Raw genomic sequence first — 57,671 nt, forward strand, 5'->3', positions numbered from 1 at the left:
ATCCGATGACCTGTGATCATCGGATTTTGATCCTATTATGCCAAATGTCAATTGCTTAACTGATCGGCATTGAAGCTGAGTAGCTTGCTTTTTTTATATTTAATTAGGGGTGCTTGAAACTTCTAAAGAATCCGCCTTAAAGTTTTGCTTATCTTTATTGAGTTAAATGTGAGATCGAATACAAACCACGAGTCTCATTCGTTTTTCTTCTGATCTCTTCAAGTGCTTTCTTTTCACTTGCCGCAAATAGTGAGTTAATTAAACGATTAAAGTGGTTGTGCATTGCTTTACGAGCCGCAGATGAATCCTTATTCGCAATTGCCTCGTAAATACTTGTGTGCTCTTGAAGGCGTTGCTCATCACTTTGCGAACAAACATCTTCATAGGCAGCGATTATTTGCGGCTCAGAACGTCTTAATTTCCATAAGTTCTGAATAGACATCACAATGGCATTATTTCGAGTCGATTTAGCAATAATTTCATGAAAACGCTGATCAGCTTCAATTGCCATATCGGGCACTTTCATATCTTCTAAACTTTGCTTTAGCGCAGCAAGTTCTGGTTCTTGAATTGTCGCAGCTGCTAATGCTGCTGCTTCAGCTTCAACCAAAGCACGAGCTTGGGTTAGCTCAAATGCACTGATTGGTTGATCTACAGTCTCTACTTTGCAGTTATCGGTAACAAATACACCAGAGCCAGTTTTAACTTCTACACGGCCACGAACTTCTAACGCGATAATTGCTTCACGTATTGTTGGTCGGCTTACTTGATGAGTGTCGGCTAATTCGCGTTCGGCAGGTAAGCGACTCCCTACAGGGTAGATCCCACGATCTATCTGAGACTCTAATTTATCAACAACGGTCCAAAAACGTCTCCGTCTTTTCATTATATCTCTCCCGATCTTCAAATTAGTCATATCTATAAAAACGATTTTGAGTCTTAGATAACTAATGCGAAGAACGCTTATTAATTGGTAAGTTTTCTGGTAAAACAATAATTATAATTGGTAAATTACATACCTAAGCTAATCTTGTCAATTTGCTTTTATAAATAACTGAAAGTGCTGATAGGTAGTGGACTTTTCAATACACAAACTGATTCTAAATTTTAGTAATTGGCAATAATAAAACCGGAGCAATCAATGCAAAACTATGAAGGGTATCTTTTTGATATGGATGGCACATTGGTTAATTCTGAGCCGCTTAAAGCAAAAGCTTTAGCAATGACATGCTTAGAATTTAACGTAAAAATCAAAGCTGAAATTTATAAAGAAGTAATGGGGCAAAGTTGGCTAGCTGTACTTGAATATATTTTTAGCCACGCAAAAATTAGCAAAGTACCAGAAAGCTTCAACCCGTGCTTTGAAAAAAACTACAAAACGTTATTGAGAGCAGAGCTAAAATTAAATAATGGAGCTAAAAAGCTCTTAAACGATGTTAAGAAAAATGAAAAAAAATGTGCCTTAGTAACCTCAGCGTCGCAGTGGATGGTCGATACTGTTTTATCATTAATAAATTTAGAGGGAGTTTTTGATGTGATAATTACTAATGAACAAGTGACAAATTTAAAGCCTCACCCTGAAGCGTATCAACTCGCATTAAAAAAATTAGCTATAACCAGTAAACAAGCCATTATTTTTGAAGATTCTAGGTCTGGAGTAATTGCAGCACAAGCAAGTGGCTGTGAAGTAATAGGCTTTCTGCACAACTATAATCAAAAGCATAATCTTGCGGAGTTAGTCCCGTGTATTGATAGCTTTAACAGCTATAGTTTGACTAACATGTAGGTAAGTGTCGCCTACGAAGACGACACTGTTCTAAATAAGGTTTAAAACTTATAAGTCAGGGTGAGGCTACCGTTTGTTGGTGCGCCATAATAACCTACAGTTTGTAAGCTATTGATGTACTGCTCATCAGTAATATTATTAACGTTTGCCTGTACTGCAACTTGGTCATTAATATTCCAACGCGCGAAGGCGTTTAGCAGCGCGTAACTACCTTGCTTAACATTGTAATCAGTGCTTTCAATTTTAGATTGCCAACGGCCATTTAAACCAACCACCACTGCATCTGTTAGTGCATAATCCACTGTTACACCGACAACATCACGAGGTGCCCATTTATTGGTGTCGGCACCATTTTCATCTGTAACATCAATATGCGTATAAGATGCGACGATATTCATAGCGTCGGTGATTTTACCTATCACTTCAAATTCATAGCCTTCTGACTCAATAGACACGCCTTCATAGTAATAAATACCATCTTCAGTCAGGCCCGCATATTGCGCAAAGTTATCTTGCTCAGCAGTAAAATAGGCAAATGTTGTCACTAGAGCATCATCAAACCAAGAAGCCTTAACACCGGTTTCAAAGTTAGTGCCTTTGGTAGGTGCTAAGTATTGGCCGTTGTAATCAGCTTGCTCTTGCGGCTGATAAATATCTGAGTAACTAGCATATAAGTTTAAATCATCGTTTAACTTATAGGTAAAGCCGATATATGGGCTTGTTTCGCTCTCGTCATTATCGATAGATGCACCGGCATTCATGCCTGAGCGTTCAAATTCAATAGCGTTAAAACCAACCACGGTAAATAATTTATCAGTAATATTTAACTGAGCAGAGCCAAAGTAACGGGTTAGCTTTTGTTCAATATCCGAATAAAGAACCGGTGTTAACCAATCCGGTTCTGGAATCGCATCTAAATCGTACGGAAACGCAGGCGTTGGTCCATAAGCCGGTGTATTGTCAAAATTAAACGGGTGTTGATACATCACATCATCACTTTTTGCATGGCTTACACCAAAGCTTGCTTGGTGCTCTTTACCAAACAATTCAAAGGCACCAAATGCTTTGATTTCAAATAAATCAGCATCTACTTCACTGTCGTAACGACCCGGCCAACCACTTAGGCCAAGATTGGTGTCTTTATCAATGCTGCCACTGGCATAAAATAGTTTGTCTTGCTCTTCAAAACCACGGAAGTTGTAGCTCGCTTGAAGTTGCCACGCGTATGCAAAGACATAGTTGTATTCAACAAATGCAGAGGTGTTAATGGTGTCCCACATTGTCCATTCTTGGGTGGTTGTGTCGCTTTCGTCCCATTTAGCTTGTGTGCCATCTGTGTAGTTATAAACAAGGTCGCCCCAAGTATTGCCATCGGTGTCTGCATCTTGATATGAATATCCCACAGTAACCGTTGAGTTATCTGTAAGCTGACCATCTACTACCGCAGAGAAAAACGCTCGGTTGTTCTCAAGTCCATCGAGATATGACTCTTTATCTTCAGCGGCAGCCACAAAGCGTGCAGCCCAACTACCTGATTCGGTTAATAATAGTGAATAGTCAGCTTGTAAACGTTTAAAATCCCAAGAGCCAACAGAGACACCGATTTCGCCGCCGTTTTCGTTTTTAGGGCGTTTGCGCACATAGTTAAGCGTACCCGAAGCATTACCTACACCAGTAAGTAAGCCATTAGCACCACGAATAACTTCAATTTTTTCATAGCCGTTCGCTTCCATTGCGCCAGTGACAATACCCCAGTCATTCGGTAAGCCAACACCATCGATTTGTGTATTCTTAATTTCAAAACCACGTGATGTATAGTTAGTACGGTTAGTTTCCCATTCTTCAACATTGATACCAGGTGCTAAGCGTAGAGCATCATTGACGTTAAAAGCAGAGTAATTTTTTAATTGCTCAGCAGAGATCACACTAATTGATTGCGGCGTTTCATCAATTTCGAGTGCTAAACCTGTCGCGCCTTAACTAATACGGTTCTGACGTATGCCAACAATTTCGATTTTTTCGACATTGGCTTCTGTTTCAGTTATTTGCTCTGCATAGCTGATTTGAGGGTAAAGTGTATAAGCGATGGCTGCGGCTACAGGCAACTGGGTGAACTTCATTATGATCTCCAAGGGGTTATGATTTTTATTATTTTAATTGGTATTCAATACGGCATTTTGCTTACGATACGAATTAAAATAATAGTTTTATTTGTAATACAATAACTTTGCAAAATGCATCACAAGTGATAACTATTATCATTATTTATTTGCGGTATTTTTGCGTTTTTTGGGAAGGTGGGTGAGGGCTGCTATTACGCAGCCTTCACTAAAACTTACTGTGCCTTTCCAAGGCATAGTGCAGTTAATAGGCCTGTCAGGAGGAAGCTTGCAATGGCGATGAAAACACCTGCAACTACACCATAAATGAGTGTTAGTAATATTGTTGCAATAATTAGTAAACACGGTGATAAGAGGTTATAGGTTCTTATTGTGCTTCTAAGCAGTAAATTACTACCTAAAAGTAATATTATTGCGGCAATAAGGAGAAGTAAGTTCATACTGTTAACTCCTGTTCTAACTTTTTCGTTTTAGAGATATCTTGAATATTCACTTTACAAAAAGCGCCATATAACACGGTAACGCCGATTACAAAAAAGCTCATATCAACGACACTCACTAACAGGTTAGCTGCGCTAAAAGCGTGACTGGATGAAAGTATTAGATTAAGAGGTAAGATGGCCGAACATGCTACACCAATGACAATAAGCGTGATTTGTAAAAAACGCTGATAGTTCAACGGTAATAGAGCCAATAAAGACCATACTAACCAGCTATAAAAGAATAATGGAGCAAATACCTTGTTATGCAAGGTACTATCGACCAGGTTATTTAATAGTATTTGAGCAGGGAATAAAATAGCACACGCTAATACAAGGCCACCGCAAGTACCAATGATAACTCTGTTCCAGCGCTGATACGCTTGTTTACTGAGTGTGGGGTTATTGCCCCGGCTGCGTTTGGCAAGCCACATCATCATACCTGAGAGCGGTAACAACGCAGTGCTCAGCCCTAGCAATACCCAAACTAATTTAACAAACACGCCTGCAAAATTACCAAAATGAAGCGGAAACAATAACTCTAGTACTTTAATTGATGCCCCTGGTATATCGCCAAAACTGCTCATTGATTTTACAAATTCACCAGAGCCATGGTATTTCAACAATTGTGAAGCCACTTGCTCACCACCAATTAGTCGCATGTAGACTTCTGCATTTGCATCATTATGCGCCATTATAGTGAGATCAATTATCCTTGCTTTTGGGTAGCGTACTTGTGCATCTAGCAAAATAGCATTTATATCTGTGGCTTGAAATTGTTCGCTGATAATGGGTTCTGGAATGGCGGTGAACTTTTCAATCAATTTCTCTTGATCGCCGCCAAAGCTAACAAATGCCGCTGCGGGTAGCAAAATAACGGTAGCAAGCCCTAAAAAAGCACCTGTAAAACCAATGACTGCATGGAATAAGCTGCCCCAAATCCCCATAATTTTATGGCCATCGTTAATAATGACATCAAGCGGTTTTTTGCGCCTAAATGTGAATAGCTCCTTAAAAAGTTGTCGATGTATAAATAAACCAGTCACTGTAGAAACAAGCAACGTTAACCCTAAGAATCCGGTTAAAATTAAGCCTATAGGCCTACCTAAATGTAGGTCTGCATGAAAATGCCCGATAAATGATGGGGCATCTGTTTTTCTGTGTTCGTAAAAGTAACTCGTTGCCCCATAGTATTCATTCACTAATTGATAATTACGCGGATCAAACTGATAAGCATAAGCAGCCTCTTCGCTGTAGTTTTCATCTCCATGGTGTGATTCAAACAATACGGTTAGTAAATGTGTATTGTGCCCCGTTGGTAAATACACATGAATATTTTCGCCAAACTCTTTCGGTACAGTTTTATGGTATGTATTTATTATATCTGTGATTTTTTCGCTTGGAAGTGTACTGAGTTGATGTAGCTCTGGATTTGCCCAAATCTTTAGTTCTGGGCGGCTTAACACTGCTAACGCACCAGTGAAGCAAACAATAAACAGCAAGATGGCAGTCACTATACCGACCCAGCTATGCATTAAGAAAAGTTTTTTCAAGCTGATTGATTTCATGACTGCCCCCCAGTCAATGCTAAGTAGCTCAGACCACCATGACTTATCAAGATAAATAACATCAATGCAAAAGGGTGCCACGCTTTTTCAGCCATATAGGCATAGATAAACAAGGTTGTCCAAATTAAAGGAAACAACATTATTGGAATAAGTATTTGTTCTTCAATCGCAAATGGAAGGTATGTTGTCATTCCTGGGATCATTACAATCGCAGTCAGCAAGGCAAGTAAACAAGCCATAAAATGGCGCCGCTTAGTTGCAGAGAAGGTGTGGTTTTTAGTCATTTTTATGCCCCTCAAAAAGGCGGCCTTAGCCGCCGCATTTTATTAAAAGTTTACTTCGAAACGAATACTCGCGGTTCTTGGTGAGCTTAATGTTTGATTGTTAAAACCAGCTGGTTCAAGTGCAACGTATTGTTCATCAAGTAGATTCTCGATTAGTGCATAAACGCCATAATTATCCCATTGATAACCAACTCGCGTATTTACTAACCAGTAGGCTTCATTTCGTGGATCAATAAAAATGCTGTCACTTGTTTCTTTGGGAATCGACAAGCGTTGTGAGCTTCCTGTATAGCTTGCATTGATATTTGCAACGAAACCTTGTTCGTTAAAGTAATCTAAGCCAACAAGTGCAGTCCACTCTGGTGCCCCAGCGAAAGGACGGCCTTGGTAATCTTCGTCTGAGCCATTGACGTCAGTAACAAACTCATCAATTTTGGTTTTTGAATAACCTAACCCACCATAAAAGTTAAGGTTATTTGTAAGTTCATAACTAATTTCTGTTTCAAAGCCTTGAACGTGTGATTTACCGACATTGCGAGTTTCTCTATCGTATTGATTACCTGATAGATAAACCGCAATTTGTTGGTCGGTCCAATCAAGGTAGAAAATATTGGCGTTGACTACTAACTTTTCATCTAACCAGACTGAGCGAAATGCAAGTTCATAATTCCATGTATACTCAGGATCAAAAGTAAATGGTGTCGCTTTTGCTACATTGGTGCCGACACCGCCTGAGCGATAGCCTTTTTGTACTGTGAAGCTTGTAGAAATATCTTGATTGAAGCGGTATGTTGCCCCTAGCTTTGGTAGCCATGAGTCAAAATCAGCATCCTCTACAGGCTCATCCCCTGATGCGCCATCTGCCATTGCGAAAAGCTGCTGGTTAATACCGGCTACCAATTGGGCAAGCATAGGGTTGGTTGCGAAGTCTTCTGGGTTTGGCAGTACAGCTTGAGTTTGCTCTGTGATATAGATGTCTGCAATTGTACCGTTGGCTTGCTCTTCTTTGTCGTAACGAAGTCCGGCAAATATATCCCAGTTGTCGTTAACTTCATAAGTAAAATCAGCAAACAATGCTTTAGTTTTTACTTTTTGAATGTAATCAGAGTTTTGGCCAATAAAAACAGGATCTGCTTCGGCATAAAATTGCAGTACTTGATCAGCTAATGCTGCAGGTAAACCTAGACCACCGAATTCAGCCGGTGCAGTTAATAATGAACGCACACCTAAATCTGCAAATGTAATGCCTCGCTCACCACCACTACTATCAAAAACATCAAGATCTGAATAATAGAAGCCAATCAAACCAGAAAGTTTAACGCCATCATAAGTAAATCGTAGCTCTTGTGTTTTTGTTTCGTCTTTTCTTACATCTGTTAGAGTCGATTTTGGTGGATTCATACTCGCATCACCATCCCACTCATAACCATAGGCAGCGTCAGAGTAAGTAGTGATAGATGCAAATGACCATTGATCATTAAGATCGTAATCAAGGTTTAAAATGTATAAGTCAGTATCTGTCCATTCATAAGTCGGCGAATCTAAGTATACGTACCTGTCTTTGTAGATATCATTAATAGGGTAGTCTTGATGACCACTTTCAACCATAACCCAGTCGATACCTTTGTCATTTTCGCTGTGCATAAAACTAAACTGTGCTTCAAATTCAGGTAATGCAGAGGGGGTATAACGCAGCTTCGCACGATAAAATTCGTTGTTATCAAAGTCAGATTCTTTGCCTGTTGCAACATTAGTATTGTAGCCATCAAAGTCACGTTTTTCACCGCTAACACGAAATGCTAACTCGTCTTCAATTAAGCTGCCACCAAAAGCAACAGCGGCCTCTTGTGTACCATACTCGCCAACCCCTAAGCGACCTTTAAAATCAAATTCATGCATAGCATCACGAGTTTTCATTACCACTGCGCCTGCTAAAGAATTACGCCCTTGCAAAGTTGATTGCGGACCTCGTAATATCTCGACTTGGCTAATATCCCATGTTGAGAAGCCGCCTTGTTGCATCATTCGATAAGGCACAGGGGCACCATCAATATAGACACTTGCTAGCCCACCAGAGCCGCCGCCAGTGACATTAAATGCATCGATTCCACGAATATTAAACCCAGCACCATCGGTGCCTGATGTATTAGGTGTTCGCGCTAATACATCGTAAAAATCATTTAAGTTTTCACGCTCTACTGTTTGACTCGTTATCACGGCAACACTTGCTGGTGTTTCTTGTAAGGTTCGGTCTATTTTTTGCCCTTTTACAACAATTTTTTCAATGTCAGCGTCATCAGCTAAAGCTGTTTGCGCACATAATGATAGGGTTAAAAAGCTTGCTATGGCTGCAGCTATCTTTGTTTTTCTTACGATAAGCATTCTAGTTCCGTTATTTGTATGGTAATGATAATGGTTTGCATTATACAAATAAGTTTCATTATTAACAATTTTAAATGGCTTGTAAGTTAAATTTAAACTTGTGGATTAAATAAAATGAAAAAGGCGCATTATGCGCCTTTAAATAAAGATAGGTGGAGAGTTTATTTGTCGTTTTGTTGGGTTGACATCGAACTGCCAACCGAAGCGGTAATCACTAATAAAATGGCCAGCCATTGCCATACACTTAAAAATTCAGAGAGGATTATAAAACCAGCCAATGCTGCGATCGCAGGCTCTAAACTCATCATGATGCTAAAGCCTTGGGCGGGCATATTGCGAAGTGCCACCATTTCTAACGTATAGGGTAGTGCGCTAGACATAATAGCCACTAAAATACCAAGTGGTAATACTTCCCAACTCAATAATGCAGCGCCTTGCGAAACGGCGCCGTAAGGCACAAGCACAATCGCGGCGACGCTCATCCCCATGGCTACAGTCATCCCGCCAGAGCCTTGGTTTCCAGTTTTTTTGCCAAACAATATATAAAACGCCCAACATGCACCTGCTGCAAGGGCTAAGATCACGCCCACAGGATCGAGGCTGTCTTCGCCTTTCATGTCAGGTAGCAATAAAATAATGCCAACAATGGCGCAGGCTACCCAAAACAGATCGCGCTTTTTACGAGATGAAAGTAGGGCAACAGCAAGGGGGCCAGTAAACTCCAGAGCAACACCAATGCCTAAAGGGATGCGCTCAATCGCGTAATAGAACAGGATATTCATGCCACCTAAACTCAGTCCATAAACGATGATCGGCATGCGTTGCCCTATCGGTGGAAAAGCTCGCCAAGGCTTAAAAACCAGGCACAAAATAGCAGCTGAAAAACCTAATCGAAGTGCTGTGGTACCTTCAGGGCCTATTAAAGGGAATAATTGCTTTGCAACAGAGGCACCAGATTGAATGGTAACCATTGCAAGAAGCACGCAAATAACAGCAATAAAAAACGGTGGAATGGTGCGCTGCATCACTGTCCTTATGAAAGTTAATAGTTCAAGTTTGCGGCGATTCTACTGATGTTTTGAGGGAGAAGAAATGTTTTTCGTTAAACGGACACAGATTTTCGATAAAGCAAAATTATGGGTATCAAATTGCTTTGATACCAATAAAAAGAGTGCTTAACTTTGTCCTGCTTGTTCAAAGGTCGGCATGATGGTTTGCGTGGCCTGTTTTATGGCGATTTAACCAACACTGAAGAGCGCGTTGCAGGTGATTACACCATTACGCGTTTATCGATGAGCTACGATACCGAACAGTGGCTGATCAGTGCTTTCATCAACAACGCCTTAGATGAAGAGGCGTATACTTCAAAAGAGCCTACTAGTGGCCGTTACCCACAAGGCTACGTTGCAGTTGTAAACCCACAAACAATCGGTGCATCTGTTACTTACCGGTTTTAAATAAACTAATCGCTAGTCGCTGAGCAGAACCAGCGACTAGCTCAATTTAAAGCGGTTAATCTGCCCGTTTAAGTTATTTGCTAAGTTAGCCAGTTTGCTTGAAGAATCTGAAATACTTTGTGTTTGTTGCTGCGACTGACGACTTGTATCTTGGACTTCGTTTAAACGCTGGGCTATTTCTTCGGTCACTTGAGATTGCTGCTCAGATGCAGAAGCTATGGTCATATTGGCATCAGAAATCGCTTTTGCTTGAAGGCTAATTTCATCAAGCATATGGCCTACTTTTTCTGAATTGAGCACCGCCTCTTTAATTTGCGCATCGCTTGAACGGATCCTTTGCGTTACTGCATTGGTTGCAGATTGTAATGAGTCAATTTTATCTTGGATCTCAAGGGTTGAGCTCTGTGTGCGGCTAGCCAATGTTCTTACTTCATCAGCAACCACTGCAAATCCTCTGCCTTGTTCACCCGCTCTTGCGGCTTCGATTGCAGCATTCAGTGCTAGTAAATTAGTTTGTTCGGCAATGTTACTTATTACACTTAAAATAGCAGTGACTTCATTTACTGAGGCTTCCAGCTGATTAAGATCTGTTAGCGATTTGGTTAAGGTGTCGGCCACTGACTCAACAGAGCTTACCCCTTGTTGGACAACCTGTAGGCCTTCTTTGGTTTTTTGATTAGCAGCGGTGGCACTGCTTGCCGCTTCTGCACAGTTTTGAGAAACCTCTTTTACGGCCGTTGAGTTTTCATAGACTGAGCTTGAAATTACCTCAATAGCTTGGCTTTGAATATCATTGAGTGTTTTAGCTTGCTGTGATATTTCATCTAAACTTTTCGCCGCCACTTGTGCTTGCTCTGATTGATTATGTATTTCTTTTAGAAGCTGGGAGAGCTTATCAACCATAATGTTGAAGCTGACCGCAAGTTGGCCTATTTCATCATCAGCTTTATGGTCAATATAGCGAGAGAGATCTCCTTCAGAGATACGCTTGGCCTCATTAATTAAAGCATGAGTTGCTTTAATTACTTTTTTCTCTAATTGCCAATAACACACAATCAAGGTAGCAATGATGGTTAGAACTAAAGCGGTGCTAACTAGGCTTAAAGTTACCACACGGTCATGATTATTTTTTACCTCTGCTGCACTTTTTTCCTCAATTGAATTTAAAAAGGCCTGTACAGGCTGCTGAATTTTCTCAACTTCGGCCATGTAAGCATCGTTGGTTACAAGCGTAATAGCTTGCACCCATCTTTTATGCTCGCTGACGGTTAAGTTGTTAGTATCTCGACCAAGTAAATCACTGACTAAGCTAAATGCTTTTTCTTCTGTTTCGACTAGTTTGAGTGATAAGTCGTTGGATTTTTGTAATAAAGCCAAATCATCGGTAGCGACATTAAAGGCTTTTAAGCGCTGCACATAGTTTTTTTTCTGACCATTGAGCCAAGCTGCTTTTCCTTGAATTTGGTCAACAAGATGATGGTATTCAACTTCATAGCGAGGATCTAAGGTTACGACATGTTGACGAGCAAGCTCAGTAAGGCGAATCGAATTTGAAGATGAAAACTGAGCAAGATGGCTTAGCTCATAACGCTGTTGAGCCGACTCCATACTCTCATCTTGGCCTGATTGTAAAAATAAAATAATGAGGAGTAGGCATGCTGCAAGGGCAATGGTTGCTGCGAAAACGGTTCTGAGTAAAAAGCGTATAGTCAAAGTGTTACCCTTCATATTGAAAGTAAGTACTATTAACCATAGTACAAAATTTTTGTTTCAATAAAAATTACGGGTAAGTTATTTAGAGGTGGTCATTTAAGCTTATATTGAAAATGAAAAGGGCAGAGTCAACCACCCTTGAGTAATGCATTTATTGGTCTGCTGGATACACAACGCCAAGCTGATTTCGTGCTTCATCAAGTACAGCCATAACTTGTTTTGACAGTGTATGAGTATTAACAGATGACTCAATTTGTCCTGCATTCGCAGCTTGAATAAAGTGGCTGACCTCATGGCGCATAAAGTGATCATCAAATGGCTCAGACAGTTCTTCAACCGTGCCATCGTTACCAATAAATTGCATGCGCTTTAATAATGACACCGCTTCAATACGTATTCGGCCTTTCTCACCTTGAATTTCAGTAAAATTATCGCCTTGCGAGATTTTCGAATAGCTGATCACCGCTTGCTTATCAGCGTAATTCAAAAGCACATCGCCAGCGCCATCAACACCAGTTTCAAGTAACACACCACTGGCTTTTACACTCTGAGGCGCGCCCCATAATGCGAGTAAAATATACAGCGGATAAATACCTAAATCGACTAATGCACCGTTAGCAAATTCTGGCAAGAAGGTATTTGGGCGTTCGCCGTTTTTATATTTATCGTAACGCGATGAGTACTGACTATATTGGCCAATATATTTGCGTGGCGTGCCAATCTTTGCCATGGCATTTTTTAAGCGTGCAAAGTTTGGTAAATGCGTGGTCATCATTGCTTCCATATATAAGCGTTGATGGGTTTTGGCCGCCTGAACGATGGCTTCAAGCTCTTTGCTATTAGCAGCCGAAGGCTTTTCACCTAAAACATGTTTACCGGCTTTTAAACACATTACAGCATAGTCTTTGTGTAAGCTATTTGGTGCAGCAATGTAGACGGCATCGACTAATGAGTCTTGGCATACTTGTTCGATGTTGGTAAATACTTTTGCGTTTTTAATGTCATGTTTTGCAAGGAAAGACTCACCGGTTTGCTGCTCTCGAGAGCATACGCCGTATAAGGAGAATTGTTCAATTTGTTTGGCTGCACTCAGTAGTGTATCGCTTATAAAATTGGTACCTACAATCACAAAGTTCATGGTTACTCCTCGCTGTTTTGTACAAGCCATGCTTGCCAATTCTGTTCAAATTTTTCCATTTGTTTATGTTTTTTGCTTAACAAATGTTTGTCTTCATCTTCTTGGGCCATATAAGGGCCAACGCGGCATAATGCACAGTATTTTTCACCTAAATAAGCAGGAAAACTAAGCTTAGGGGTAATTTCATTGTTAGTTTTTTCGCTAAATACATAGGTAATGCCGCTAGTATCTTTAACGTGTTTATCGCGATCAACATTGCGAATTCTATAGCCCGAAAACACGCTAATATCGAATGGCATTTGGCCAAGGTATTGGCAATTAAGCCCTTGATTTAAGCTGCCCTCAATATTCCATTCGCGGTAAGGTTTTACATCTTTAGAGGTGATGTAACATAACATCGGGCCGTTTTTATCTAATGCAAACTGGCTAGCGTAGTCTAGGTAGCGATGCAACAAAGCACGGTTTAATACATTCATACCACCTTGTTGGGTGTGTGCTTTAAATGCGGCCTCACCTTTAAATGCAGGTATCAGTGGAAATTGAAAAATAACCACATCGAAACAAGCGCCATCTAAGCGCTGCCATGAGTCTGGCCTTGTTACATCAAACTCAGTGAGTGTTTCAATATTAAGTTGTTGCAAGGCGCTAAGTGCATTGTCGGCATATTTTTGTTCTATGGTGTTTGCATCATCATAAGTTGAAGCAACAAGCTTGGCTGGTTTTATATAACAAGCAACAGAGTGTGAAAATGATAAATCACCATCGCCTACCGTTAATATGCGCCAACTAGGGTCTAAATACATGGGGTTATTTGCCTTGTTCTGGCGCTATTTCAACTGAAATTTTAGGGCAAAGGGCTAAGCGAGTTTTAAGGCCTTCTATGGCTATTTGCTTAAAAATTAGATTGAAACTAATTAAAACAGCAATAACGATATGAATAGGGCCATGGGTAAAGCCTGCATCTGTATCAAAAAGCATTAAGCCGAATAATAAAAACATGGTTGCTAAAAATATTTCAATCAACTGATTTGAATATAGCTTTAAATTGCCTTGGTTTTTATGATCTTTTTTGATGTGAATCGCACAAAAAAAGGGGATCACTTTTACTTTAAAGTGAGCGTTTTTTTCTACGTAATTTTCACCTAGGTGATCTAGTTTAGCGCGCAGTTGATCTATCATAGCAAGTCCTTAAAAAACTGAGCCGCGGATGTTACCGCAAACGCAAGAAAAGGGCTACTCAGGATAGATACTCATGCCAATTACAAATATGTGGCATACAAACACAACCGAGGTTAAAACGAATCGCATTTTTTGATAATCAACGTGATAGGTTTGCCACTGCGGTGTGCTTTTCTCAAACAACAGCACGAGCCAAAAGCTCGCAGCAAGCCAAGCCAGTATCCAGCTTGACGGTAAAAAGCTTAAAAAACCAATCGGTAAGATAGGAATAATTGCTTTAATGGCATCAGCATGCGTTTGCTGGCCTGCATGCCATAAATTACCAGTCATAAACGCCAAAATAGCGATGCTATAAAAAGTGAAAAAGTCTAAGTTAACAGCATTACTACCTGCTATAAGTGGCCAGCCTACACAGCCTAAAAAAGGCAGTAAACCTAAGTAACCGAGTTGAATGTGATTAATAAACTTTTCCATAATGACCTTTAAACCGCTTAAATCTTTTAACTATTTTATACCAGTTATGCGGCTAAAACGATCGCTTTATTGCTGACGCAACTCTCTACGTAGAATTTTGCCAACTGTCGATTTAGGTAGTTGTTCCATAAAAATGATTGATTTAGGCACCTTATAAGCACTTAAGTTTTCGCGGCAATAGTCTGTTACTTGTTGCTCATCAATCTGCTCTTTTAAGGTGATGTAAGCACACACACGCTCACCGGTTTTTTCATCTTTAGCACCAATCACGGCGGCTTCACAGATAGCAGGATGCTGACACAGTACGTTTTCAACTTCGTTAGGGTACACGTTAAAACCAGAGACAATAATCATGTCTTTTAAACGGTCTACAATTTTGTAATTACCACTTGGTAGCTTCAGACCCACATCACCGGTTTTGAAAAAACCACGTTTCATGCATTTATCGGTTTCATCTTGGCGTTGCCAGTAGCCCATCATTACTTGCGGGCCTTTAACAACTATCTCGCCAGACTCACCGTCTGCAACGGGCTCATCGTTTTCATCCCAAATTTCCACGGTGGTGTTTGATAGTGGGCGACCAATGCTGCCTATTTCTTCATTTTGAAAATCGTTTAACGTCGCAACAGGTGAGGTTTCTGATAAACCATAGCCTTCTGTGATTGTGCAACCTGTGGTGTTCATCCATGCATCAGCCGCTGCATGTGTTAGGGCTGCACCGCCTGATAGAGTCATTTTCAAGTTTGAAAAATTTAGCGTCTTGAACCTTGGGTGCATACACAGACCAATAAACAAGGTGTTAATCCCTGAAAAGTAATTAATATCAAAAGGTTCGATTTGTTTAACTAAGGCATCTAAATCACGAGGGTTTGGAATAAGTACATTAAATTGCCCCATGGCAAATAAGCTAACCATGTTCACCGTAAAGGCGTATATATGATAAAGCGGAAGCGGGCAAATACCGGTTTCTTGACCAGGCGTTAAAATGTTGTCAAAGCGCTCAATCATTTGCTCGGCATTAGCTAAGATGTTGCCATGACTAAGCATCGCTGCTTTGGCAACTCCTGTGGTACCGCCGGTGTATTGTAAAACAGCAATATCGTCACGACTTGCTTGATGATCGTCAAGAGGGGCAAGTCTTTCACCTTGGCGAATGAGTTCGTTTAACGAAAATTGATTCTCTAGTAATGCTGGCTCAGCTAAAGCGGCTGCAACAATAACGGTTTTAATGGATGTATCATTAATAATTGTTGCTAATTTTTCGCTAAGGGCATCAAGAATAACAATGGCTTTTACATCTGCATCATTAAACTGGTGTAGCATTTCACGGGCAGTATAAAGCGGGTTGGTATTGACTACGATTAATCCTGCACGAAATGCTGCATAAGTTACGATAGGGTAATCAACAATATTAGGTAGTTGAATAGCAATTCTGTCTCCTGCAACAAGACCACTTTGCTGTTGAAACCACTGGGCTAAATAGCGAGATTGTTGTTCTACTTGAGAAAAAGTGAATGTTCTTCCAACACTTGTGTAGGCAGGAAAGTCAGCATAAGTCTTACAACTATGCTCAATTAATTGCGTGAGGTTATCATGTGTATTCATGGTTATTCCTTAGCTTGTTTGACTAATGAATATATACAATTTATTAACATTAAACTTAGCTTTAAACGACTTATTTTTGACTTTTTACGCCATTAATGGGAATGAAGCTTCCGGTAATCTCTAGGTGGAATACCATACCAACGTTTAAAAGATCTAGTAAATTCGCTGTAATTAGAAAAGCTCAAGATATCTGATATGTTTGATAAAGTGAGGCTAGATTCAATTAAATATTGATGTGCCAAATGACAGCGTACATCATCGACTAATTCACGAAACGTTGTGCCATGCTTTGTTAAGTGGCGCTGTAAGCTACGGGTACTCATCGATAACTTTTCGGCTACAAGGTTTACCCCAAACTCCTCGTGTAGTAAGTACTGCTTGATCATCACTTCAACATGATCTGAGATATTTTCACGTTTGGTGTTTTGAATCAGCCCAAGCTGTTGGCTGAGTATAGAAAACAACTGCTTATCTGAGTTCTTAATAGCGAGTTTAAGGTATTTTTTTTCAAACACGACTGCTGTGTGTGCACAATTAAACACAGGAACTTGACCTAATGCTTGGCGATAAACACTCGGATTTTCATTACAACTATGGGGAAGTTCCAAACGGTGCAGTTTTATTTGATCATCGGTTAGTTTCTTTAATAAATTAACCCCAACACTCAGGGCTAGATCAGCGCCATGATAGACACTCACTTTTAAGCTACTACGAACTAAAAATGATAGTTTTACATAGTTTTGGTCTACTTCAAGGAGTAAATCAGCGCTACTTTGATGAATGTGATAATACTTAGTTAAATTTTTAAGTGCCAATTCAAGGGTGTCGCAATTACCCACCAAATAACCAACAGAGCCCAAAATGTTCAAGCTTTGCTAACGCCCTAATTCTAACCCAAAATAGGGCAGGTTTAGTTCTTTCGCCGTGGTCTCTAACAGTTGAATGAGTTGCTGATACTGCACAAAGCTATTGGCATCTTGTAGTTGTTTTCTGTCTAAACCAACGTGTGATAAAAGTATATCAGGGTTCACCAATTTGCTTTCGATCAGCTCAATATAGCCATGTAGAGCAGATACTCTAATTAGATCAGGTGCTTGTGTTAATCGGGGCATAGTATGCTCTTTTTTGTACTCTGGCGTAAAAAGTAAAAAAAATTGCGTGCAAAGTAAAGTAATACAGGTCATTAAAGTTTAACAATGTATTAACGTCAACAATACGCTGATTTACTAACACGCATTAAAGAGGGCACACATGGCATTACCAGATATTATTAATCATCAAGACTTTTTACTCACTATTCATACCAATGATGAAAAGCTAATTAAAAACGCTTTACCAGGCGTGCACATTTATCCACTCATGCTGGATTCTGAGAATGGGGTATGGGTTTTACGCGTTTTATTTGAACCGGGTACAGTTTTGCCAAAGCACTTTCACACTGGTGTTGTGCATTTATATACCATGGCGGGCAGCTGGCACTACACTGAGTACCCTGACGATTTACAAGTAGCGGGTAGCTATTTATTTGAGCCAGGCGGTTCGATTCATCAATTTCAAGTCCCAGCAGACAACACTGAAGTGACCGATACCTTTATGATAGTAATGGGAGCTAATATTAACTTTGACCCAGATGGCAACTATATGAACATTATGGATGCAGGTTGGATTGAACAAGTGATGTTAGCAGCTGCAAAAGAGCAAGGAATTGAGCCTAACTACATAAAACCAAAGAGTTTATACGGTTTTAGTAAGTAATTTTATTCCCTGAAGTGAAGGCCCTTGATTGCGTAAGTGATTGAGGGCTTTTTAGTTTTTGCTATTTCCAACTTTTCAATCCAAAAAACAAATCAATTTAATCTAAACAATCAATTTTATTTTAATCGCTCAGGCCTCTATTGTATTAATCAAGCAGACGCAAGGCTGCGTTAATTAAACTTTTTAAATACATCAATGAGGAATATTATGAGCACTTCATTAATTAACACAAAACTACAACCATTCAATGCAACAGCTTACCACAACGGTGACTTTGTAGAACTAACAGAAAAAGACGTGCTAGGTAAGTGGTCAATCTTCTTCTTCTACCCAGCTGACTTTACTTTCGTATGTCCTACAGAACTTGGTGATGTTGCTGATTACTACGAGCAGCTTCAAGAAATGGGTGTTGAAGTTTACTCAGTATCAACTGACACGCACTTCACTCACAAAGCATGGCACGATACGTCTGACACAATTGGTAAAATTAAATTCCCAATGATTGGTGACCCTACAGGTCGTATTACACGTAACTTCGGTGTGATGATTGAAGACGAAGGTCTTGCTCTTCGCGGTACATTCGTAATGAACCCAGAAGGCGAAATCAAAGTAATCGAAACTCACGACTTAGGTATCGGCCGTAGCGCGAAAGAGTTAGTACGTAAAGTACAAGCTGCACAGTACATTGCTAACCACGACGGTGAAGTATGTCCTGCATCATGGCAGCCAGGTGAAGAGACACTTGCTCCTTCACTAGACCTAGTTGGCAAAATCTAATTTGCCACTGCATTAAACGATAGCAAAGCTTTGCTTTGCTATCGTTTAATGCAACCCTAATTGCCCATCACAACTCATATTAAGCACATTAGCGGGTGGTGGGCAGTTATATTTAAAATTTTTCTAGATTATTTATTCTGAACTCAAGGGCTAAGCCATGTTAGATACGAATATCAAAAACCAATTAACAAGTCACTTTGCTTCTATTACCAGCCCTGTTGAGCTGCTTATCGCCTTGGATGACAGCAATAAATCAACAGAACTTAAAAACTTAGCGAACGATTTAGCATCGTTAAGCGACAAATTCTCGGTGCGAGATAACCCTAACCAAGATGTACGTCGTCCGTCTATGGTGGTGTCTTCACCTATTAACAATACGCAAATCACATTTGCGGGTGTGCCTATGGGCCACGAATTCACAAGCTTGATCCTTGCACTTCTTCACACTGGTGGTCATCCAAGCAAGGCATCAGAGACTGAAATTGAACAAATTAAATCATTGCCTGGGCCACTCAACTTTGAAGTATATATTTCATTAAGTTGTCAAACATGTCCGCAAGTAGTGCAAGCACTTAACTTGATGGCGGCACACAATGAAAATATTACGGCTACGATGATTGATGGCGCCTTGTTCCAAGACGAAGTGAACGAGCGTAATGTGTTAGCAGTACCGGCTGTGTACTTAAATGGAGAGTTATTCAGCCAAGGCGCTGTTAACCTGACCGACATTCTAAATAAAGTAGATACCAAAGCGGCTGCACGCCAAGCCGAAGCACTGAACGATAAAGAGTTATTCGATGTACTTGTTGTTGGTGGTGGTCCGGCAGGGGCTTCTGCGGCAATTTATTCGGCGCGTAAAGGCTTAAATACCGGTGTTGTGGCAGAGCGTTTTGGTGGTCAGGTTTCAGACACGTTAGCAATTGAAAACTTTATTTCAGTTAAGGCGACCGAAGGTCCTAAATTAGTTGCTCAACTTGAAGAACACGTAAAAGAATACGACGTAGATGTGATGCAAAACCAACGTGCGGCATCGCTTACTAAACAAGGTAATTACCAAATCACGCTAGAAAATGGCGCGGTGTTAAATGCTAAGTCAGTGGTATTAGCAACTGGTGCACGCTGGCGTGAAATGAATGTACCCGGTGAAAAAGAGTATCGTGGTCATGGCGTTGCTTACTGCCCTCACTGCGATGGCCCGTTATTTAAAAGTAAAGCGGTTGCGGTTATCGGTGGTGGTAACTCAGGTATTGAAGCGGCAATCGACCTTGCAAACATTGTTGAGCATGTCACTGTGCTCGAATTTGCTGATACCTTACGTGCTGACGAAGTACTTATTCGCAAAGCAAATAGCTTAAACAACATTACGATTATCAAAAACGCGCAAACAACAGAAGTTGTTGGTGATGGTAAACGAGTAACAGGCTTAAGCTATATTGACCGCATCTCTGGCGATGAAAAATCACTTGAGCTTGCAGGTATCTTTGTGCAAATCGGCTTGGTGCCAAACACTGAATGGTTAAAAGATTCAGAACTAGCACTGACTCGCTTTGGCGAAATCGAAATAGACAGCAAAGGTGCAACATCATTACCGGGTGTTTACGCGGCAGGTGATGCAACAACAACGCCGTTTAAGCAAATCATTATTGCCATGGGCAGTGGTGCAACGGCAAGTTTAGGTGCATTTGATTACTTAATTCGCCACAGCGATGAGATTCAAAACACCGAAGATGCAGCTTAATTAGCGACTCTTGATTAGGCAGCTCACACCCATAGCTGCCGCTTTAAAGCCGCCCTCTCCAAAGGCGGCTTTGTTTTTATTCATCGAGCTACTGATACTGTGCTGCAGTTATAAATTCCTCAAAACTTTCACACCAAATAATCACAGTATTGTAATCGCTGACATCAATACCTTGTGGCACAACTAATTTAAAGCCGTTGAACGAACGTACCCCTGCAACACGCTGCATGGTGCCTTTTTGTGCTAAAAAATCGGCTTCGTTATCAATAAAGTTTCGCGACAGATAAAGTTGATAGTCAGGCCCTGGTGATAACGTGCCTTGCATAGAAATAGCATCATTCGTTAGATACACCATACCATCACCATAATGAAGGCGATCTGAGCCTTTAAGATTAGGTTTAAACTCTGCACTAAACAGAGCTCTCGTTTGATGTTGTTCAAGAGTCTTGATTTCAGGGGCTGGTTGCTCAGTTAAAATTGGCAAACTGTATATCCCAGCCATAAAGCCCGCAGCAAAAATAGCCAATGCTATGATGAAAATTAGTAATGCTTTTAACATCTGACTCCCTACAGTTTGGCTTGACGTTGGTTTGAGAAAAATTTTGCAATATCACACAGTAATTAGCCATTCATCATACTTTGAAAACATGGACCTGCTGCTGTAACCGTGACGCTAATGAAGCTAATTCTTGACTTGCTTGAGCGTTTTGCTGCGAGCTTTCGCTAACCAATGAAATACTACTGCTAAATTCATTAATATTACAGCTTAATTCGTTGGCAACAGTCGTTTGCTCATCTGTTGCCGCTGAAACTTCGTTGTTCATATCGGCAATAAGTGCCATTTCTTGAGTGATTTCAGTCAGTAATTGTGATGAGCGTTCTGCGTATTCAACACTTTGTTTAGCACTTTCGTCGGCATTGCCCATGGCGGTCACTGCTTGCTGCGCCATTGCTTGTAGTTTACTGATCATTTCGTTAATACTCGCTGTGGCTTTTTGCGTGTTGTGCGCAAGTTGCCTTACTTCATCAGCCACCACAGCGAAACCGCGACCCGACTCACCTGCGCGTGCTGCTTCAATGGCCGCATTTAACGCAAGTAAATTGGTTTGTTCAGCAACCCCTTGAATCATCATTACCACTTGGTTGATATCTGTTGATTGTGTATTTAACTCATTGATAAGTTGAGTATTGGTATTAACTATATGCGACAAGTGGTTAATTGCATCGATATTTTCTTGTACAGACTGTTGGCCAAGCTTCGCTGTCTTATCTGTGTGGGTGGCTTTTTCTGAAGTCGCAAGCGCATTAGCTGCAACTTGTTCAATAGCACTGCTCATTTGCGTAATAGCAGTAGCAATCATTGCCGATTGTTGTTCCTGTTCAGTGGCAGTGCTGGCAACTTGGTCGCTAATTGAGTTCATTTGCTCAGCGGCAGATGAGAGAGTAAGTGTTGCGCTGGTTACATCATTTACAAGAGCATGAATGCGCTCCATCATAGCGTTAAAGTGGTTTGCTGCCTGAGCTATCTCATCATTACCATGGGTTTTTGCGCGCAGACGTAAATCAGCGTTTTCAGAGATTGATCCTATTGTTTCGCTCAGCGATAACAGAGGGTTGTGAATAGAACGATAAATAACAAAGGCGATAAACAACAAGATAATAATTAAAATAGTTATCGAAGCTGTCATTGCGATAGTGACTTGGGAAAAGTCTTTATCTGCTGCATTTTTAAATTTGTTGGCTTCATTGATCTGTAAATTAATCAGACCTTGATAACTTTCACTGAGAGGGTCAAACACGTCGTAAAGTTCTTTTACAAACACCTCATTAGGGATCGCTTTTAGCTGGTTACTGTTAACTTGGTTTAAAAACCTGCTAAGTTCACTTTCGACTACAGAGAGATTCTTTTCAACAATATTAACTAAGCGTTGTTCTTCGGAAGTGAGTTTTGTTGCTAAATAGCTTTTCCATTTATTGTCAGCAACATTCTTTGCGTTTTCAACTGCGGCTAGAAAGTCAGCTTTGGAGATTTGATCAGCGCGGTATTTATGAAATAAATCAACAATGTTAACAGCGTAATTGTCCGATACTGTTTTTATTTGCTCTAACGGGAGTACTCTGTCTCTATACAAACTATCAATTCCTTTGACCATACTAGACATCATCGACATCGTGAAAATAGATGTGATCACAAAAACAGCAACTGGTAACAAAGCTAAGACAGCTAATCTCGTACGAACAGTGTAGTTATTTAACATGAGCGAGCAAACTTTTGTAGGGACTTATTATTAAAACTAATAGAGAAATCGTTTTAAGCAAGTTTTTGCAATTGTTTGATGGGTTTTTCTTTTGATAGACCTCATTTAGTTAGTAAAGTCACCATATGCAGCCTTTATATTGTAGGCAACAAAGCCAGCTTTCACGTTGGCTTTGTTTTGTTCCTATTTTTACATTAATGGCCGCGATTAGGCATTTGCCTTGGTATCTGTCTTTGTGTATTGCGGCGCATTTGTTGACGCTGCATACCTTGCTGACGTGCTCTGTTCGCGCGATTTAATTGCTGCATACGATTTTGCTGCCTGTTTTGCATATGCTGACGCTGCTGTAATGCTTGTTTCACTTTACTTTTATCTATGCTTTGCAATTTATTTTGCACTTGCTGGCGGTCAATGTTTTGTGCCCGATCTTTGATTTGTTGCTGTTTATCAGAAGGTAATGTTTGCCATTTTCCCTCAACACGTTGTTGCCATTTATCGGCATCATGCTTGAGCACGTTTCCATTTTTATCCGCAAACACGTTGTTTGCCTTATCGCGTTGGCTGATGGCGGTTTTTAAATCGCGTTTCACTTGCTGCTTTGAAGCTAGACGAGATTTACTTTGATCGCGTTTATAAATGTTATGTCTTGGCTGTTTATTAAAATGACCTGGTTTATGGCCGACATTAATTTTGTTACCAATATTGATGTTGCCATTATTAATAATAACAGGGCCGCGGTAACCACCGCCATACCAGCCATTACAGCAATGATAAGGTCGGTAATTTGTTGGCCAGCCGACATGCCAATTCATACCTAGATTCAAAAAGCCATTGCTCCAGCTCAAGCCAAACGACCAACCTGTCCAGTTGTTATAGCCAATATTAAAACCCCAAGTCGGTGGGCGAGGGTAGTAGTAGCCACCGCCCCAGTATGGCGGGTAATACCAACCCGTTCCATACACTGGCACGCCATAATAAGGGTATGACCATATGTAACCTGGGTAATAACCAACATACACCACCTCAGGAGTTGACTCGTAAATATCGACATAAGAGACGTTGTATACGGGTGAGCTTGGAGGAATTTTTGCTATGTCGTCTTTTGGAATGCTATCAGCAACAAGCCAAGGCCCTTGTGCGGAGTTTGCCTTAAACCACACCGCATTATCGACTGCATAATATTTGCCTTTAATTTGCAGCACTTGTGCATCGGTATTAATAGCGTAAGAAACTTGCGTACCTGGGATGCGCTCAAATTTAGGTTTGCCATCATAATACACAGTTAAACTGGTATCTTTACGGCTGATAGCCGCTGTTTGCGGCACTTTTGCATCTAATACTGCTTCGTCAGCTTCTTCAGTTCCTGCAACCGAAACTCTGAGGCCAGCTAAATCTGATTCCGGTGGAATATTGGCAAAGCTTTCGGGTAGTTCGTCGCCGCGTACAAATGTCCACGGGCCTGTTTGTTGTTTTGCGCGATACCAACGCCCAGATAACAAGACATACATGTTATTCGTTTGCATTTCACGTAGCCAAGGGGTTTCAGTGTTAAACACATACATGAGCTCGCCACCGGTTAAGCTTTTCCATTTAGCTGCGCCATCAGTTGCAATAAGTTCGGTGGGTTTAGTGGCTACAACAATGGCTGGTGGCGCACTAAGACCTGAGCTTTCAGTATCTTTAGGGAGCATTTTTACAAGTTCGGTAGGTGGCGTTTGAGTGAATTCATAAGGCCCTTTGGCTTGTTTTGCCTGATACCAAAATTGCCCATCGGTGAGATAACAAAGTTTACTTTTGCTATCTTTAATCACTGTCATGGCGGTGTTTAAAGCACGCTCATATTGGCTATTTTCTATTTTACTAAACTTAGGTTCACCATCAAAACTCAGCAGTACCGACAATTGCTCTTTGAAAATGATCGTTGGAGGGTCGGTCTTTAATTGCGTTAAACTCTGCTCTGCTGCTTCTGTACTTTCAAGGCTGGCGGTGAGTTGCGAAAGCGAGGTTTCGAATTGGCTGGCTTTTATTGCTTCATTAACGACAGCAGTAAATTTTTGTTCTCCAGCATCTTTTGACTCAGGCCAGCGTACATCGGTGACTGTCATATTGCGAACGATGACGGTATCGTTTTCGCGATCAGTATCTAATTTAGCTCTAAACCAAAATACGCCAAACACTGCGTTATTACCTGAAACCGAAAATGACATTGCTGCACGGGCTGTTAAAGTATTACCGTTTAGTTTCTCGGGTTGTGGCTGGTAAACAATGAGTGTGCCTTGGTTTGTTTTTACTTGTTGAGGCCACTCAATAGCTTTGCTAAAAAATGAACATAAACATAAAGAAGAGAGTATTAATACCCTCAAGGCAGTGATAAAAGGTAGGAAGAGTTTCATGGTCAATCCTTGGCTAACGTAACTCTTTAAAGTATAGCCAATGGCATCGAAAACGCTTGAAAACAGCGCCTATTTTTAAAGCGTTAGCTTAGGCGACTTGAGTTAAAAATTGCGAGCCCGCATTTAAGCCCATTTCATAGCCTGCACTGAGTTTTTCAAATGATTTCGTTGTTCGACCAACAGCAAAGTCGGGTGGTGGTGCAATAATATTAATTTTACAATCGCTTGGTGGGTTGGCAATAAAATCAATACTTTGATTGTAATTTTCTGCACGTCTTAAGGTGGCTTCTGCTAATGCCGGGGTGTTCTTATAAAGACGTTTAACAAACCACGGCGCTTTTGAAGGCTTTTTCTTATAGCCAAGAGGCTGAGATAAAATCACGGTAATTTCTTTATTGCCCATTTCGTATGCTTTACGAATTGGAATCGAATCTGCCACGCCGCCATCAGTGAGTTGTAAATTATCGATAACGGGGAATTCTCGATAAGCAATGGGTAGTGCGCATGAGGCTTTTAATTGCTCTTCAAGAAGTGTTGTACTTGCTTTTAAATACTCAGCCTGACCAGTTTTTATATTGGTTGTGACAATATAAAACTCACTGGCTTGTTTTTCGAAAGTGTCGAGATCAAGGCGAATATCACGCATGGTTTCTTGCCACAGCCAGTCTAAATCAAATAGGTGGCCACCTTTAATAAAACGAACAAAGTCGATGAACTCAGGTCTGCAAGAGTAATCGGTGATCACCGCATGGTTACGTTTGTATTGCGCACACAAATAAGCGGCAATGTTAGTGGCTCCGGCAGAAACACCATAGCATTGAGTAAAAGGTTGGTAATTAGCTTGAATAAAAGAATCCAGTACGCCAGTGGCAAAAATACCACGCATTGCGCCACCTTCTACAACGAGAGCCCTGTTATTGTTCATTTTCGCAACCTTGCTTGTAACCGTGAATGCTTCTAACCATAGCAAACACGGTTACAAAACGAAATAGAGTTTTGACTCTAAATGAAGTTTGACGCTAGCTGAGTTATACTGCCTCTACCCAAAGTACACCAACTTGTTTATCGGTGACTTTTACTGTGCTACCAGCAGCAATAGGAGAATGACTTTTTAATTGCCATGTAATACCCGAATACTGATGAGTGGTTAATCCTTTATCATTAACATCGGCATTAACGACAAAGGTAAGCTCAGCAAAATCGCTATGTATCGGCTTAGTATCGGTTTTATCTTGCATGCGTTTGAGTGGTTTCCAAAGCACGAGAGCAAAACCAAGAGTAAACACAATATTGCTCCAAAGCGCGGTGGTGTAACTCGTATCAAGTAGGCCTATATTCATTAGTAAGCCACTGGCAAATAAAGATAAGCCTAAAAACAGTAATACATAGGTACTCATACCCAGTACAGCAACTTCAACAATTAGCGCGATAACACCTATAATCATCAGTGCTTCGGCTAAATGGGTATCTAAAAATGCCATCAGCTCACCTAACTTTGTTGCTTTTTATTCAAAGAGTTAATAATAGACATGCCTTGAGCTACAAGCGAGCTTGCATCTGTGCCACTCTCTGGCAGTAATACTACAGATGACTCACGGGCAATGGCCTCTTTAGCAGCAATAGCTTTAGTAGCAAGGTCAAGTTGAATTGCTTTTTGGCCTTGCTCTGTATCGGCAGCTTCACCTACTTTACGAAGTGCATCAGCTTGTGCTTCAGCAACGGCGATAATCGCTTTTGCTTCACCTTCAGCGCGTAAAATTTGCTCGGCTTTTTCAGCTTCTGCTGCAAGGACTTGGGCTTGCTTTTTACCTTCTGCCACATTGATAGCAGACTGACGATCACCTTCTGATTCTAAAATTTGTGCACGTTTTACACGTTCTGCTTTCATTTGTGCTTCCATCGCTTCCATGACAGAGTTAGGTGGCACAATATCTTTAATCTCGTAACGTAAAACCTGAATACCCCAAGGCTCAGAAGCTTGGTTAATCGCGGTAACTATGTTGGTGTTTAACATGTCGCGCTCTTCAAAGGTTTTATCTAGCTCCATTTTGCCAAGCTCAGAGCGCATTGTTGTTTGTGATAGTTGAGTAACTGCAAACACATAGTCATCAACACCATACGTGGCTTTATAAGGGTCAAGCACACGGAAATACAGCACACCATCGACGATGAGCGAGATATTATCTTTTGTGATCGCAGACTGCGAAGGTACATCTTGCGCTTGTTCTTTTAAACTGCGATCAGCGGCTATACGGTCAATAAATGGCACAATAAAGTTTAAGCCCGCTTCTTTGGTTGAATGGTATTTACCAAAACGTTCGATTAACCAAGCACGGTTTTGTGGCACAAATTTAACGCTGCTTTTTAGTAGCACTAAAACAAAAATCAGAAGAAAGACCTCTACATTTAACAACAGGTCTAAAATGCTAGAAATGGGATCCATGTACTTTCCTTAGATACAATTAATATTATTTTTCACTGCTCAGATTACCACCACAAAGCAACCTGCGCCAATGATTTATAAGGCTAAATTAGCGAGTAATAGTAACAGCATATATAGCTACATTCAGAAAGCTATACATCAGATAGATAGATTTTAAGCAGTTTATAGTCATTAACTACATTGGTACTTTGCTCGCATATCTGCCACAACTTTAATTAAGAATTGCTCAAGCGCATTTAGGTCAATATCGCTGAGTTTATTAATGTAAAGGCATGATTTAGCGTGTTTTGTTTTGCCTAGCGTTAAAAGTTCATCGCTGAAAGTGCTAAACCCTTGCATTATATATAGGGTTAAATTGCTTTTTCGCGGCGAAAAGCCAGTCATCAACCAGTTGTATTCCCCTTTTGAGTTGCGATAACTGTAGTTACCAAAGCCAATGATTGAGTCGCCCCACATGACGGGAGTTTGTTTGGTTACTTTACTAAATAGTTCGAGTAACACGTTTGCATCTGCCTTTCTGGTTGGGTGTTCAATACGGCTAATAAATGTATCTACATTGGCATCATTGGGTTGTGTTTTTAATTCGCTCATTAAATTTTTGTCCTAAAAACTAACAATTAGCATGGTGAGGCAAAGTTCGTTTTATAAGGTACATTTTTTGGTCAGCTTGTGCGACAATTTCATTGGCCGATTTTTGAGTTCCAAAAAACATAGTAACCCCAACACTCGCAGAGCCGAAGTAATTGACATTTTGGTATATAAATTGGGTTTCAATTGCTGATTGTAGTTTATCGGCAACACGATGAGCGTTTTTTTTGGCGGCTTGTTCATCACGGCCAAGCCTTTCAAGCATGATTACGAATTCATCCCCGCCGATGCGCGCTAAACAGTCTTTGTCGCGAACGACCGCTTTCATCCTGTTAGCAATTTCTATAAGGTATGCATCTCCAATGAGATGACCATATTGGTCGTTTAACTCTTTAAACTTGTTAAGATCGATAAAGATGACAGCACCATAGTTTAGGTCTTGTTTACTAACTTGTAACGCAAGTGATAGGCGAGAATAAAAATATCGGCGGTTTAAGAGTTTTGTTAAAGGATCTGTAGATGCATCATAGAGGAGCTGTTTTTCAAGTTGTTTTCGTTCAGTAATATCTGTCGAAATACCTAAAATCCCAATAACCTTATTTGGCTCTGTGTCACAAAAAATTGGAGTTTTTACTTCCCAAAAAATATATTTGTTTCCATCAGGGAAATTTAACTCCACTTCTTCTCGGGTGCGCTCTCCTTTGATCACACGCGAATCGATTTTAGCTAGTTTCTTAACATCATTAAGCGCAAAGAAATCTTTATCGCTTTTGAATTGAAGTTCCTGTTCTGTGCACGCCAGTAGGCTGAGTGTAAGTTTATTAGCATATACATAATGGGATAGTTCGTTTTTTATATAAACGTATGCAGGTACGTTATCAAGTGCAAACTTTAATTCAGCAATATGGACAGGCAGTTTAGTGTTAGTAAGTTCGGCCACAATATGTCCTTATATGACAAGCCATAAATTGATAGTGAATGAAAAAATGCTATTAAACAAGACTGACCACAGTGTTAATCTCGCAACTAATAATTTAGGTATAGTTTTGAAAAATAAATAGAAAGTTATTAGTTAAGATGGTTGATGAACTTTGTTATTACTTTTGGGGGATGTGCTCTTCATGCTAAAAACCTCCTTGTTTTTAGTCATCACTTTTGGCTTTTAAGCTTTGTTGAGAATGGTAGCCTGTTTTGTATGATGCGCGCTGAATAAGCGACAGAAAATATAGCCCGTTACGAACATAGATAAGCTATATGTTGCACCAGGAATGGCCATAGCTGCATTGTTGATTAAGGTGCTCGCAATTAAAATGGCAAGGGTGCCATTTTGAAGTCCAACTTCAACCGCAATGCTCATTTGTTGCTTGTGATCTAAGCCCGATATTTTTGCAAAAAACAGCCCAAGTAACAGCGTGCTGAGGTTTAATGTCAGCGTTGCAATGCCACTGGTCGCAAAAAAGCTCAGCATTTGGTCAGCATTTTTATGAATAATGCTGAGCACTATCACAATTAAGAATACACTCGAAAAACGACGTATAAAGGGTTCTATTTTCAAGCTCAAATGGGGTTTAAAGTGATTAAACACCATTCCTAAGCAAACAGGAAGTACCGTTATCATTAGCATTTTCACTATGGTTTTAATCACTGGCAAAGCGAATTCGTGGCCCGGCACACTCAATGTTTGCATGGCAAAATGCATAATTAGTGGCAAGGTAAACGGTGAGATAAATGTTGCTAACGTTGTTAGACTTATTGATAGCGCAACATCCCCTTTGAATAAATAGGTATAGAGGTTAGAAGTCACACCACCCGGGCAGCAAGCCACTAAGATCAGGCCTATAGCGAGCTCAGGGGGTAGGGTAAAACTCATTGCTATTAAAAACGCAACGCTTGGCAATAACAGTAGTTGGCAGCTTAAGCCTATTGAAAGTGCATTGGGGCTAATAAATAATGCCCCGAAGTCTTGCTTTTTTAGCCCTAAACCCATGCCAAACATGATGATAAATAGTGCTAAAGGCAGCACTATTTTAGTCATGATATCAATTTGCATGGTATATCCTTATTGATCGTAACCTGGGCTTTTATTGTCGAGTAAGCGCAGCAGGGCAGGCCAAGCAATTGCGCCACCCAATCCCTTTGTAGCAACCTCAGTTTGCCCCTTGATACCATCAATAATCGCGCTAGGTACTTGTACGAGTTGCTGAGTATTTTGTGACGTACGAGTTTGTACAGCGCATGCCGCTTCAAAAACATACATAAACAAAAATGCATCAGCGACCGTTTTACCCACAGTTAATAGGCCATGATTGCGCAGCATTAGAAAGTTGTTCGTGCCGAGATCATTAACTAAACGGTCTTGTTCTGCAGGATTAAGAGCAATGCCTTCGTAGTCGTGATAGCCCAAACCTGAGTGCACAACAACAGCTTGCTGAGAGATAGGCAATAAACCGTCTTTGTTGGCAGACACTGCCGTGCCATTGAGCGAGTGGGTGTGAATAACGCAATGGGCATCATCTCGCGCCAAATGAATACAGCTATGGATATTAAACCCCGCAGGGTTAACTGGGTATTCGCTGTCATGCAGCTTATTACATTGTTGATCTACTTTGATAAGACTTGATGCGGTAATTTCGTGAAACATCATGCCATACGGGTTTATCAAAAACTCGTTGTCTGTGCCGGGAACGCGCATTGAAATATGGGTAAAAATTAAATCATCCCAGCCATATAAAGCCACTAGGCGATACGCTGCAGCGAGCTCAACACGGGCTTGCCATTCTTGCTCTGATACTGTGTGTTTCATGGTCATGGTGTTTTCCTAAAATGGTACTTTGCGAATAATAATGTCTTTAAACATCACCCAATCACCAATAAAGCTATAAAAAGGGTGTGTAAAAGTAGCGGGGCGATTTTTCTCAAAAAAGAAATGACCAACCCAAGCAAAGCCATAGCCCACAACAGGGCATAAAATTAACCAGCTATATTGCTGCTGATAAATAGCGGTAAACAAAATAGCCAAAACAACCCAACTGCCAAAGAAGTGTAAGCGTCGACAGACTTTATTTTTATGTTCTTGTAAGTAGTAAGGGTAAAACTCTTTAAAGCTCGCGAACTCGCGTTTACTTGCTACAGTGCCCATATTGTTGTCTCCGTTGTTAATTACAGGTTAACAATAGGCTTTTATTCTTTTATTTACTTGATAGTATAGGTCATTAAATTGTTTGTTTAGGACGCGCATGAGAACCTTATCAAGCTGGTGGCTTCGTGCTATGGCTGAGTCGTTTAAATGGCAGGGCTTACCAATTAATGAGTTGTTTGCAGCGGCAAATATTCCTTTAGCAGAATTAAGTAGCCAAACAGCCCGATACCCGCAAGCGAGTGTCAGTATGCTTTGGAAGCAGGCGCAAGCGATGTTACCAAACACGCATTTAGGTCTTTATGTTGGCAGTAACATGAATGTACGGGCTATTCCGGTAGTAGGTATGGCTATTATTCAGTCAACACAGCTATTGAGTGCTTTTCGGTTGATATTGCGTTATCAAAAATTGATGGGCGATACACATAATGTGTCTTTGATCGATCACGGTAGTGAGTATGAACTTCGCTTTAACTTTAGTGATGGTGAGCGGGATATGTCACTGCTAAGCTACGAGGCACCCATGGCGTTTTGTGTGAAAATAGCGCGCACTGTGAAGGGAAAAGATTGGCACCCAACGCGAATTTGCTTGCAACGTAAAGAGCCTCATAGTGAGATTAATGCGCACTTTAATTGCAAAATTGAATACGGCGCTACGACCCATAGCCTATTTTTTAGCGAAAATACCGATAGTGAACCTGTGTTATCAAGCCAGATGAAACTGGTGACGCAAACGAATGTGACGCAGGTGCTGAGAATTTTACTTGAAGAGCATTTAATTCAAGGCCAAACCACCAATAAAGCAATGGCAAAAGCACTTAATATGAGTGAAAAAACGTTGCAACGGCGTCTTGCAAAAGAGGGCACAAATTTTAGTAAAGAATTGGCAAGATTAAGACAGCTAAAAAGTGTGTCATTGTTAAACGAAACAGACTTATCAGTCACAGAAATAGCTTTTTTATGTGGCTACTCTGAAATTAGCGCATTTCATCATGCATTTCATCGCTGGTATGGCATGTCGCCAAAAGTGTACAGGCAAAAAAGTTAATGCCATAAGTCGAGTGCATTGTTGCACTCGACAAAGTTTTAAAAACTAATTAGAAGCTATAACTAATGCTTGCAGAAATACTACGGCCAGAACTTTCGAGCCCTTCTAAGCTATCTGATGCAGAGTGGTTCGCAAGGCTGCCATGCTGATAATAAGTTTTGTCGAACAAGTTGCGAATAGCTAAGTTTAGATTAGCTTGACCAATGCTTGCTCGTGCTAACCAATCAACCGTACCATAGCCTGGTGTTTCGTAATTGCCTTCGTTCACTTTGGTCATTTTTTTAGCAAAGTTAACGATTAAATCACTACCAAATGTGTCACCTTGGAAGCTCACACCCAAGTTACCTGATAGAGGGTTGATTGAGCTGATGTATTCATCGGTTTCGTCATTTTTACCGTCTTGATAACTTGCATTCAAAAACACAGAAATAGCATCTGTTGCATAGTAAGTTGTTGAAAACTCTGCGCCTTTGATGGTTACTGAGTCAATGTTCTGATACTGATATTTATCGTGGATATATCCAAATGAGCCGTCGTCATTAAATACAGTTTCACGATCTATTAATTCGGTTGCTAAAAAGTCATCAAACTTATTGTGGAATACCGCTGCTGTAACAATAAAATCGCCTATGTGGCCACGTAAACCAAGCTCGAAAGTATCGCTTTTCTCTGGATCTAAATCATCCGCAGGTAATACTTCATAAATGTATTCAGCGGTAGGTTGGTTATAATGCTCAATGTAAGCTAGGTCATAAGCAGGTACTTTAAAGCCTTGCCCGTATTGCGCATAAGCGCTCAACATATCATTGATATAATATAAGCCACCTAAATTAAATGAGAGGTTGCTTTCATCAATTTTAGCGTATTCTTCACCATCTGTTTTTAAAGCGCCGTTTGGATCCATACTGTAATAATCAAAACGAACACCTGGCGTTACAACCAGTTTGTCGTTTAGTAATGAGATTTCGTCATTGATGAATAAACCAGCACGAAGAGTATCATTTTTAGGGAACTTATTGGTGGTATCGTCTTTGGTTGTTTCGCCTTCAACTTCACGATATTCATGTACAGTGCGTAAGCTTTCGGTTGTTTCAACATCAATACCATAACCAAGAGTGTGATGTTTATTTAAGGTTTTACTTGCATGGGAGATTAAACCATAGGTTGTTTGCTCGTAGGTGCCTGTTTTCCACATGTCACGCATTTCAACGGTACCAAACATTGGCGCATTGATGTCTAATAACGCATACTCTTGGTCGTCTTGGCGGTTATTAGTGTAGTAAAGGTTAAACTGAGCGCTATCCCATAAGCGATTGGCTGAATTATTGTTGTAACTAAAGCGATATGAGTCGCTATCTTTTTCGGTTTGCGTGTTTTCGGTGGCAATATTGTAGCCATATTCTGCTAAGCCACGGAAATAGGTAAGTAGGCCATCAGCACTGTCGCCGTTGACATCTTGGCGCCACAGATCTGCAGAGAAGTTAATGTAATCTTTATCGTTTATGTTGTATTTAAGTTTGTAAAGAAGGCTTTGTGAATCAATTTCGAATGGCGCATTGCTTTGGTGTTTATTTTGCTCTTCCTCGCCATCACGAGCGGTTACACTTAATAGGTGATCAAAGTTACCATGCTGAGCATACAGTGTTGCACCTAAACTGGTTTGATCATCTAAGTCGCTGTAACCTAATTTCACACGGCCGCCAAACTGCTCACCGTCTTGTAAATAGTCGCTCGCATCTTTAGTCGTAAATACCACAATTCCGCCCAGAGCATCAGAACCATACAGCGAAGATGCAGCCCCTTTTGCGACTTCAACTTGCTTTAAAGTATCGGTATCAATAAAGCCACGGCCGACAATATCGTTTAAGCCGTTTGCACCATAGCCTTCGTTCATTCGCATGCCGTCTTTAATCATCAGAATACGATCAGAACCCATACCGCGCACTTGAATGTTTTGTGCACCGCCAACACGGCCAGTTACTTGAATACTTGGGTCATATAAGAATAATTGACTCATATCAGTGACAACTTGTTTTTCAATATCGTCACTGGTTAATACTGAGATACTCGCAGCAACATCTTTTAATGGTTTTTCAGTACGCGAGCCACTAACAACAATTACTTCTAAATCGTCAGCTTTGATTGATTCATCAGCAATGGTAGGTGTTGCAGAAGCTGCAAGAGTCGCAGCGATTAAAACGCGTAAAGAATGTGTGTTAGCTAGGCGCATTATTGGTTTCCTTAGGTGCTTTATATTATTTGTGTACAGAGAACTGTTTAGTTTTTGCCAGAATAATACGCCTATTTTTACAAAGATCAATATAAATGCAAATTGTTCCTATTCGCGTTATTGTAATAATGTGTGTTTTCACGTACATTTGAACCCGTCAAATTTACTGGGGCAATAATGTGAATATCCAAATAATCGAACAACTTATGGCTGATGTGTCGGCTCTTCTGATGGCACCTGTGATTTTAGTGATTGCAGTACTCTTTGTTTATGCGTTTTTCGCAGCAGGGAGGTTCGTATCTGAATATCTAATCAGAAGAAAAAATCAGCTTGCGTATCAGCGAGATATAGATACTAAAACGGCCACGAATTACAGAGGCTTTTATGTTCATAATTACTATGTAGCGAACCCCACTGCATCTGAGGATGAGCTTGAAGTGTTTGCGTTAAAACAACTAGAAGTACTTAGAGTTGTAACCCGTATCGCACCTATGCTTGGTCTAATTGCTACTATGATCCCAATGGGACCTGCATTAAAAGCCCTTGCCGATGGCAACATTCAGGGGATCAGCGAAAATTTAATCATTGCCTTTGCAGCGGTTATTTGGGGCTTGGTTATTTCGACCCTAACGTTTTGGCCAGCTTCGGTTAAAAAACGTTGGTGCGCTCAAGAACTTATCAATATTCGTAAATTAAGAGGGCAATAACATGCGCTTTTTAGACGAAGATGAAGAGTTAAACCCAATTGTCAGTGCCGTTAATCTGGTTGATGTATTTCTGGTGATTATTGCTGCACTTCTTATTGCAATTGCACAAAACCCACTCAGCCCTTTTACTGCAGAAAACGTGACTGTTGTTAAAAATGCCGGTGAGCCAAATATGGAAGTAATTGTTAAAGAAGGCAAAGAAATTAAACAATATAAATCTAACGGTGAAATTGGTTCTGGCGAGGGCATGCGCGCTGGTGTGGCTTATAAAATGGCTGACGGTAGCTTTGTTTATGTCCCCGAAAGTGATGACTCTGCAACGGGCAAACAAGAGAATACACAATGATAAGAATAATAACGTTTGCGCTGCTTTTATTCAGCGCACTGACTACACATGCCGCGCAAAAGCCTGAAGTACTTATAATGATGTCGGGTCATGTGGCTAAATCGAAAGGAGCATTGCTAACAAGCCTTGCTGAAGATCAACCGTTCACCTTTACTAATTTTAGTGCTAAAGGCAAAACTGACGAAGAGATTAAACAAGCTTGGCAAAATGCCGAGTTGATTTTGTTAGATGGTATCAACCCTGCGCTTTCAAAATATATGTTTGCTAAGTATCAGCCATATTTAACAGAGTACCCCAATGTGCCAGTGATCTCACTCGGTGATATGGATAACTCAGCAATGAATAGCGGTTTATCTGAGCAGCAACATACTCACCTTGGCGGTTATTACAATAATGCCGGGCGCGATAATTACCGTAATATGATGCTTTATATTGCAAATGCCATTTTTAAACTCTCAGATGTGCCAGCAGAGCCAGTTAAAGTCATTCCAAACGTTGGTTTATATCACCCTGAGTTTGACGGCCATGTTAGTGCTGATGAAACGCAGTTTTTTAGTTGGTTAGATGCTAAGCCTTCTCAACCAGTTATAGCGATAGCGATTCATCGTTCAGTCATTGATTATGAACAGCAACAAATAGTTGATGCATTAATTACTGGTCTTCAGAACAAAGGTGCGAAAGCATTGGCGTTTTTCTTTGAAGGCAATGACGAAGCATTAGCCTACCCAGAGTTACTCAGTGATGAAACTGGTTCACGGGTAGATTTAATCATTAACTATCGTTCATTACACTATGTTGAGAAACGCCGCGCAGAGTTTATGCAAATTGGTGTGCCTGTTATTCATGCACTTAACTATACCGAAGGCGATGAACAGGCTTTTAAAGAAGATCATGCGGGTGTATCACCAGCACTCACTCCGTTCTTTCTTGTAATGCCAGAAGATACGGGTAGCACCGACCCAATTATTATTGCTGCCAATGAAAAAGGCAGTAAGGTGGCAATGCAAGCGCAACTTAATGCGTTGGTTGAGCGTGCATTTAACCATGCCAATTTAGCGCACATTAAAAACACAAATAAAAAAGTCGCCACCTTTATTTGGAACTACCCGCCGGGTGAAAAGAATATTGGCGCTGCATTTTTAGATGTACCAAGTTCGATTGCTAACATCGCAAAAGCGATGAACGAGAAGGGTTACCATGTAAAACAAACGGATACAGCCACGTTAGTTGAGCAAGCGGGTAAATTGCTTCGTCCTTATTATCGTGGTGAAGATGCTGAGGCTTTGGTAAAATTCGGACTCGCAGATTATTTACCGCTAAGTATCTATCAAACTTGGTTTGATAGCCTGCCTCAGCATGTCACTCAGCCAATTATTGATAAATATGACCAACCAAAAGAAAGCGGTATGTTGCGTATGCACAATGGCGAAATGATGTTTGTCATTCCGCGTATGGAGCTGGGTAACATGATTGTACTTCCTCAAGGTGTGCGTGGTGAAACGGCAAAGCAGCATGCTGCCCAGTATCACAGTACTAAATCGGTCATCAATCATAGTTACTTAGCTATTTATCTATACGCACGTGATGTTTTTAATGCTGATGCGGTGGTGCATTTAGGTACTCATGGTTCACAAGAGTGGCTTAGTGGTAAAGAGCGAGGCTTATCGGTTTATGATGCGCCAAACTTAGCGATAGGCAATATTCCTGTTTTCTATCCGTACATTATTGATAATGTCGGTGAAGCGATGCAGGCAAAGCGTCGTGGTCGTGCCACTATGATCAGTCACTTAACCCCAGGCTTTGCAAAAGCAGGGCTATACACTGAAGTGGCAAAATTAAACGAACTGATCACCAACTATTTAATGTTGGATGAAGGGCAAACAAAATCAAATACGCAGCAAGAAATAATTAAGCTTGCTAAGCAATTGAATATGTTAAAAGACCTTGATCTTGATGAAGCTACTTTAGCTGCTCAATTTGCTGACAAGATTACCGTCTTACAAGATCACTTGAACACACTGGCACAGATGAGCCAGCCGCTGGGAGTTCATATTTTTGGTGAGCTACCAATCAATGCCCATCTTTACAGTACTATTTTGCAAATGCTTGGTGATGATTTCACTAAACAAGCAGGTGAATTTGAGCGAGAAATTGGTATTGCTATTGGCGAGTCTGAACGTGAGGACGAGCGCAAGGTTGTAAAGTTAGAGGCATCAAAAGGATTTCAGTTACTAGCACGAGTGCTGGGTGAAAATAGTAATTTAGCCATCCCTGAGTCGTTACAAAGTGATATTGCGACAGCAAAAGAGTACTGGCAAAACTTTCACAACAGTGAAGAAATCACCGGTTTGCTAAATGGTTTAAATGGTCAGTATATACCAGTAAGCCACGGTAATGACCCTATCCGTAATCCGGCGGCTGTACCAACAGGTCGAAACTTAATTGGCTTTAACCCAGCTAAAGTACCTTCGAAAGAAGCTTATCAGGCTGGGGTTAAGATGCTTGAACAAACTGTACAGCAGTATCAAGCAGAACATGGCCGCTACCCACAGAAGCTTGCTTTTTCACTTTGGTCACTTGAAACAATGCGTCATCAAGGTGCATTAGAAGCACAAATTCTCCATGCAATGGGGATAAAGCCGAAGTGGAATAATCAGGGTAACATTGTTGGCACTGAAGTGATCCCGTATTCAGAGCTTGGCAGGCCACGTATTGATGTAGTGGTTTCTGCGACAGGCTTGTACCGTGATGCATTTCCTAATGTCATGCTTTGGATTGCCGAGGCAATAGATAAAGTGGCAAAGATGAAAGAAGACAATAACTTTGTTTATCGTCACTCAGTGACTCTTAAGCAAACATTGTTAGACGAAGGTAAAAGTGAAGAAGATGCAGATTACTTATCTTCTGTGCGTATTTTCTCTAATGAAAGTGGTGCATACGGTACAGGGCTTGCGGGGGGAACGCTTGACTCTGATAGCTGGGAAAATGACAGTAAGCTGGCTAATTTGTATTTAGATCGAATGGGCTTTGGTTTTGGTAAAGATGAGGCTCGCTGGAGCGAAAATTTATCAGAAACAGGGCTTTACAAAAAGGTGTTGTCGGGCACAGATGGGGTGGTGTTTTCTCGTTCAAGTAACCTTTATGCACTCATGACAAATGATGACCCGTTCCAATATTTTGGTGGCATTGGCCTAGCGGTTCGTAATATTGATGGTAAAACACCACAAATGTATGTCTCTAATTTACGCCGTAAGGGGCAGGAGAAAATTCAAACTTTAGATCAGTTTATCAGTAACGAGATGCGCAGTCGTTATTTTCACCCTCGCTGGATTAAAGCGATGCAAGACTCAGGTTATGCTGGGGCTACCGCTATTTTAGACCGTATGAACAACATGTGGGGCTGGGAAGTTATGACCCCCGACGCGGTAAGAGATGATCAATGGCAAGAATTCTTTGAAGTGTATGTTGATGATAAATACGATATGCAAATGCGCGAATTTTTTGAGCAACATAACGCTGAAGCATTAGCACAAATCATTGAGCGAATGTTAGAGACTGTTCGCAAAGGTTATTGGCAAGCTGATGCCGAGACACTGAAGAAAATGCTTGAAACCTACACTGAAATTGCTAATCAACATGATGTAGTTACAGACAATGAAACATTTACCGAGTTCGTAAAAGAGCAAAATGCTGGCTTTGGTCTTGCACCTTTAGTACCTGGGCAAGCTGCACCAGAACTTGCAAACAGTGTAAGTTCTGCTAGCCAGCAAGTGAGTGGCCAAAAACTCGAACAGGTTGAACAAGGTAAACAGACAGAATCTGACTATACATTATGGTGGCTATTAGGCGGGATTTTCTTTACTGGAATGATTAGCCCCTTTATAAGAGTGAAACAATAGCATTACCTTACAAAAGGCGGTCGAGGCTAGGTTTTTGGCCGCCTTTCATAACTTTTTAGTGCGTTTAGCCGCGTCACGTATTACAATTGCGACTTTATATCATTTCCATCTCCAGCGAATAGGTTTTCCACTTCTTCATGACAGATATTACAACACACCAAGCTTCTAGACGCCGCTTGTTAATTGCTTTAGCCATAACGTGCTCGTTTATGGTTATTCAGATCATTGGTGCCTATTATTCTAATTCGCTTGCTGTACTTGCTGATGCTGGGCATTTGTTTGTTCATAACAGTTCTTTATTTATTGCACTTATTGCTTCAAGCATGGCGATTTACTTTGCAAAAAACTTTAACGATGGTTACCAACGAGCTGAACTGACCGGAGGCTTGATCAATGGTGTTTTGTACTTAAGCATTAGCTTAGTTATTCTTTACGAAGGTGGAGAACGTTATTTCCATCACAGTGATGGGCATGAACTACAAATCAACAGCTATTTGATGTCAGTTATATCTGCTATTGGATTTTTGTTTCATGGCGCAGCTGCATGGGTTTTGTATAAAGGGCGTAAGGCAAGCATTAATGTATATGCAGTATTTCTCCATTCGTTCTTTGACTTAATTTCGACAGTTTCTACTTTCTTTGCTGGAATTTTAATCTACTTAACCGGGTGGGCAGAAATCGATATTATTTCGAGTATGCTCATAGCGATCTTTGTATTGTTCACTGGGGTTAAAGTGATTATTCGCTGTATTAAAGGGTTACTGGAAAACCGTAGTAAGCTTCCGGATGTAGCAGCTATTGAGCAAAGTATTGCATCAATAGAACACGTTCAAAATGTGCATAATGTAACGGTAATGCGCCAAGACAAAGATATTGTTGTGGGAGCACATGTGGTGTTAAAGCAGAATTGTACCGTGGAAAAGCATGATGAGGCGTGTCGACTTAAAGTAGAACAGCTATTGCTTTCACGCTTTAAAGTAAACAAAAGTGTTTTACAAATCGAAAGTCATGAATGCCATTATGTTAATTAAAGTGGCAAAATGTTTAATTTTCTTTTAATTTAAAGGTATCGCTAGGGTGTTAGGATGCCTTTTTTGCTTCAAAACAAGCCATTTTATATTAACTTTTTAGCTGCGCTGTTGCTTGGTTGCATTGCAGGTCTAGTTAATTTATTGCCAGTATTTTTTTTGGATAGCTCTGAGTTTCTGCTAGGGCAATTTTTTGTCATTTTAAGCCTGCTTTTACTCGGTTGGCGCTATGCAATTATCACCTTTATCATTAGTACTGGCTTCATATTCTATCGCTGGGGCCATGCTTGGCCATCCATTGTTTTTGCCTTAGAGCTTGTATTTTTACAATTATATTGCCTGTCTAAGGCGCGTCCTGTCTTTTTGAGAGGGATGGTTTTTTGGTTTGTTATTGGTTCACCCATTCTTTGGGTATTTGGGCACTATTTTTTAGCATTACCCACACTCACTCTGTTGATAGCATTGGCTAAGTACTGTTTAAATGCAGTTATTTACTTGTCTGTAATAGATTTATTGAGCTTTTTCTTTAGTCGATACTCTTGGCACAAATATTATTCCTCATTGGATAAAATACTTAATTACGTGGTTAGCTTGTTAGTCATTTTAGTGGTAATACTCACTTCAATTGTTTTGACTAACAATCACTATGCTCGCATAGAGTATGAGGTTAACGCTCAACTTAATGAAAAAGCCAATGAAATAGCGCGAGTTATCGATTCGCATTTAGAGCACCATAAAAAAGGAGTGGTTCTAACCGCAAAAAGTATTGCTCATGGGCTACCCAAACAGGTTGCACTTGAGAATATGGCTAATCTGTACCCAGATTTTAGAACTCAAATCATCACTGATGCTTTTGCAGATGTTACTCATTTTTACCCCCAATCATTAGCTGTAAGTTTGCAGCAGTCAAACATTCGCGCAAATGTTTCAGATCGTGATTACTTTATTCATGCACCGTCCAATAAGCAGGGTTATATCTCGACTATTTTTAAAGGGCGTGGTTTTGGTTCTCTGCCCATTGTTGCGGTTTCAGCGCCTATTTATATTGAGGATACGTTTACTGGCGTGGTCGAAGGCTCGCTGATGTTTGATTACTTTGCTAGTTTACGTCCAAGTTTATTTAGTCATCAAGGTGATTTACTAATACTCGATGCGGCTAATAAAGTTGTGTTTAGCACCATCGATGATTTTAAAGAGATGCAACAACTAAGCAATGAAGAGATTGATTCATTTGCGAATGAAGAGCGTTTTATCATATTTGATGCACAAAATGAGCAGCAATATTATGCTAAGCAAGCGCGCTTAGCTGACCATAATTGGATGGTTATGACCATGCTAAACCGAAAACATGCGAATGATGTCGCTGTAAATGCATGGGGACAATCATTGGTTATGATCATTTTTATTATTTTACTGACAAGCGTTTTTATCACTCAACTAAGTCGTTGGCTCACAACACCGATACGCAAACTTGCTGAACAAATTGATAAATTTGAGCCAGAAAATGCTGATACTGACACGTATTTACCGCAAACTTGGTTAGAAGTGAGCCGCTTGCAATCACAATTTTCCAGCCTTGCGAATAAGCTCGCACTGAGCTTCAATCGTCTACATCAAGCGAACCACGAAAATGAATTATTAAACGTAAGACTGAAAGACTTTAATGCACAATTAGAAAAACAGGTTGATGATAAAACCAATGAGTTGGTTGAAGCTGTACGGGCTGCAAATAATGCTAACCGCACTAAATCTCAGTTTTTGGCTAATATGAGTCACGAAATTCGAACTCCGCTAAATGGTATTTTAGGGATGACTCAGCTGTTACTAGATAATAAAGATTTAGCAGAAGAAGAACACGAAGAGTTAGTGATGATCCATCAAAGTGCGAATAACTTACTGCTGATTTTAAATGATATTTTAGATTTCTCCAAAATAGAGGCGGGTGCTTTAAAATTAGAGTATCGTGCAGTTGAAATAACTAAGTTACTTGAACAAATTGCCAAGGTGTTTAGTAGTACAAGCGTAAAAAAAGGGGTGACGTTTAAGCTTAACATTAGTGACTCTGTACCAAGTTGTATCAGTTTAGACCCTTTAAGGTTTAGCCAAGTTATAAATAATATTTTGAGTAATGCTGGCAAGTTCACAGAGTCGGGCGACATTACCATGAGCTGTACTATGGTTAATGACCGAATGCAGATCAGCATTCGTGATACAGGCATCGGGATTTCAAGTGAGCAGCAGGCAAAACTGTTTACCGAGTTTACTCAAGCCGACATTTCTACCACACGTAAATATGGCGGAACGGGACTTGGGCTAACCATTAGTAAGCGAATTATTGAGTTAATGGCAGGGGAGCTTAAGCTAACAAGTCAAGAAGGCGTTGGTAGTGAGTTCACCATCACGATGCCTGTAATTATTAGTGATTCAGCCTCAGTGGATAACCAAAGCACTGCGACGCCCCAATTAGCAGGTTTGAATATCTTACTAGTTGAAGATAACCCTGTTAATCAAATTGTATTGAAAAAGATGCTGCATTCCACTCAGTGTAATCTCAAACAAGCAAATGACGGCCTTGAAGCACTTAAGATACTGCAGAGTTATCAAGCTGATATTATTCTTATGGACTGCCAAATGCCAAATATGGATGGCTATCAATGTACAAAAGAAATAAAACAGAACCCGCACTTGTATGGTCAGGCTATAATCATTGCCATCACTGCGAATGCATTTGAAGAGGATCAGCAGCGTTGCCTAGTTGCTGGCATGGATGATTTTATCTCAAAGCCAATTAATAAAGACCAATTATATGCGTGTTTAAACAAATGGCTTAAAGCTCTTTTAAACGAGCAACAATAGATTGCAAGTTTTGTTCTGCAAGTAGGTCTTCAGAAAGCATAGGTTTTGCAAAGTAGTAACCTTGAAAGTCATCACAGCCCATGTGTTGTAAAAATTTAATTTGCTCAGTAGTTTCAACGCCTTCGGCAATACAATAAAGGCCTAAATTAGCGGATAACGCATGGATTGTTTTGATAATTGATTCGTTACTTCGATCATGCCCAATATTACGCACAAAACTCTGGTCTATTTTAATGACGTCAATTGGAAACTGACTGAGGTAAGTCAGTGAAGAATATCCGGTACCAAAGTCATCAAGTAATAGTTTAAAACCCGCATTTTTTAACTTTCGTAGTTGCTTTGAGGCTTTATCTTTGTCTTCTAGTAAGGTGTTTTCAGTAATCTCTAAGCGCAATTGCGCAGGTTTAATGCGAAAATTATTCAGGATCAACAAGAGTCTTTCGGTTAAGTTCGCCTTTAATATGTGCGTTGGCGATACATTTAAAGAAAGGTAAAAACGAGGGTTTGATCTTAAAATTGGCTGCAATTCTGTTAAAGCTCTATTTAAAGCCTGTTCTGTAAGTACATCGATTAAACCAATTTCTTCTGCAATAGGGATAAACTCAGCAGGTGAAATAAAACCTTGTTCAGTCCTCCAGCGCATTAATAATTCAACACCATTAATTTGCTTCGTTTTAGCATTAACAATTGGCTGATAATTATTAAAAAGCTCATCATCTTTAAAGGCATCTTTTAACGCATTTTCGAGTAATAACTTTTTAGTGAGCTGGTTATTCATCTGCTCGGTAAAGTATTTGAAATTGTTTCGCCCAGATTGTTTGGCATGCATCATGGCAATATCAGAATTGCGTATTAACTCATCAGCTGTTTTAGCATCAAAAGGATAGAGTGCAACCCCAATACTGGCTGAAATATTGATAGAAAAATCGTCAATAATGACTTTATTTGCTAATTCTTGTGTAAGTTGCTTAACTAATTCGCTCAACGTTTGAGGCGAATGAAGATCTTTGACTAACACTAAAAACTCATCGCCACTTTGTCTACCAACCGTTGCATTATTAGGTAAAAGTAAACTTACACGTTGCGTAATATTGCACAGCAATTGGTCACCAACAGCATGGCCAAAAGAGTCATTCACTGGCTTAAATTTATCTAAATCAATAAATAACAAGGCTGCTAACTTGTTATGCTTTTTAGAATGATTTATACAATTATTGATTTTTGAATGCATTAATGAACGATTTGGTAAGCCCGTTAATGGATCGTAATTCGCTAAATAACGTAACTCATCTTCAGCACGCTTTTGTTCTGTAAGATCTGAAATAACAATCACATAATGACTAATCGCTTGATTATCTTTCGCAACTGCAGTAACACTGATATGAACAGGGTGGGATGGATTTTTTTGAGTGTGTATATAAGCTTTTGTTTTCCAGTTTTGTTTTGGTTTTAATGTTTTTAACACATTGATGTATCTTAAGAACTGAGCCCTACCTATTGTGCGAACAAAGTCCTTAATTGTTAGATCAGTTATATTGCCTGTAATATCAAATGTATCACTGAAGCTTGTATTTGCTGAAAATGGTTTTAACTGGCTGTCTAAAATTAAAAGCCAGTCATTTATCTGGCTGAAAGCTTCACCGAGCACACTTGCTTGTAGTGCATTTGCTCTTTGTTCGGTAATGTTGGTATAGATACCTGTTACTTTTATTGGCTTATTTGCTTCATCAACTTCGACGACACGGCCAATGTCCTGATACCATAACCACTTACCATTTTGATGATTTAAACGGTAGGTGATATTCCATTGTTCTTGATTTGATTGTTTTGCAAAGGCATTCCAATGGTTTAAGTAGGCACTACGGTCTGCTGGATGAATAAAATCAAGGAACTCAATGAGGGCTAAACTCTCGTTACTTTTGTGGTAACCCAGCTCTGTCACAAAGCGATTATTTAAAAGCGTTTGCTGGCTTAAATTGGCTTCCCATACCCCACTTTTGTTACTGCTCAGTGCTAATTCAGTTTGTTGTTGCGATTTAACAACATCAGCATGCGCTTTATTCAGTACTTGTTGACGTGCTCTGTACTGCCAAAAAAAGAAAAAGAGTATGGCAAGAATGAGCAGCACATAACCTGTTATCGCAACTGGTGAAGACCAAGGTGCATAGGCAATATTAAACTGTAGTTGTCTTGTTGCTGAACTGACTTTGGAGCTCTCGGAGTTAGAAGCAACAGACAAGATATATTGTCCAGGAGGTAGCTTGGTAAAAAATACTTTGTTAGTGGTTAATTTGTCGTAATTTAATGACGTTGGTCCCTCTAAAGTTACTTTATAAGTTGTTTTATCCTTATTGATAGTATCAAAGTTAGAAAAGCTAACCTCAAGACCGATGTCTTCAGCAGTCATTTGAAGAGGGTTATTGATATATTTGTATGGATGATAGTTCAGCTCGCGAGAGAGCAAAGAAACATGAGTAATTTCAGTATTTATCGCATCTAATTCTGTTGGTGAAGTTAAAAAATCTTCAGGTGCGATTAACAATAAGCCCCTTGTCGAACCAAAGCTAATTTGGCCATTGTCTAGGGTTGCATCGGCATCAACATTAAACTCATTAGCTGAAAGGCCATCACGGATAAAATACGAATTGATACTTCTTGAACTTAAATCAATTCTATACAAGCCATTTTGCGAACTAGCCCATAAAAAACCAAAGCGGTCGATTTGTAAGCCATACACTGATTTTGCATTGAGACCAGATTGAGTGCCTAAGCGATGTTTAATAGCGTAGGAGTGAGAGTCAACAGCAATTAACCCTTCGTTAGATGAAGCCAGCCAAAGTGTATCATTGTGGTCAATAACCCAATCATCAATCACAGAAAATGTGAGTGGATTAAAATTTTCGACTTGATAAACAAGTGTCAATTTTTCAGTTTGCTCATTATAACGATACAAATGGCCAGACATACTTAACAAATAGTCGTTAGGGTGACTCGAGAGTGGCTTTAAAAAAGAGTGCGCATTGATAATATCGACTTGTTCTTTTAGTCCCTTAATAGTTCGTAATTCACCTGTTTTACCATTGTAGCGATAAAAGTTTTCTTGAGTAATAAATGCAAATTGATCTGAACCTAAAGTATGAAAGCCCCAACTTGGCTCATTTTCTAATATATTAATCACTTCTTTAGTGCCTTTTAAAGGCACTAAATCACCGCTGATCTTATCAAAGAGCGCTAAGCCTCTGTACTTCATAAGCCACAGAAAGCGTTCAGATGGTTCTATTTCTGCCTGTGCAATGCCATATACAGCATGTTCTCCATGAAAGGCTTTTATATCGTCATTAATTAGGTAAGGGCTGATGGAGTTTGTTAATTGGTTATACTTCAGCATGCCATTTTCGGTGCCGATCCAAATAATGTTTTCGTTGTCTTGCAATACCGCCCAAACACTATTGTTGACATTACCAGAAAAAGACGTTGATTCGATATGCTTAAAACGTCTTGCTAAGGTCGACCATGTAAAAACTCCCTGCGAACGAGATGCAAGCCATAGCAATCCTGTTTTATCAATCATCACATCGACAATTGTATTGTCGGTCATTAAAAATTTACTTTGCTCATAGCTCAAAATAAATTCGGCAGATAGAGTTTCCCTATTAAATTCGAATAAGCCTTTTTCAGTGACAATATACTCACCAAATTTACTAGATGCGAAATCCCAAATATTTAATTCAGGAACCAATAGTTTGGTTTTATCTACTGCGAGAAGTTTATCTGCATTAAATGGAATGTTGTACATTCCTTCGACTGTACCAACTAACAGACCTAATTGAGGATCCAGATGCAAAAATTTTGCGTTTTTATTATCGTTATTTAATTTATTTTCATCAGCAAGCTCAATACGAGAAACATGATCATCCACTAAGTTTTTTGAAAAAAGTCCTGCGGTTGTTCCAATGTATAAAAAATTATCATGCAGAGCTAAAGCACGAATAAAGTCATCTTGCTTATCGATTGAAAACTCATGCAAAAACTTTTTGGTTTGCTTATGGTAAGAATAAAGGTGCTGATTGATTGCGAAAAAGAAATGGCTGTCATCTTCTTCGAGTGCAAGAATAGGGGAAAAATAAACATCTTCAGGGGTTAGTTTTCCTGAATAGACTTTTTCGACACTGAGTGTTTTTGGGTTTATGAAGTAAGCACCTGAAAACTCTGTACTCACAAAAATCTTGCCATCACTGGTTTTAGTCATAAAAGTGATCTGTCGTTGATCAAGCATATATTCGCCAGCAAAAGCGGCTACTTGATAGCCGTCATATCTGTTCAAGCCTTGATAGGTACCTACCCAAATAAAGCCTAAATCATCTTGCACGATTTTAGTAACACTACCTTGGGTTAACCCTTCATCTGTAGAGATCCGCTGCATTTGCAAAGCATAGTTTTGTGCATTCACTGAAAAGGTGAGCGTGAAGAACAGCAAATTGAAAATCAAAAGAAAAAGTTTAGGCACCGACTGATTAACCCTAAATTATTATTTGCATATAATTTTTAACAAAATATAGCACAATTATGAATGTTATTGAGTCAGCTGAAAAGATAAATTAGTAAATGTTTAATTAAGGTACAACATAGTGTTAGCTGTGCTATAAATAGCCAATAGGCAACCTAAGGGAAAGTTATGCGTCATTCATTTATAAGTCAAAAGAATCATGCCTTGTTATTAATTATTGACCTTCAAGCTGGGCTTGAGCCTGTCATAAGCGACTTTGGCCAAGCTGTTAATTACACCGAAAAGTTGATAAATGCAGCTAAAGCTTTAGACATTCCGTATTTATTTACTGAACAAAACCCAACCAAGTTAGGTAAAAGTAGTGAACAGCTTTTACCCTTTATAAATGGCAATAACTGCTATCACAAAATACATTTTAGCGCGTGCCAAGAAGCGCAATTTAACAATCAATTGGCTAGCTTTAATCGTAAGCAAATAGTGGTGACGGGTACAGAATCGCATGTGTGTGTACTGCAAACCTGTTTAGACTTAATTGCCAAAGGTTATCAGGTGTTTGTGGTTGAAGATGCCATTGCATCACGCAACGAAAAACACAAAGAGTTAGCAATTAAGCAGCTATTGGCAGCAGGTGCTATTATTACCTGTACAGAAAGTGTGATATTTCAATGGCTAGAAAAAGCAGGGACCGATCAATTTAGAGCATTATTGCAATTAATAAAGTGAACCACGATGCGGTTCGAACCGTATTGGCTCGATTAATTGTATTTTTGTAAATTATTTAATCATTAAGGCTTTATATATGACGAGTGTGCGCCGCCTTTTTACTTATTTGTTCCTTTTGTTGTTTGTTGAGTCTTTGGTTTTAGGCTTTATCTATTCGACCCTAATTACCGGTGTGGTAACCGGTTTATTACTGCTGTCTTTACCGCTTTGGATGCTCCATCAATACCCGACGAGCAAATTAACAGCCCATGTTGTGGCTGCCGGTTGCATGATGTTTTCGTTTTTACACATCCAACAAAGCTACGGCCTTATTGAAGTACATTTTGAAATTTTCATTTTAATGGCCGTATTGATCATGTTTGTTGAATGGCGCGTGTTTATAACTGCACTTGCTTTTGTGGCCGTTCACCATTTGAGCTTTTATTTTTTACAGATCAACGAAGTTGGCTTATACGTTTTTGACCCAGACAGGTTGTACTTTAGCACCGTACTTATTCATGCCGTGTATGCCATTGTTGAAGCAATTGTAGCGGGTTACATTGCTAAAACCCTTCACCGCGAACGCAGTTCAGGCTTATCGTTAAGCACAACGACTGAGCAGATAATGGCAGACGAAAACAGCATTAATATTAGTTTAAGAGCGGATGATAGCCACAGTGAAGCCGTAGCGGGTTTTAACCGCTTACTGGGTTTTGTATCGAGCGTGATTGGTGATGTTCAAAGCCAAAGTAGTGTTTTAAAAAATCAGTCTAAACAATTACTTGAAGTACACGACGAATTGCATGAGCAAGCACTTCATCGTGAGCAGTTATCTGCAGATATCGCGCAGTCAGGTGAACGAGTCGCCGAAGGCTTTGCTCATGTGGAACAAGAGAGTAATGAACTGCAAACACAATTTGAGCAGCTCCATTTAAGTGCCACAGAGGCATTAAATGAGGTGGCGAATACCGACAGCAAAACGGCTGAGCTTGCTAATAACCTTCAAGAGGCTGACCAAAATATTAGCCAACTTGTAAGTGCATGTTCGCATATCTCAGAATTACTCAATGAAATTTCGTCAATTGCTGAGCAAACAAACTTACTTGCACTAAACGCTGCAATTGAAGCTGCACGTGCTGGTGAACAAGGCCGTGGCTTTGCGGTAGTGGCTGATGAAGTGAGAAACTTAGCAACGCGTAGTAAAAACACGACGGATAAAATAACTAATACGCTTGAAAGTTTGATGCAAAATAGCGCCTCATCAACCAAGTCGATGCAGGGTAGTGTTGCGCTTATAGAGCAGTTATCAGCAATTAGTTCGCAGATGAAACTGCAAATTACCGAGATGACAGAGCAGGTGAATGTTGCTGCAAGCAGTTCACAATCGGTTGCACATGTAGTGCAAAATCAAGCAGGCAATACACGTGCTATTGCCGAGAATTCACAAGCCTTAATTGCTAACCAAGCCAACGATAATCTGATGATTGAAAAACTCACCGATCGCGTACAGTTAATTGATGTAAGTATCGATGTACTGGAGCAAGGTATTGCTAAATTCAAATAGCAAATGGCTGATAATGGCAACTCTACTTTGGGTTGCCTCTGTGGCATTAGCCTTGGTATTTGCTTATTCTCAACAAGCAAGCACCTTTGATCCAGATAAAAAGCTAGCCACAGCTAATTGGTTACCTGCTTTTCAACAAAGTATGGGGCTTGGCATTACCCATACAGATACCTTGTACATTATTGATGAAAATACCTGTGTATGCTCAGAGCGCTCACAACCGCACATAGCAAGCCTTAGCAGCTATGCAGCAGAGCAAGGTGTTAGAGTAATAAAACTTAAACCAACATCTGATGTTGTAGCAATATTACCCGCTCAACCTGCGGCAGTACTTGTTTCAGAAAATCAACAGCTTGTGTATGCAGGGCCATTATCAAAAGGGCTCGCGTGTTCAAGTCAGAATGGCTTTGTTGAGTTAGTAATTGCAAACTTACGAGCGGGTTTTAATAGTCAATTTATTAATTCAGACGCCGAGGGATGTTATTGTGAAATTAATTGAGCTTGAAAGGTAAGTAAAAGAGGCCAAGTATATTGGCCTCTGTATTTAATATTTATTGAATTTGGCCTCGTATCTCACCGCTTGGGTTTGCAGGGGTATGAATGTTTACATAATGACCGCCTGAAGCTAAAACTGAAAAGATATCGGCGTCTATCATCAAGCCTGTGCTACTCATCCAGCGATTCATATCATCACTGTCTTGTACAAGTGGAGCTAACACAGGGCCATTTTCACCGGCTACACCGGTATGAATATGGGCAGCAGTTGCATCGCTTACACCTGATGTAAGCACTTGCAACTCAACACTGTAATCATTGGTATTCACTAGCGCATAACCATCGCCAGACGCATCCGTTGTGACCGCAGGTACTTCTTGTTCACCACTTAGCGGAAAGGTGACAAACACATAGTTGTCGGTAAGGATTTGACCGCGAAGTTCACCACTTGGGTTTGCAGGAGTATGTACATTAACGTAGTGACCACCTGATGCGAGTACTGCAAAAATATCTGCATTAATCATGGTGTTTTCAGGTGTTTGCCATAGGTTCATGTTATCGCTTGATTGCTCTAACGCAGCAAGAACGTCGCCATTGGTGCCTATACGACCCGTATGAATGTGAGCAGCAGTGGCGTCACTCACACCTTCGGTTAACGCTCTTAATTCTAAATGGTAGTTATCCATGTTAACTAATGCATAACCACTACCTGATGCCATCGTATCAACCGCTGGAACTTCTTGCATACCACTGAGTGGGAAAGTAACGAGTTGATAGTTATCTGTTAGGATCTGACCTCTAATTTCGCCACCCGTGTTAGCAGGTGTATGTACGTTAACGTAATGACCACCTGATGCAAGTACTTCAAAGATCTCTGCGTTGATCATGGTATTTGCAGGTGTCATCCACATGCCTGCATCAGTTGTTGACTGCTCAAGCGCTACTAGAACGTCGCCATTGGTGCCAATTCGGCCAGTATGAATGTGTGCACCTGTCGCATCATCAACACCCATTGTGTTTACTAATAGCTCTAAGCCATAGTTATCCATGTTAATTAATGCATAACCTTCACCACTTGCATCAGATTCGACAGCAGGAACTTCTTGCACACCGCTTAGTTTAAAGCTCGTAAAACCATAGTTACTGGTTAGGATTTGCCCACGAAGCTCGCCGCCAGCATTAGTAGGTGTATGAACATTGACATAGTGACCGCCAGAAGCCAGCACTGCAAAAATATCTGCATTGATTTGCGTGTTGCTTGGTGTCATCCAGACATTGCTATCATCCATTGATTGTTCAAGAGCCACTAATACATCGCCATTAGTCCCGATACGACCTGTATGAATATGCGCAGCACTTGCATCGTCTAAGCCTGATGTGACAACAGTTAGCTCTACACTGTAGTCTGTTGTATCAACAAGGGCATAACCATCACCATCAGCCATGGTGCTGACCATAGGCACTTCTTGATTACCACTCAAGTCAAAGGTCGCAACTGCATAGTTGTCTGTTAAGATTTGGCCGCGAATTTCGCCACCGGCAAATTCAGGTGTGTGAACGTTAACATAGTGACCGCCGTCTAAAAGTACTGCCAGAGTGTCGCTGTCGATCATGGTATCTTCTGGTACAACCCAGTCAGTCATGACTTCGTCGTCTTGTTCTAAAGTCACGAATACATCACCATTTGAACCTAATTTTCCTGTATGGATGTGAGCTGCTGTTGCGTCATCAACACCCATAGTCACCGCACGAAGTCGCAATTCTGTCGTGGCGCTATCATAAGATGCATAGCCATAACCCATTGCTTCGCTGTCGTTCATAGGCACTTGCTGATCGCCATTTAAAACAAACGTGATGATGCTGGTTGTATCAGGCACAATTTGCGCACGAAGCTCGCCGTTTGCGTACTGTTCGGTATGAAGGTTTATATACCAATCACCATCCATTAAATCAGCAATTAGGCTTTCATCAAGGTCGGTAATTGCGACTTCATACATACCATCGGTAGTGGCTTCAAATGCAAAAGCAACATCACCATTAGCGCCTAAATCGCCGTCGTGTATGTGTGCTGCGCTAAAACCTTCAACTGAGCTTGCATCAAGTGTTGCACGAAATTGCATTAAACTTTCGTCAAGCTCTACCGTTGCAGTCGCTGTTTGCATTGAGTCATTCATTGGCACTTCTTGTTTGCCACTTAAAGTTACAGAATAGGTTTTACTTGGAGTGAATTCTTGAACTGGGGGTGGGGTAACAACTTCGGTATTATCGTCATCATCATCGCTACACGCGGTGAGAAAAAGTAAGCTGCTAGCCAGGAGTATGTATTTCATCGTTGTTCCTTATATCTTTGTATGTTCGGACGTTACGACGTGTCCACTTCAATAAGGCGTACGGGCGGTGTTTAAAAAAAGATCAAAAAAGGTTGTTTAAAAGTTAAAAAGTAGTTCTTTAGTGTTGGTTTATTTGAAGTGAGGATTCAAAAGTTAAAGTTTAATAACGCTAACTTTAGAGGATTTTACATATTTAGCCGTATAATGGCTTTTGGGTTCCAAATGGGTACGGATCGTGCATCTACTTTGATTTTAAAAAGTTTATAGCTAAACGCCAAAAAATTAACGATAGGAAAACTATGCAGCTAACTTCGTACACATCTTCATTCCTAAAAGAGCCATTATTAGATCAGCAAAATAAAAATGAGCTAAACCCAGCAAGTGAAAGAGCAACAAACCTTCAAGGCTCTAAACAACAAGAAGCGGGCGTTGATTCTGATCCACAAGCAGAAGCTCAATCAAAGACATCACAAACACAACAAGAGCTAGTAGTAAAAATAAAGGAGTTACAAAATAAGATTAATAGTTTAAAAAGCAATAAAGACCTAGCTCCAGAACAACGAGAAAGTGAGTTACTAGAGCTTAATAAACAACTTGATGAAGAAATAAACGCAGTCCAGCTTGCAGTAAAAAGTAATGTTTCTACGATGATAAACTCTTTGTTTGCTCCTACGTCTAGTAATCACTCTGGTATGCTGTTTAACAATAAAGCCTAAGTTTAAGGCAAAGCGCTTGCTCGCAGTTGCTTTGCTAATTGCATATTTATAAGTCCGCTAAATTACATACTTTATAAGTGAGTAGATGAGCGTACATATAAAGGTAAATAAGAAGAACCATGTTATGTGAACTGTTATTGGTGACCCACGTTTGGCTGTTCTGATCATAGTGACTGGGTAATTATACTCAACAAGTGTCTTGAAGAGTTCTGGATGTTCTAAGCTCCAGTCATTTAAAGGAATTGAATCACCATAGCGAGTTTTAAAAATAACAGAAAATAGATAGGCACGCCTAGGTTGTGGATCGTTAATATCGTAGCCGCTTTTGGTGCGTGTAAAATTCCATACGGCCTCAACATTAAGTAAATCTTCTCTTTTAAGTGTTCGTGCTTTTCTGTCATCGAATAAAAGTGCAGGCAGGTAAACCTCTTCTTTATTTATTTTAATTTCGCACAAGGGAGATTCATGGATGAAATAACGCTTATTGGCAATAAACATCTGAATTAAAAAATAACTGAGATAAGTAATGACCACAGCGGCAATTGCACCTGCACCGGATTGTGTTTTCCAAACAAGGTGACATGCAATAATGAAAATAACGGCAGTAATTAATTTTGCCTTGAATTTCTGTGCTTTCGGTAAAGGCACTGCGCATCTTATGATAGGTATTTCAGGTTGCACTTTCGTTTTTATGAAAGTCTGAAAAAAGATTGAGTTAAAGTTATCACGGTTTAATTCAAAAGTAGGCGCTTCCATGTGTCCTCGATTACTGATTTAGTGTTAGACGTAAAATAGCAAACGCAGTGCTTTACTATCAACTAAAAACACCAGATTGTGTTTAAGTTTGGTTGGAGCATAACTTGCTTTTTATTGCTATAGTAAGTTACTGATAAATATGTAAATGTGAACTGGTGAAATGATAGATTATTTTCTTATTATTTTGATGGTACTTTCGGCTGTTTTATTTTTGTTTGTAATGGTTTTGCTTATCTTAGCTCCAAAATACGCAAAAAAAGAGCTTTTCATAAACTACTACGGCGGAACAGGTGCAATTTATCATGGTTTTAAGCTGTTCAAAGTTGAATCCTATCGGGAAGACAAAGTGTGGGCTTGTAAAGCCATTAAATACTCATCTATAGCAATTGTAGTAATGTTTTTCATTATGGTTTTTTTAATAAAATTGAATGGAATTCAACAGAGCTAGGAGTCGGTTCTTGTTTTCTCTTTCGTGGATTATGGTTAAGCACTATGCCAAAAAACGTAACAGCTTTATTCTGAGCTAATCGTAGAGACTCAAGTTAAATGGTGGAGTTACTATTAAGTATTTAATTTTTATCCTTTTATTCCAAAGTGGCATTTGCATGGCGTTACAGCCTATATCAGAATATTGTGAAGATTCTGATTTGTTACTCAGTTTTGCTGGTGATACCTTTGCAGCAACAAATTGTTTGGCTTATGGGTTTAATGCGGAGAATGCGTTCTTTTCTAAAGCTATTAATACAAGTATTAGATTTGAAAAAATTAAGCCTGCAATTGATACATTTGTCAAAATTATCAATACCGATGGAGGGTCATCCTTTGACAAACAAGAAGTTTTTTATAAGTACGTTGGGGAAATAGATAGTTTCTCAGTGCCTCTATTTGGGAGCTATGATGAATTCGAAGATGCTAAAGCTTCATTAGTATTTTCGATTAACTACACAACTCATTGTAACATATCAGTTTTAGATTACAGTGGAGGTGATAAATTCATGATTGGATATAAACTTAATCGAATGACTGATGAAGGTAAATATAACTATGATTATTTGTATATAGAGCTCCCTAAAGAAGCAAAAATAAATAAAGCGGATAGTGATGGTTTAATAGATGCTTTTTGTCATAATGATTTAAGCTTTAAAAATAAAGAATAATGGTAAGTAGCTTTTATCTATCCAAAGAGGTCGAACTACATTTTCCTTCTAAATCATAATAACCACTTCAGTTTAGTCTTTAATTTAGGTAAAAAAGAGAGACCTGAACCCATTTTGTGTTCGTTCGATATTGGCTCGGGGAAAAGAAACTAGCATGGTTCATACGGCAACTTCGGCCCATAGATTAGCCATAGGAGATTTAGTTAATGTATGAACTTTATTTTCAGTCTGATTTTTCAGGCACCAGGCTTGGGTTTTATTTTTCACTTGTTTGTTCTGTTCTACTAATATTGTGCTGCCCGAAAATAAAATACTGGTACGAAAATAAACTACAGTTTGAAAAGAAAGTTAACTTCTGGTTTGGCTTCTTATTTTTATTTGGCTTTTCTGTAATGCAGTCACTGTCATTTTATTGCCTAGTATTAAAATCTAATGACATAGATTCTGGAAATTATTCTACAGTTGAAGGAGCTATTGAAGATATTCAAATTGTTGAAAGAAATAGTAGAAAAGAGGTTTTTACTGTCGATGGAGTACGCTTTAAGTACAATGATTACGGAACTGAAAACTCCTTTTTTGCGAATAGAAAGCATGATTCAGATACAATCCAAGAGGGGCAAATTTGAACATAGTTTTATCACTGCTGCTATTAGAAAGGTGTTGGGAAAATTCAAACCAATGCAACGTATGGGCGTGTAATAATCCAAGCAATTGCTGGGGGACTGTGGATGTGACCACAACAAACCAAGCTCAATATAGTGAAGATTTGTATTAGTATGAGTTTGAGGTTTTTTAAAGATGGAACCTTAATCAACGATAATAAAACCAATAGGGTCAGGTATTCCTTTTTCGCTAGTCCAATATTGTATATAAGCAATAGTTTAATAGAAGTTCTCAACGTGTAGGGCATTTTATGATGGACAAGTACAAGTTACAGATTGGCTTTAAATCGATAAAATGTTACCCCTATTTGGCAAATTTAAAGCAACATCAAGGCGTAAGTTTGCGCTATTTGTCGAGCAAGGAAAATAATTGGGTGACTATTTCAATTACACTATTCGCGTGTTAGTAAGATTGTTGCAAAAGGAAAGACCCGATCCCTAGATGCTTGCTGACACTGCTACAATCTCAATGACTCCAGTTGGTAAATAATGGACAAAATATTAGAAAAGTTTTTACGAAAACGTAATCAAGCAATTAATAATCCAAGAAAATATAAAGATATTTATTTGAATAACATTGAAGAATTATATTTTTTTATTGAGTATGGGCATACTCAACGCGGTACTTTAAAAAATGAAATATCACCAATCTCTGATTGGGAGATGTTAGATTCAGAATTGTCAATTCCATGTAATTATTATGAAATGGATGCGCAAGCTAGTTTTGTAGAGAAACGTAAGCTAGATTGTGATAGGTTAGCAGTTTTTTTAATGTATGGTTATTATAGAAACATAATAACGTATTCTCAGAAAAAACGTTTTTTACTTCGTTTTTCTCGCGAACCTGTTGGTTTAGTTTCGCCTACTAGCGTATTCCATCTCAGCGTTGCTGTAATATTATACAACAATGATTATGCAGGTCATTTTTATAAGCTTTTTCAAGCGGGTTACATGAAGCATTGGGTTAATAGATCAAAAAGTCACATTGGTGATTTTATTATCTTGCTGTTTGATAAGGTAAAAGGTGGCAATATCCTAAAACCAATCGTAGATGACTTTGCTTACCAAGCTATTTTAAATAACTGGGATAGCACTGACTTAACTGAAGTTACGGCTTTTCTAAATCAGTTATGTGATGATCAAGTCGCTCAGGTTGCATCACCACCGAGTAAGATGTTTTTTGAGTTCGATAATATGAACTGGCAATTTACACCTTATGCTGCACTTATGCTGCTAACGCTAAGAGCACAACATGGCTTTGAAAACCCTGATTTTGAGCACCCTGGTTTTGGCAATGTTACTTCTTTACTATTAACGCAGCCTGTAGCCCCTGAAAAAGATGACCTGCTTGAACAGCTTGTAGTCAAATTACATGAGCAAGGCTTTGATGAAAAA

Annotated in this window: 46 protein-coding genes and 2 pseudogenes (1 of these 48 running past the window's edge); 19 read left to right on the forward strand and 29 right to left on the reverse strand. The window is 39.8% G+C overall.

From position 1 onward, the window contains the following. Nucleotides 1-154 precede the first annotated feature (154 nt). Nucleotides 155-886, reverse strand: coding sequence for a FadR/GntR family transcriptional regulator (locus tag ISP07_RS14845; protein WP_054553975.1), 732 nt, complete (start codon nucleotides 884-886; stop codon nucleotides 155-157). Nucleotides 887-1,141: 255 nt separating this feature from the next. On the opposite strand from ISP07_RS14845, the gene ISP07_RS14850 reads away from it, so the two are divergent. Next, a complete protein-coding gene (locus ISP07_RS14850) occupies nucleotides 1,142-1,786 on the forward strand; it encodes an HAD family hydrolase (RefSeq protein WP_209328054.1) in 645 nt (214 codons plus the stop codon). 41 nt (nucleotides 1,787-1,827) lie between these two features. Here the strand turns inward: ISP07_RS14850 and ISP07_RS14855 are convergent. From ISP07_RS14855 to ISP07_RS14875, 5 genes and pseudogenes are all read right to left on the reverse strand, one after another. After that, nucleotides 1,828-3,906, reverse strand: a pseudogene (locus ISP07_RS14855) (TonB-dependent siderophore receptor). A 436-nt stretch (nucleotides 3,907-4,342) separates the two neighbouring features. Next, entirely contained in the window at nucleotides 4,343-5,953 is a 1,611-nt protein-coding gene (locus tag ISP07_RS14860) for a PepSY-associated TM helix domain-containing protein (RefSeq protein WP_209328055.1), read from the reverse strand. After that, complete coding sequence (locus ISP07_RS14865; RefSeq protein ID WP_228290635.1) at nucleotides 5,950-6,237, reverse strand: hypothetical protein; 288 nt, start codon at nucleotides 6,235-6,237, stop codon at nucleotides 5,950-5,952. The genes ISP07_RS14860 and ISP07_RS14865 overlap by 4 nt, the downstream gene beginning before the upstream one ends. A gap of 42 nt (nucleotides 6,238-6,279) precedes the next feature. Continuing rightward, complete coding sequence (locus ISP07_RS14870) at nucleotides 6,280-8,619, reverse strand: TonB-dependent receptor (RefSeq protein ID WP_209328056.1); 2,340 nt, start codon at nucleotides 8,617-8,619, stop codon at nucleotides 6,280-6,282. 161 nt (nucleotides 8,620-8,780) lie between these two features. After that, nucleotides 8,781-9,644: an EamA family transporter gene (locus ISP07_RS14875; protein ID WP_166340735.1), complete on the reverse strand. Its 864-nt coding sequence runs from the start codon at nucleotides 9,642-9,644 to the stop codon at nucleotides 8,781-8,783. 189 nt (nucleotides 9,645-9,833) lie between these two features. Between ISP07_RS14875 and ISP07_RS14880 the strand changes: the two genes are divergently transcribed. Then, nucleotides 9,834-10,076, forward strand: coding sequence for a hypothetical protein (locus ISP07_RS14880; protein ID WP_228290636.1), 243 nt, complete (start codon nucleotides 9,834-9,836; stop codon nucleotides 10,074-10,076). A 36-nt stretch (nucleotides 10,077-10,112) separates the two neighbouring features. Here the strand turns inward: ISP07_RS14880 and ISP07_RS14885 are convergent, their stop codons facing one another. The 8 genes and pseudogenes from ISP07_RS14885 to ISP07_RS20755 all read right to left on the reverse strand — a co-directional run. Then, nucleotides 10,113-11,789: a methyl-accepting chemotaxis protein gene (locus ISP07_RS14885; protein WP_209328057.1), complete on the reverse strand. Its 1,677-nt coding sequence runs from the start codon at nucleotides 11,787-11,789 to the stop codon at nucleotides 10,113-10,115. Between the two features lie 151 nt (nucleotides 11,790-11,940). Beyond that, nucleotides 11,941-12,927, reverse strand: coding sequence for a Gfo/Idh/MocA family protein (locus ISP07_RS14890; protein ID WP_209328058.1), 987 nt, complete (start codon nucleotides 12,925-12,927; stop codon nucleotides 11,941-11,943). Nucleotides 12,928-12,929: 2 nt separating this feature from the next. Beyond that, nucleotides 12,930-13,730, reverse strand: coding sequence for a class I SAM-dependent methyltransferase (locus ISP07_RS14895; RefSeq protein ID WP_209328059.1), 801 nt, complete (start codon nucleotides 13,728-13,730; stop codon nucleotides 12,930-12,932). A gap of 4 nt (nucleotides 13,731-13,734) precedes the next feature. Further along, entirely contained in the window at nucleotides 13,735-14,106 is a 372-nt protein-coding gene (locus ISP07_RS14900; protein WP_209328060.1) for a hypothetical protein, read from the reverse strand. 54 nt (nucleotides 14,107-14,160) lie between these two features. Continuing rightward, nucleotides 14,161-14,580, reverse strand: coding sequence for a DUF3429 domain-containing protein (locus tag ISP07_RS14905; RefSeq protein ID WP_209328061.1), 420 nt, complete (start codon nucleotides 14,578-14,580; stop codon nucleotides 14,161-14,163). A gap of 66 nt (nucleotides 14,581-14,646) precedes the next feature. Beyond that, complete coding sequence (locus ISP07_RS14910) at nucleotides 14,647-16,185, reverse strand: long-chain-fatty-acid--CoA ligase (protein WP_209328062.1); 1,539 nt, start codon at nucleotides 16,183-16,185, stop codon at nucleotides 14,647-14,649. A gap of 92 nt (nucleotides 16,186-16,277) precedes the next feature. Continuing rightward, nucleotides 16,278-16,571 carry a helix-turn-helix domain-containing protein gene (locus ISP07_RS20750; protein ID WP_324616133.1) on the reverse strand — a complete coding sequence of 98 codons (294 nt, stop codon included), beginning with the start codon at nucleotides 16,569-16,571 and terminating at the stop codon, nucleotides 16,278-16,280. Nucleotides 16,572-16,685: 114 nt separating this feature from the next. Beyond that, nucleotides 16,686-17,369 (reverse strand): annotated as a pseudogene (locus ISP07_RS20755) (AraC family transcriptional regulator ligand-binding domain-containing protein); the annotation flags it as partial. A 67-nt stretch (nucleotides 17,370-17,436) separates the two neighbouring features. On the opposite strand from ISP07_RS20755, the gene ISP07_RS14925 reads away from it, so the two are divergent. From ISP07_RS14925 to ahpF, 3 genes are all read left to right on the forward strand, one after another. Next, nucleotides 17,437-17,940, forward strand: coding sequence for a 2,4'-dihydroxyacetophenone dioxygenase family protein (locus ISP07_RS14925; RefSeq protein ID WP_054553959.1), 504 nt, complete (start codon nucleotides 17,437-17,439; stop codon nucleotides 17,938-17,940). A gap of 207 nt (nucleotides 17,941-18,147) precedes the next feature. Then, on the forward strand, nucleotides 18,148-18,717 hold the full coding sequence (gene ahpC / locus ISP07_RS14930; RefSeq protein ID WP_054553958.1) for an alkyl hydroperoxide reductase subunit C: 570 nt from the start codon (nucleotides 18,148-18,150) through the stop codon (nucleotides 18,715-18,717). A 157-nt stretch (nucleotides 18,718-18,874) separates the two neighbouring features. Then, nucleotides 18,875-20,455, forward strand: a complete 1,581-nt coding sequence (gene ahpF, locus ISP07_RS14935) for an alkyl hydroperoxide reductase subunit F (protein WP_209328065.1) — start codon at nucleotides 18,875-18,877, stop codon at nucleotides 20,453-20,455. An 88-nt stretch (nucleotides 20,456-20,543) separates the two neighbouring features. Here the strand turns inward: ahpF and ISP07_RS14940 are convergent, their stop codons facing one another. From ISP07_RS14940 to ISP07_RS14990, 11 genes are all read right to left on the reverse strand, one after another. Beyond that, the gene (locus ISP07_RS14940; RefSeq protein WP_209328066.1) at nucleotides 20,544-21,014 is read right to left on the reverse strand and encodes a DM13 domain-containing protein; all 471 of its coding nucleotides are present in this window, start codon (nucleotides 21,012-21,014) and stop codon (nucleotides 20,544-20,546) included. 73 nt (nucleotides 21,015-21,087) lie between these two features. Beyond that, nucleotides 21,088-22,713, reverse strand: coding sequence for a methyl-accepting chemotaxis protein (locus tag ISP07_RS14945; RefSeq protein WP_209328067.1), 1,626 nt, complete (start codon nucleotides 22,711-22,713; stop codon nucleotides 21,088-21,090). 194 nt (nucleotides 22,714-22,907) lie between these two features. After that, nucleotides 22,908-25,106, reverse strand: a complete 2,199-nt coding sequence (locus tag ISP07_RS14950) for a carbohydrate-binding family V/XII (protein WP_209328068.1) — start codon at nucleotides 25,104-25,106, stop codon at nucleotides 22,908-22,910. A gap of 88 nt (nucleotides 25,107-25,194) precedes the next feature. Next, complete coding sequence (locus ISP07_RS14955; protein ID WP_209328069.1) at nucleotides 25,195-26,031, reverse strand: patatin-like phospholipase family protein; 837 nt, start codon at nucleotides 26,029-26,031, stop codon at nucleotides 25,195-25,197. Nucleotides 26,032-26,134: 103 nt separating this feature from the next. Further along, the gene (locus tag ISP07_RS14960) at nucleotides 26,135-26,587 is read right to left on the reverse strand and encodes an NfeD family protein (RefSeq protein WP_209328070.1); all 453 of its coding nucleotides are present in this window, start codon (nucleotides 26,585-26,587) and stop codon (nucleotides 26,135-26,137) included. Nucleotides 26,588-26,595: 8 nt separating this feature from the next. Then, on the reverse strand, nucleotides 26,596-27,549 hold the full coding sequence (locus tag ISP07_RS14965) for an SPFH domain-containing protein (RefSeq protein WP_130052753.1): 954 nt from the start codon (nucleotides 27,547-27,549) through the stop codon (nucleotides 26,596-26,598). A gap of 171 nt (nucleotides 27,550-27,720) precedes the next feature. Then, nucleotides 27,721-28,140 (reverse strand): DUF1801 domain-containing protein, encoded by a 420-nt coding sequence (locus ISP07_RS14970; RefSeq protein ID WP_209328071.1) that lies wholly within the window; start codon nucleotides 28,138-28,140, stop codon nucleotides 27,721-27,723. A gap of 19 nt (nucleotides 28,141-28,159) precedes the next feature. Then, on the reverse strand, nucleotides 28,160-29,077 hold the full coding sequence (locus ISP07_RS14975; RefSeq protein ID WP_209328072.1) for a bifunctional diguanylate cyclase/phosphodiesterase: 918 nt from the start codon (nucleotides 29,075-29,077) through the stop codon (nucleotides 28,160-28,162). Between the two features lie 222 nt (nucleotides 29,078-29,299). Continuing rightward, nucleotides 29,300-30,187 (reverse strand): bile acid:sodium symporter family protein, encoded by an 888-nt coding sequence (locus tag ISP07_RS14980; RefSeq protein ID WP_209328073.1) that lies wholly within the window; start codon nucleotides 30,185-30,187, stop codon nucleotides 29,300-29,302. A 9-nt stretch (nucleotides 30,188-30,196) separates the two neighbouring features. Beyond that, a complete protein-coding gene (locus ISP07_RS14985; protein ID WP_209328074.1) occupies nucleotides 30,197-30,946 on the reverse strand; it encodes a class II aldolase/adducin family protein in 750 nt (249 codons plus the stop codon). A gap of 9 nt (nucleotides 30,947-30,955) precedes the next feature. After that, complete coding sequence (locus tag ISP07_RS14990; protein WP_054553946.1) at nucleotides 30,956-31,276, reverse strand: DUF962 domain-containing protein; 321 nt, start codon at nucleotides 31,274-31,276, stop codon at nucleotides 30,956-30,958. A 97-nt stretch (nucleotides 31,277-31,373) separates the two neighbouring features. Between ISP07_RS14990 and ISP07_RS14995 the strand changes: the two genes are divergently transcribed. Next, nucleotides 31,374-32,321: an AraC family transcriptional regulator gene (locus tag ISP07_RS14995; protein WP_209328075.1), complete on the forward strand. Its 948-nt coding sequence runs from the start codon at nucleotides 31,374-31,376 to the stop codon at nucleotides 32,319-32,321. Nucleotides 32,322-32,370: 49 nt separating this feature from the next. On the opposite strand, the gene ISP07_RS15000 is transcribed toward ISP07_RS14995, so the two are convergent. Then, nucleotides 32,371-34,551, reverse strand: coding sequence for a TonB-dependent hemoglobin/transferrin/lactoferrin family receptor (locus ISP07_RS15000; protein WP_209328076.1), 2,181 nt, complete (start codon nucleotides 34,549-34,551; stop codon nucleotides 32,371-32,373). A gap of 179 nt (nucleotides 34,552-34,730) precedes the next feature. On the opposite strand from ISP07_RS15000, the gene ISP07_RS15005 reads away from it, so the two are divergent. The 5 genes from ISP07_RS15005 (at nucleotide 34,731) to ISP07_RS15025 (ending at nucleotide 43,387) form a co-directional block, all read left to right on the forward strand. Next, complete coding sequence (locus ISP07_RS15005) at nucleotides 34,731-35,258, forward strand: MotA/TolQ/ExbB proton channel family protein (protein ID WP_054554592.1); 528 nt, start codon at nucleotides 34,731-34,733, stop codon at nucleotides 35,256-35,258. 1 nt (nucleotide 35,259) lies between these two features. Next, nucleotides 35,260-35,604 carry a DUF2149 domain-containing protein gene (locus ISP07_RS15010; RefSeq protein ID WP_209328077.1) on the forward strand — a complete coding sequence of 115 codons (345 nt, stop codon included), beginning with the start codon at nucleotides 35,260-35,262 and terminating at the stop codon, nucleotides 35,602-35,604. Further along, nucleotides 35,601-39,503 (forward strand): cobaltochelatase subunit CobN, encoded by a 3,903-nt coding sequence (gene cobN, locus ISP07_RS15015; protein ID WP_209328078.1) that lies wholly within the window; start codon nucleotides 35,601-35,603, stop codon nucleotides 39,501-39,503. Before ISP07_RS15010 ends, cobN begins: the two co-directional genes overlap by 4 nt. Nucleotides 39,504-39,640: 137 nt before the next feature. Then, on the forward strand, nucleotides 39,641-40,534 hold the full coding sequence (locus ISP07_RS15020) for a cation diffusion facilitator family transporter (RefSeq protein WP_209328079.1): 894 nt from the start codon (nucleotides 39,641-39,643) through the stop codon (nucleotides 40,532-40,534). A 579-nt stretch (nucleotides 40,535-41,113) separates the two neighbouring features. Further along, the gene (locus ISP07_RS15025; RefSeq protein ID WP_324616134.1) at nucleotides 41,114-43,387 is read left to right on the forward strand and encodes a response regulator; all 2,274 of its coding nucleotides are present in this window, start codon (nucleotides 41,114-41,116) and stop codon (nucleotides 43,385-43,387) included. On the opposite strand, the gene ISP07_RS15030 is transcribed toward ISP07_RS15025, so the two are convergent. Next, nucleotides 43,359-47,810, reverse strand: a complete 4,452-nt coding sequence (locus tag ISP07_RS15030; RefSeq protein ID WP_209328081.1) for an EAL domain-containing protein — start codon at nucleotides 47,808-47,810, stop codon at nucleotides 43,359-43,361. The two genes, ISP07_RS15025 and ISP07_RS15030, sit on opposite strands and share 29 nt — an antisense overlap. Before the next feature lie 252 nt (nucleotides 47,811-48,062). Between ISP07_RS15030 and ISP07_RS15035 the strand changes: the two genes are divergently transcribed. From ISP07_RS15035 to ISP07_RS15045, 3 genes are all read left to right on the forward strand, one after another. Beyond that, nucleotides 48,063-48,617, forward strand: coding sequence for an isochorismatase family protein (locus ISP07_RS15035; protein WP_209328082.1), 555 nt, complete (start codon nucleotides 48,063-48,065; stop codon nucleotides 48,615-48,617). 76 nt (nucleotides 48,618-48,693) lie between these two features. Then, nucleotides 48,694-50,160 (forward strand): methyl-accepting chemotaxis protein, encoded by a 1,467-nt coding sequence (locus tag ISP07_RS15040; protein ID WP_054554586.1) that lies wholly within the window; start codon nucleotides 48,694-48,696, stop codon nucleotides 50,158-50,160. Nucleotides 50,161-50,173: 13 nt separating this feature from the next. Further along, the gene (locus tag ISP07_RS15045; protein WP_209328083.1) at nucleotides 50,174-50,659 is read left to right on the forward strand and encodes a DUF6436 domain-containing protein; all 486 of its coding nucleotides are present in this window, start codon (nucleotides 50,174-50,176) and stop codon (nucleotides 50,657-50,659) included. Between the two features lie 52 nt (nucleotides 50,660-50,711). Here the strand turns inward: ISP07_RS15045 and ISP07_RS15050 are convergent, their stop codons facing one another. After that, complete coding sequence (locus tag ISP07_RS15050) at nucleotides 50,712-52,985, reverse strand: CHRD domain-containing protein (protein ID WP_209328084.1); 2,274 nt, start codon at nucleotides 52,983-52,985, stop codon at nucleotides 50,712-50,714. A gap of 299 nt (nucleotides 52,986-53,284) precedes the next feature. Between ISP07_RS15050 and ISP07_RS15055 the strand changes: the two genes are divergently transcribed. Beyond that, entirely contained in the window at nucleotides 53,285-53,701 is a 417-nt protein-coding gene (locus ISP07_RS15055; RefSeq protein WP_138616455.1) for a hypothetical protein, read from the forward strand. 57 nt (nucleotides 53,702-53,758) lie between these two features. On the opposite strand, the gene ISP07_RS15060 is transcribed toward ISP07_RS15055, so the two are convergent. After that, on the reverse strand, nucleotides 53,759-54,457 hold the full coding sequence (locus ISP07_RS15060; protein WP_209328085.1) for a hypothetical protein: 699 nt from the start codon (nucleotides 54,455-54,457) through the stop codon (nucleotides 53,759-53,761). Between the two features lie 160 nt (nucleotides 54,458-54,617). Here ISP07_RS15060 and ISP07_RS15065 point away from each other — a divergent pair, with 160 nt between their 5' ends. The 4 genes from ISP07_RS15065 to ISP07_RS15080 all read left to right on the forward strand — a co-directional run. Continuing rightward, the gene (locus tag ISP07_RS15065; RefSeq protein ID WP_209328086.1) at nucleotides 54,618-54,905 is read left to right on the forward strand and encodes a hypothetical protein; all 288 of its coding nucleotides are present in this window, start codon (nucleotides 54,618-54,620) and stop codon (nucleotides 54,903-54,905) included. A 157-nt stretch (nucleotides 54,906-55,062) separates the two neighbouring features. Next, nucleotides 55,063-55,614: a hypothetical protein gene (locus ISP07_RS15070; protein WP_209328087.1), complete on the forward strand. Its 552-nt coding sequence runs from the start codon at nucleotides 55,063-55,065 to the stop codon at nucleotides 55,612-55,614. A gap of 206 nt (nucleotides 55,615-55,820) precedes the next feature. Beyond that, nucleotides 55,821-56,240, forward strand: coding sequence for a hypothetical protein (locus ISP07_RS15075; RefSeq protein ID WP_209328088.1), 420 nt, complete (start codon nucleotides 55,821-55,823; stop codon nucleotides 56,238-56,240). Nucleotides 56,241-56,765: 525 nt separating this feature from the next. Then, nucleotides 56,766-57,671, forward strand: partial view of a hypothetical protein gene (locus ISP07_RS15080; RefSeq protein ID WP_209328089.1) — the 5' portion only. It continues 15 nt past the right edge of the window; only the first 906 of its 921 coding nucleotides appear in the window; the start codon lies at nucleotides 56,766-56,768; its stop codon lies off the right edge, out of view.

This window comes from Pseudoalteromonas sp. PA2MD11 (assembly GCF_017808125.1).
Classification (GTDB): domain Bacteria; phylum Pseudomonadota; class Gammaproteobacteria; order Enterobacterales; family Alteromonadaceae; genus Pseudoalteromonas; species Pseudoalteromonas simplex.

Excerpts from the sequence above, each read along its gene's own strand:
- ISP07_RS14900 (WP_209328060.1), bottom strand. The coding sequence starts at position 14,106 with ATGATAGATCAACTGCGCGCTAAACTAGATCACCTAGGTGAAAATTAC.
- ISP07_RS15045 (WP_209328083.1), top strand. The coding sequence starts at position 50,174 with ATGGCAACTCTACTTTGGGTTGCCTCTGTGGCATTAGCCTTGGTATTT.
- ISP07_RS15075 (WP_209328088.1), top strand. The coding sequence starts at position 55,821 with ATGTATGAACTTTATTTTCAGTCTGATTTTTCAGGCACCAGGCTTGGG.
- ISP07_RS14980 (WP_209328073.1), bottom strand. The coding sequence starts at position 30,187 with ATGCAAATTGATATCATGACTAAAATAGTGCTGCCTTTAGCACTATTT.
- ISP07_RS14860 (WP_209328055.1), bottom strand. The coding sequence starts at position 5,953 with ATGAAATCAATCAGCTTGAAAAAACTTTTCTTAATGCATAGCTGGGTC.
- ISP07_RS14985 (WP_209328074.1), bottom strand. The coding sequence starts at position 30,946 with ATGACCATGAAACACACAGTATCAGAGCAAGAATGGCAAGCCCGTGTT.
- ISP07_RS14945 (WP_209328067.1), bottom strand. The coding sequence starts at position 22,713 with ATGTTAAATAACTACACTGTTCGTACGAGATTAGCTGTCTTAGCTTTG.
- ISP07_RS14870 (WP_209328056.1), bottom strand. The coding sequence starts at position 8,619 with ATGCTTATCGTAAGAAAAACAAAGATAGCTGCAGCCATAGCAAGCTTT.
- ISP07_RS14925 (WP_054553959.1), top strand. The coding sequence starts at position 17,437 with ATGGCATTACCAGATATTATTAATCATCAAGACTTTTTACTCACTATT.
- ISP07_RS20750 (WP_324616133.1), bottom strand. The coding sequence starts at position 16,571 with ATGATCAAGCAGTACTTACTACACGAGGAGTTTGGGGTAAACCTTGTA.
- ISP07_RS14960 (WP_209328070.1), bottom strand. The coding sequence starts at position 26,587 with ATGGCATTTTTAGATACCCATTTAGCCGAAGCACTGATGATTATAGGT.
- ISP07_RS14965 (WP_130052753.1), bottom strand. The coding sequence starts at position 27,549 with ATGGATCCCATTTCTAGCATTTTAGACCTGTTGTTAAATGTAGAGGTC.
- ISP07_RS14865 (WP_228290635.1), bottom strand. The coding sequence starts at position 6,237 with ATGACTAAAAACCACACCTTCTCTGCAACTAAGCGGCGCCATTTTATG.
- ISP07_RS14890 (WP_209328058.1), bottom strand. The coding sequence starts at position 12,927 with ATGAACTTTGTGATTGTAGGTACCAATTTTATAAGCGATACACTACTG.
- ISP07_RS15035 (WP_209328082.1), top strand. The coding sequence starts at position 48,063 with ATGCGTCATTCATTTATAAGTCAAAAGAATCATGCCTTGTTATTAATT.
- ISP07_RS14940 (WP_209328066.1), bottom strand. The coding sequence starts at position 21,014 with ATGTTAAAAGCATTACTAATTTTCATCATAGCATTGGCTATTTTTGCT.
- ISP07_RS14845 (WP_054553975.1), bottom strand. The coding sequence starts at position 886 with ATGAAAAGACGGAGACGTTTTTGGACCGTTGTTGATAAATTAGAGTCT.
- ISP07_RS14970 (WP_209328071.1), bottom strand. The coding sequence starts at position 28,140 with ATGAGCGAATTAAAAACACAACCCAATGATGCCAATGTAGATACATTT.
- ISP07_RS15040 (WP_054554586.1), top strand. The coding sequence starts at position 48,694 with ATGACGAGTGTGCGCCGCCTTTTTACTTATTTGTTCCTTTTGTTGTTT.
- ISP07_RS15065 (WP_209328086.1), top strand. The coding sequence starts at position 54,618 with ATGATAGATTATTTTCTTATTATTTTGATGGTACTTTCGGCTGTTTTA.
- ISP07_RS15070 (WP_209328087.1), top strand. The coding sequence starts at position 55,063 with ATGGCGTTACAGCCTATATCAGAATATTGTGAAGATTCTGATTTGTTA.
- ahpF (WP_209328065.1), top strand. The coding sequence starts at position 18,875 with ATGTTAGATACGAATATCAAAAACCAATTAACAAGTCACTTTGCTTCT.
- ISP07_RS14910 (WP_209328062.1), bottom strand. The coding sequence starts at position 16,185 with ATGAATACACATGATAACCTCACGCAATTAATTGAGCATAGTTGTAAG.
- ISP07_RS15060 (WP_209328085.1), bottom strand. The coding sequence starts at position 54,457 with ATGGAAGCGCCTACTTTTGAATTAAACCGTGATAACTTTAACTCAATC.
- ISP07_RS15050 (WP_209328084.1), bottom strand. The coding sequence starts at position 52,985 with ATGAAATACATACTCCTGGCTAGCAGCTTACTTTTTCTCACCGCGTGT.
- ahpC (WP_054553958.1), top strand. The coding sequence starts at position 18,148 with ATGAGCACTTCATTAATTAACACAAAACTACAACCATTCAATGCAACA.
- ISP07_RS15030 (WP_209328081.1), bottom strand. The coding sequence starts at position 47,810 with ATGCAGCGGATCTCTACAGATGAAGGGTTAACCCAAGGTAGTGTTACT.
- ISP07_RS14850 (WP_209328054.1), top strand. The coding sequence starts at position 1,142 with ATGCAAAACTATGAAGGGTATCTTTTTGATATGGATGGCACATTGGTT.
- cobN (WP_209328078.1), top strand. The coding sequence starts at position 35,601 with ATGATAAGAATAATAACGTTTGCGCTGCTTTTATTCAGCGCACTGACT.
- ISP07_RS14875 (WP_166340735.1), bottom strand. The coding sequence starts at position 9,644 with ATGCAGCGCACCATTCCACCGTTTTTTATTGCTGTTATTTGCGTGCTT.
- ISP07_RS15010 (WP_209328077.1), top strand. The coding sequence starts at position 35,260 with ATGCGCTTTTTAGACGAAGATGAAGAGTTAAACCCAATTGTCAGTGCC.
- ISP07_RS15055 (WP_138616455.1), top strand. The coding sequence starts at position 53,285 with ATGCAGCTAACTTCGTACACATCTTCATTCCTAAAAGAGCCATTATTA.
- ISP07_RS14895 (WP_209328059.1), bottom strand. The coding sequence starts at position 13,730 with ATGTATTTAGACCCTAGTTGGCGCATATTAACGGTAGGCGATGGTGAT.
- ISP07_RS14955 (WP_209328069.1), bottom strand. The coding sequence starts at position 26,031 with ATGAACAATAACAGGGCTCTCGTTGTAGAAGGTGGCGCAATGCGTGGT.
- ISP07_RS15000 (WP_209328076.1), bottom strand. The coding sequence starts at position 34,551 with ATGCGCCTAGCTAACACACATTCTTTACGCGTTTTAATCGCTGCGACT.
- ISP07_RS14990 (WP_054553946.1), bottom strand. The coding sequence starts at position 31,276 with ATGGGCACTGTAGCAAGTAAACGCGAGTTCGCGAGCTTTAAAGAGTTT.
- ISP07_RS14995 (WP_209328075.1), top strand. The coding sequence starts at position 31,374 with ATGAGAACCTTATCAAGCTGGTGGCTTCGTGCTATGGCTGAGTCGTTT.
- ISP07_RS14950 (WP_209328068.1), bottom strand. The coding sequence starts at position 25,106 with ATGAAACTCTTCCTACCTTTTATCACTGCCTTGAGGGTATTAATACTC.
- ISP07_RS14905 (WP_209328061.1), bottom strand. The coding sequence starts at position 14,580 with ATGGAAAAGTTTATTAATCACATTCAACTCGGTTACTTAGGTTTACTG.
- ISP07_RS15020 (WP_209328079.1), top strand. The coding sequence starts at position 39,641 with ATGACAGATATTACAACACACCAAGCTTCTAGACGCCGCTTGTTAATT.